This is a genomic window from bacterium, assembly GCA_041648665.1.
Lineage (GTDB): Bacteria > UBA10199 > UBA10199 > 2-02-FULL-44-16 > JAAZCA01 > JAFGMW01.
Genome location: JBAZOP010000007.1, coordinates 1 through 52,942, shown reverse-complemented (window position 1 = coordinate 52,942; position 52,942 = coordinate 1). Strand labels below are relative to the sequence as shown.

Here is a 52,942-nt window from a genome sequence, read left to right as displayed (position 1 = left end):
GTTTGGGCTACCTGGCCACCATTCTGGATTCTGTGCCCCATGCCGCCAACGCTGAGAGGTATTGCGCGATTGTCAAAGACAAGGCGATCCGGCGCCGGCTGATCGCCGTGGCGAATGAGGCCCAGCAGATGGCCTATGACGAATCACAGGCGACGGCTGATGTGATTGCTGAGTCAGCGGCCAGGGTCGAGGGAATCAAGGCGCAGTTCCAGTGGGCGGAGGGTTCGTCCTTCTCGCGGATCGCCGATGCGGTTCAGGCAGAAATGGACGATTTGGAGAAGCGGCAGGTATCCGGTAAGGCAGTCACCGGCCTGGAAACTTCCCTATGCGGCCTTGACCTGATAACAACGGGGATGCACCCCGGCAATTATATCCTGGTGGCGGGCCAGCCAGGAAGGGGAAAGACGGCATTCGTTTTGCAGATGCTTTGCCACCTGGCCTTCCAGCATGATATGCCCGTCGGATTCTTTTCGCTCGAAATGCACCCAGGCGAACTCGCCCAGCGGGTACTCACCCATGTCGCCGGTGTGGACGGCCATGCTCTACGGATCGCCAACCTGAACGAAGAGGACTGGCGGAAGGTGATTCAGGTCGGGGCGCGAGCGAAAGAGGTTCCGCTGTATCTGTCCTGCGGGAACCCCGATATAGATTCACTCTACCGGATGGCGGTCAAGGCGAAGGGGCAATACGGCCTGAAACTGATCGCCGTGGATTATGTGCAGATGCTAGAGGCTCCAGGAACCGATGGCGACACGGCGCGAGTGGCAAGGGCGAGCCGGGTACTCAAGGGCTTGGCAATGGAGATTGGTGTCCCGATGGTAGTCACCAGCCAACTCCACCGGCCCGGCCTGGGTAAGGGAAACTTCCGGCCGGAACTCACCGACCTCAAGAACACCTCGCAGTTGGAGCAGGACGCCGACTGGGTGATCTTCATCTATCACCCCAATTGGGCGGAGAAACGGGAGGACCGGCAAGCGGTTGCCCATGACCAACAGGAGGTTGAGTTTATCCTGGCCAAGCAGCGCAATGGGCCGATTTGCGATTTCCGCTATGGGTGGCGGGCATGGGAACAGAGGTTCGTCGAGGTGGCGCGGGAGGTGACGCCGTGGCAGTAGAGGTTAGGCTGGACATTTGCCCGCCCGGAGTAGACCGCCGCCGGTGGCTACGGGCCCGGAGGAGATTGTTGGAAGCGCAGGCGGAGTTGCTGGGGATGGCGGAAGAGTCACGCGCCGAGGTCGGCGACAAGCGCGAGACCTGCACGGGCATTGAGATTCCGGGCGAGAGCCGGAGGGGGAATGATGGCTGAAAAATCACAACAAGGGAGGCAAGTGAGATGACGAAGAGCGTAGCAGTGGATTCGAGGGCGGTACTTGACTACTGTTTGGAATCGGGGCACACACTTCGGATCACGGCAGACCATTTCGGTATTGCTCTCTCGCAGGTCAAGCGGTGCATCACTGAGGAGGCGAATGGAATGCTGGTCTGCCAGGTCGGATTCCACACCTTCAAGCCGCCCAGTGACAAGCGGGGGCGCTGGACATGGATTTGCCCCGACTGTTTGGCTGAGAAGAGGAAACTTCCTCCGCCGGAGTTGAAGGCCAAGCGCGGGCGGAAGCCGGGCGCGGCCAAGGCTGCGAAGCCGGAGGTGCCGGCGGCGCCACAGGTTCCCGCGACTATGCCCGACCGGCCCAAGCCGAGCGACGATGGCTCGATAGGCGCCATGGAGTTGGTCGTCCGGGCCCTGCAGCCGCTTCAGGTAGAGGCGCGGCGCCGGGTGATGAGCGCGGTGGGGATTCTGCTGGGGGAATGAAAGCCCGTCTCGAATCTTTGCGGATCGTCAACGACGGCGATGACTGCTGGTTTGAGTTCACCTGGTCGGGAGAGGATGGCGCATGGTGGACGGCGCTGGAAGAACTAAAAGCGAAGGTCGAGCCGGCGCGGAGGTCATTCGATCCCGAGACGAAGAGGTGGAGAGTGGGGTACGAGTATCAGTTCCTGCTCTGCGAGGTCTTCCCGAACCTGGAGATGGTGCTGGAAGGGATGAGGTTGCAGCAAACTCTTTTCGACGAGGGAGCGTGAAGCGTGGAGAGTGAAGCGCAGAAGCAAACCAGAGCCATCACCCTGAAAGTTGTCGGGATACCGAAGCCGCAGGGTAGGCCGCGGGCGCGCGCCTTCGGCGGACACGCCCGGGTCTATTCGCCCTCGACCGAATGGGCAACGCTCTGCCGGCACGAGGCCGCGCTGCTGGCGGGGAAGGGAACGGCGGCCATGACCGGCCCTTGCCAATGCACCATGCGATTCTACCTGCCGCGACCAAAGAGCCTGCCCAAGAAAAACCATTGGCCGACGAGCCGGCGCGGAGAGTTGGACAACCTGATCAAAGCAACGCTTGACGCCCTAGTCCCCGCACTTCTGGCGGATGATTCCCTGGTGGTGATGCTCCACTGCACGAAGCAGTTTGCTCTGGGTGATAACCTGCCCGGCTGTGAGATCACACTTGAGGAGGTGGGCGAATGAGCACACTGAGCCAAATCGAAGACCGGATTGATATGGTACAAGCCTTGCGGCACCTTGCGCCGCTAGACCTCATTCTCATTCAGCGATTGGTTGATGGGCATGGAGTGCCCGAGACGGCGCACTTTCTCGGCATGAGCCATCAGGCGTGCTATAAACGGCTGCGACGGATCAGGTCTCAATTGGCAGAGTTGCTCGGTATCATGCCGAGGGAATATCGAAGGAGAACGAGAGTCACATCCGCTGGCGGAGATTGAGGGATTGGAAAAACGAAGGGCGGCCATGGCTCAGATAGGATGGACTCTGACCGACGAGCAGAAGCAGTTGGACCGCTTGCGCCAGAAGTGGCCGCTCTTGCAGTTCAATGTTACCGGAGCGGTTGACTATGCTGGTAACGACTACTGGAGAGTGGGTCCTCGTTACCTTCGCGCCCGGTGGTTTGATCGCACCATTATTGAGGTCCCGATTGCCCATACTCTGCGAGGCGCCATTCGGAAACTGCAATTCCATCTGCAACTTTGGCAGGAGGCGAGTAGACGATGACTTGCGATCAATGCATTTGGTTTCGTCGGCTATGGTGTCAGATCACCGGGAAGATGATTCCACTCGGGACCAGGAAGGCCGACCTCTTGATGCCTAGTTTTTCGGAGTGGGAACACAAGACCTGCGGCGGGGCGGTCGGAAAGATGGTGACCTTCGAGTTTCAGGAGGTGCCCACCCCAACTAATCCGAAGCTCTGCATTCGCAAGTGGGTGCCGGTAGATGGTGACATCGAAGAATCGGCGGTCGGCCTGCGAGTTGTCGGGCATTGGCACGCGAACTATATCTGCACTCGGTGCAAGGGGAAGGTCACCGAGGGCGATTGCCATATCAGATCGACCTGGCCGTTTTGAGAGATTGAGAAAACGAAGGGCGGGATAGATGAGCCAGAAATATGGCGGGCGGAAATGCGGCTCGAAGACTAAGTCAACCGGCAAACCCTGCGCTCATCCTGCCGGCTACATGACGCCGCATCCCGGCTATGGGCGCTGCAAGTTCCACGGGGGATTGAGTGGCAGGCCAGCGGTGAAATCCCTACCGGGCACTTACTCAAAGGTGCTCAGCGAGCAGGAGCGAGACTATTTTGAGCAGTTCCGTGGTTCGCTCAATTTGGGTGATGATCTGGCTCTGCTCCGCGCCAAGTTTTACTCTTGGATCGAGCAACTGACCAAGCAAGCCGGCCTATCGGACGAGCAGTTGGATTTGGCCATCAACTCCGGCGCCAAACTGACGATGATGGCGGAGAAGATTCAGGCGGTGATTCAGAACACCCGATTCACGCTCGGGGCCAGGGAAGAGCATTTATTGAGGGAGGTGATTCGCGTTGCCCAAGAGTTTATTCCCACCGACCGACATCGAGAGTTCGCGGTCGCAATACTCCGACTTGGCGGCTTCCATGTTCCTGCAGCGATTGGCCCAGGGGATGGCGCAGGGAACGGAAGAGAATCTGGCGCCGGAGATCATTGAGGCGCGGACTGACCCCGCCGCCTTCGGTCGCTATGTCTGGGGGCTGGAGGCGGCGCCGCACCACCGCGCTTGGCTGGACGAATTGCAGGCCGGGCCGGATCGCTTACTGATCGTCGCCCCGCCGGGTCACGCAAAGTCAACCTGGATTACGATGATCTGGGCATCATGGCTGATCGGCATCAACCCCGAGATCAACATCATCCTGATCTCGGCGACGGCCGAAATGGCGAATGCTTTCTCGCTGACCATTCGGGAGCAGGTGACGGGGAATCCGAAATATGCCGAGGTCTTCCCCGGTTGTCGCGCCGGCAAGTCGAAATGGGGCGAGACGGCCTGGACGGTCGAGCGGTTCGACATGACCAACAAGGACCCAACCATCGCGGCGGTCGGGGTGGGTGGGCCGATCATCTCGCGGCGCGCCGATCTGATTCTGATTGATGACCCGATCAAATCCTATGATGCGGTGGCCACTCGTTATCAGCGCGACAAGATGTTCTCCTGGTATCAGCGCATCGCCGAGACGCGGCTGAAGCCGTCCGGGAGGGTGGTGCTCGGGATGACGAGGTGGCACCGGGATGACATTGCCCGGCGGCTGATGGATTCGGGGGAATGGGAGAGCCGGAAGTATCCCGCGCTGAACGGAGCGGGTGAACCACTCTGGCCGGAGATGTTTTCGGCGGAGTATCTGGAGGCGGTTCGCCGGCGGGTTGGCTCCCGCACCTTCGCCTGCCACTACATGGGCGATCCGCAGGAAGAGGAGGGCGCGGTGTTCAAGGAAGAGTGGTTCGACACGCGGTTCGTCGAGCACCCGGAACTGGTGACGATTGGGCAGTCGTGGGATACGCCGCTCAAGGGAGTGGAGTCGGGTTCGTGGGCGGTCTGTGTGACGGGCGGGCGAGACAAGCAGAACCGGCTCTATGTCCTCGATGTCTGGCGCGGTCGGCCCGACGCGCCCGGGCTTGCGCGACAGATCGTGAGCATGTATGAGCGGTGGCGGCCCAAGTGGGTGATGCTGGAAGATACGGCCGCCGCCGCGGTCTTGGCGCAACTCGGGTTGCAGACCGAGGCGGGAGAAGTCCTGCCCATCGTCAAGTATCAGCCGACGAAGGATAAGGTCAGCCGGGCGAACGCGGTCTCGCCGTACTGCGAAGGCGGCAATGTCTACCTGCCGGAGAGCGCTTCCTGGCTGGGCGACTTTCTGGACGAGTTGACATCTTTCCCGCATGGGGAGTATGATGACCAGGTAGACAGTTTCACCCAGTGGCTCAACTACATCGCGGGACAAGGGAGGTTGCTGACAGATGCAGAACTGGCGACGCCGAGCATGGGCGGGTTGGGGAAACGCAGCCCGCTGCATGGCCTCCGGCAGGCATGGTGAGAGAGGCGACCATGCGCCAGCCCAGCGACCAGGAGATAGAAAAACTTCTGCATCATCCCTCGATGAGACGATTTGCCTCTTTTCTTTTGGGCACAGGTTATGGTAGAATGACTCTCACCTGGGCGCAGGGCTTGCCCCAGTTGGGTGAAGCGGTGGTGGAGATGGTGCACTTCGGGAAGGGAGAAACCGAACCGCCGCCGAATGGGAAAACGGAATAGGTTGGATTCCCGCGTTCGCGGGAATGACAAGTAAATAGCGCAACGCTGACTCGAAACCCGAGAGGCGCGTTGTCAGTCGCTCTGAACCGCAAAACGGCAGAGCACTGGCGACGCGCTTCTTTCGTTTGGGAGGGGAGGCCGACCGATGGCAGATAAACTATCGCGCGCCGCAGCAGTAACCGAAGTCGGTCGCACTGGATTGACCCGCTGGGGCGGCATCATCTCCGAAGAGTTCATGCTGGAGTTGCGCGGCAGCCAGGGCCGCAAGCGCTACCGCGAAATGTCGGAGAACGACGCAATCATCGGCGGGCTACTGTTCTCCATCGAGCAGATGATCGGCTCGGCGATCTGGTCGGCAACTGGGGCGGAAGGCAGAGACGCCGAGAAGGCGACCGAGTTCCTCGAATCATGCTTGACCGACATGAGCCACACCTGGGGAGAGTTCATCCAGGAAGTCCTGACCGTCTTGGTCTATGGCTGGCAGTGGACGGAGATCGTCTACAAAGTTCGCGGCGGACCGACTGCGAGCGCGCCCGAGCGGAACAGCAAATACGACGACGGTTTGATCGGCTGGCGAAAACTGGCGCCGCGCAAGCAGGACAGCCTCTATCAGTGGAAGTTCGACGACACCGGCGGCCTGCAGGGCATGGAGCAGATGGCGAACGGCAAGACCTACTTCATCCCGATTGACAAATCGCTGCACTTCACGACCAAGCCCGCCCTGGGCAACCCCGAAGGACAAAGCATCCTGCGCAACTGCTATCGGAGTTACTTCTTCAAGAAGCGGATCGAGGAGATCGAGGTCATCGGCGTCGAGCGGGAACTGGCCGGCATTCCGGTCCTGACTGCGCCCGAGGGAGTAGACCTGTTTAGCGAGACCGACCCGAAGATGATTGCGCTCCATGCGTACTGCGAGAAGGTCATCAGCACCATCCGTCAGGACGAGCAGCATGGGGTCCTCCTCTCCCACGGCTGGGACTTCAAGTTGGTTTCCGCCGCCGGCAGCCGGGCGATCAACACCAGCGATGTCATCAACCGCTTCAACCGGGACATTGCCATGCGGGTCCTGGCGCAGTTTCTCCTGCTGGGCTCCGAGGGCAAGGGCTCTTATGCGCTGTCGCTCTCGCATAAAGACCTGTTCACGCTGGCGCTCAAAGGCTGGCTGGAGAAGATCGCCGAGGTGATCAACCGCTATGGCGTAGATCGGCTGTTCCAGATGAACGCTGGGTCATTCAACCTGGAGAAGAATCCGCAGTTGGTGCCGAGCAATATTCGCGAACCCGACCTCTCCGACATTGCCGATCCGCTGGCCAAGGTGACGACCGCCGGCTTGATCGTGCCCGACCAAACACTGGAGGCTTACCTGCGCGAGTTGGGCGGCTTGCCGGAATCGGAGCAGCCGGAGGAGCCGACTGCGACGACCAAGGGCGCGGATGCGGGAGTGGGAGATTTGGAGGAAGAGGTTGACGATCCAATCATCTTCTCAATAACGAAGAGAACTAGAGAGAGCAATGACCAATCAGGCGACTTATGACCAGGAGCCGCAGGCTCCGAAGACGACCGATGCTGAACCGGCGCGCGGCTTTCCCTGGTGCCTGATCGGGAAGACGGTTCGCGTGTACTACTTCACGCCGGACAAGAAACTCACCCTGGCCAGTGGTCGGGCGCAGGCGGTATCCGAAGGCTGGGTCCTGATCGGCAAGAGTTGGATTCGACTTGACTGCCCGGGCGTTGGAGAAATCGCATTGGAGGCTGAGGACGATGCGAAAGAATGATGACCTTGTGCTCGTCGGGCCGACGCCCTATGTCTCCAAGCAGTTCGGCGTCCTGAACCGCAAGCAGCGACGGCGAATGGGAATGCGCGGAATCCCGGCGCAGAAGGTCTGGGACCGGGCGGAGCGGCGAGATCAGGGTCGAGTCGAGAAGATAGACGAGCAGCAGGGAGGCTAACCATGCCCACAGAGTTTCCTAACCACTTCGAGGTAGACGCAGGCGGATACTCCGCCGACGATTTCCAGGACAAATATCGCACCGGAACGCGGTCGGAACTGAAAGGCATCAAGGCGCGGTACAGCCCGCTCAAGACCGGCCAGTGGAAGATTCGCACTTACCTGTTCTCGAAGGACAAGTGGAAGTCGCTGGCTGACTGCCAGGCATGGGTGAAAGACCATCAGGCGAAGAAGGCTGCTGGCCTCGGTCGCATGGGTGGCTCGGCGCTAGGGCCGGGCGGTAAATGCGTTTGTCCGAAGTGCGGCGCGACCATTCCGCACGAGACCGGCGTTGCCTGCTACGAGCAGAAGTGCCCGAAGTGCGGGGAGTTGATGACGCGCGAATCGGCGCCAACGGAAAAATCCGCGTCAGCGACCTACTTGGGCAAACTCGCTGAGAAGGCGAAGCCGTTTGTGCCCGGCTGGTTGTGGGGTCGGTTCCAGCGATCCGCCCGGGGCCATGCCGGCGGTAAGGCATCACCCAAGAGAACGGCCGATTCCACCATCACCGAGAAAGCCGCGCTGTCGGCGTTGACCGATCAGGCCCTCGACGCTCTGACCCGAGACGAGTTGACCGCTCTGCACAGTCGCGCGCACCGGGTCATGGCTGAACTGGAGAAGGGCGAGCCGGGCGTTGGTGATGTTCATGTCCCCGGGCTGACTGCTGAGAAGGTACGGCAGGCGCATGACCAGATCGCGGCACGCATGGGCAAGCGCGGCATGATTCATCTTTCGAAGATGGCGAAGCCCGAAGATGGCAAAGGCGCGGCTGTGGATTGCCGCACTGAGCAGGTAGCAAAGAGCATGGGTGGGCTATCTGCCGAAGAGATAGGAGTCCAGATAACAAACGCGGTGAACCCCAAACCTCTGACCAACGATGTCACTCCTGGCAATAGCCCATTGCGGTACTGGACGCAAGAGGTCTATGACGACCGTGCGATTCTCGGCAGGCCGGGTGGAGAGTATCTGTCCGTTCCCTATACGGTCCAGGGCAGCGCGGGCTATTGGACGGTGACTGTGGGGAAACCCGTCGAAGTCAAGCGCCAGGTGCTCTATCTGCCCGTGACGGCTGCCGATGAGATCACCGTGCCCATCGCCAAGGCGGACGCCGAGAAGCAAATCCTCTATGGCGTGGTGATGGAGCCGGATGTTCCTGACAGTCAGATAGATCCCAAAACCGGCGAAGGCGACACCTGCTCCGCCGAGGAGATCGAAAAAGCGGCGCATGACTTCCTGGTCAACTATCGGCAACTCGGCCTGGAGCATCGAACCCAACTGATGAAAGGGGCGGAGATCGTCGAGTGCTACCTCGCGCCAATGGACATGACCATCGGCACCGAGGCAGTCAAGCAGGGATCATGGATCATGGCGGTGCACGCGGCGAATCCGGCGCTCTGGGAAGATGTCAAGAAGGGCGTCTTCAACGGGTTCTCAATTCAGGGGCGTTCGAGGAAGGTTTGAGCATTGGCCTACGAGACTTATCCGATCATCAAGACCGGCGAACTGGAGATCAATGCGGACTGGCCGGCGGATGTGGTGACCTTCGAGCAGGGAGGGAGCCAACGGAATCTACCCTGGGCCTCGGCGCGGCACCGATTCAAACTGACCTACGGCTACTTGAGCGAGGCGCAGTTCGCGGCATTGCGGGCGTTCTATCTGCAGCACTCCGGGAGGTTCCGGCCATTCTGGTTTCAGGACTATACCGCGCCGAACATCACGGGCCGAACCTTCGACCGGGGGACGGGATACCGGACGCGATACAAGTTGCCGATAGACGGCATGGACTCGGCGACGATCTATGTGGGCGGCGTGGCAACGGCGGCGGTGGTGGACACCGAGACTGGCCAGGTAGATTTTGCGGTCGCGCCGGCGGCGGAAGCGGTTCTTTCCTTCGATGCGGTCAATGCCAGATACCTGGTGAGTTTTGCCAGCGATGTGCCGGAGTTCCAGCGATTCAAGTATCAGGCGTGGGGCCTACAGGTCGAGTTGATTCAGGAGAAGTGGCTGGGCAGCCGAAGCATCGTCGGGGTCTTCCCCTGGCTGCCCACCCCGGAGGAGCCAAACATGCAATGGTTTGCGATTGACATTCCGTACAATCAGGTGACGGTTGTTCCAGCCGGCGCCTGCACCGAATGGCTGGGCATCCTATGGAATTGCGGGGTTGATGTAGCGCTCTTCACCCATCCTGCTCCACGCCCGGACGCGCCTCTATCGTATGTGATGAATGCAAATGGCGCAGAATTGGACCGAATCATAGCGGAGGGGGCCTTTGGCAGTCCGACCGCAGGAAGGGCTGTTCGTGGCCTCTCGCGGTTTCGGGCAATCAAGACCGGCCTCAATGTGCCCATCACATTGGTCGGGTCGTTGCCTGCCACGGTTCCATTTTTCCCTGTGGCACCTGCGTATCTGTTTCGGATCGAAGGCGCCCGATATTCAGTCTTTGGAGTGTGAGGCATGACTGAACTGCGCTTGATCTCAGGAGAGGGAGGTCGGCTGGTCTTCGGCATCTGGTCTTATGAGACCGGGCCGGGCGGCTGCGGGCTCTATGTTGACAAATGGCGGCAGGTCGGGACAGTAACGGTGGCGCTGACTGGCCACATCTCCGAGATAACCGTGGAGAGCGAAAACGAAGCGCAGATGGAAGCGGCCCTTATTCAGTTGGCCAAGGAACTGGAGAAGCGGAGGCTGGCGCAAGAGTAGCGGAGGGAGAGAGAAGGCATGGCCAAACTTGCTGTAGCGATGGTGGTTTTCAACGAGGAGTGCTTTGTCGGGCAGGCGCTCCAAGCCGTCTATCCTTACGCCGACCAGATCAAGATCGTGGAGGGCTGGTGGGAGTATCCGAAGGAAGGGCCGAAGGCGGCGGGTGATGCCCTGCGCCAGGGCTTCTGGCATGATGACTGGCAGCCGCCCCGGCAGCGCGACCGCACAGTCGAAATCCTCGAATCCTTCCCCGACCCCGACCGAAAGATACAACTGGTTCTTGGCCAGGACGGGAGGGCGCAAGTTGACAACCGCAATCTCTCGCTGCCGGATGATGATTTCGAGGGCTGGGTACTGGCGCTGGACGCGGACGAAATCTATACGCCGGAAACGATGGTCAACCTGCGGCACTACATCGAAGACCCGCAAGTTGATTCTTACACTTTCTTGCATTTCGTTTTCTACTACGACTTTTACCGGGGCATGACTGAGCAGCAGCGTCGGCTGTACCGATGGTTTCCGGGAATGCGCCACCAATCGCTGGAGTGCATCAGCGTCTTGCCGGACGGGACGACGCTGGCCGACCGCCCCTGGAGTCGGCTGGGCAATGTCAACGGTGTGACCATGCTGCATTGCGCGCTCATGCCGATGGATCGGCTGAGAAACAAGTTGCGGGTGGCTGGGTGGCAGAACAGCCGCGATTGGTACTACAACATGCTGACCTATGACGGCAGCAACGAGTGGGATGTCTGCCAGCGAAATGCCAGCAAAGGGATGCATCAGTACCGCCCTTCGGTCCGGCTGGAGACATATCAGGGAGACTACCCGGAGATCATCAAGCAGCACCCGTATTTCGGGATTCGGTGGGAATTGGTCGCCGGGCAGCGCGGCAAGCCACTGGCGATAGAGTGCGATGTGGATGGCGCGGTGCATTTGGACCGGCGACCGCCAGCGGACGCACTACAGCCGAATTGGGGGACGAAGCCAGATAACATTCCCCTACCCTCGGCGTCCATTCTCAACATCTACCTGGGCAGTCACCTGACCCTCGACGAAGCAGCCCAAGCCGAAGCAAAACGGCTGCTGGCGCCACAGGGCCAGATCATCGTCAAAGACCCGAGTTATGGCATGGCGACCTATCTGCCCCAGCGGATAGCGGTCAAGGCGCCGACGCGAAAGACGCCGGTCGGTGTGCGCCCCAAATTGACGGCCGGCATGGTCGTGTTCAATGGCGAAGCCTTCCTCCGAGAGACACTGGAATCCGTTTATCCGTTCGTGGACGCCATCAATGTGGTCGAGGGCTGGTGGAACTATCCGCATCACAAGCGGTTTCACGGCGGGGAACAGATGGTGCAGGGGCATTGGACCTTCGATTGGTGCCCCGACCGGCGGCGGGACTCGACCCAGCAAATCCTGCGCGACTTCCCGGACCCCGACCATAAAGTCAATCTCACCCTCGGGCATGATGGCGGCGCGCAGGTTGACCACCGGAATTTGACCTTACCGAAGGACGGTTGGTTCCTGCTGCTGGACGCCGACGAGATTTATGCTCCAGCCTCCATGCAGCGGATGAGGGAACTGATCGAAGACGCTGATTTTGACTTCGCCATCATGCGGCACTTCGTCTTCTACTATGATTTCTGGCGCGGCATGGAGGAGGATTTGTGTCGGCTGTTTCGGATGGAACCGGGCGCGCATTTCGGCGTCCACGACAATATGCTGAACATCCAGCCGCCGGACGGCGAAGCCGACGAGATCACCTACCACAAGGCGCAGAAGCCGTTCGTGGTCCTGGGCAAAGAAGAGGGCGTCGAGATGTTCCACTACGCGCAATGCCCGGCGGATAAGTTACGCCAGAAACTCCGCGCCTTCGGCTGGAAGAATAGCGAATCCTGGTACTACAACATGCTGACTTACACCGGGCAGAATGAGGCCGAGGTCGCGGCGCGCAACGCCAGCGGCTCGATGCACCAATATGACCGGACGCGGCGGCTGGAGCGGTTTGCCGGTGAGCATCCGGCGATCATGCAGAAACATCCGTACCATGCCATCAGGTGGGAAGACCTGGTGGGGAGGTCGGGCAAGCCGCTCTCCATTTCCTGTCCATACCGAGATATGATCAGAATCACCGGCAATCCCGATCTGGATGAACTGCAGCCGGGCTGGGGAACGAACATCGAGAACATTCCGCTACCCAGCCATTCGGTTCCCGCGATCACCATTCCCACGGAACTCTATCGCAGGCATTTGGTGCGGATCGAAGTCGAGCGTTTGCTCAAAACTGATGGAAAGGTGGATCTGGTGTGATGAAGTACGGGCTTTGGAATCCAGCAGTCGTGATGATCACCCGGGGCGGGCAACACTTGGGCATGACGCTCCACAAACTGCGGAAGGACTACCCGGACCTTCCGCTCTTCGTTTGTTCGAATGCGCCGGAACCCCTGCCGCCAGGGATCGCGGAGATGATCACCGATCTCTCGACCTATGAGGGAGAAGTGTGGCTGGCGCGCCAGGCAAATATCGCGGCAGAGCGCGCTCTCCATTCCGGCTGTGACCCCCTGATCTACATGAATGACGACATCGTGGGGGCCAAGGGGTGGCTGGAGGCGCTGCTGGATGGCTTCGAGGCCCATCCTCACTTCGCTATCGTGACGGCGATTCTGTCTCACTGGGCGCTGATGCCGAGTGAGCATCCCATTGTGACGGAGATTTTCCCGGAGGGCTACCTGGAGCGGTTGCAGCAGGCGGACGCCCGGTGGCCGCACATGGAGGTCGAGAAGTGGCCCGATGATATTCTCGATGTCATCTATCAGCCGTGGGGCGGGCTGGACGAGTTCCCCAAGCAGATCAAACTGCTCAAGCCCTGGGAGGGCTTCATCCTCGGCTCCCTGATGGCGATCCGGCGCGAGGCGTTGATCGAGCAGTTCGAGGATTGCAGCCCACTCTTCGATGAGCGATACAAGCCGTTCTACTGCGAGGAGACGGACCTGGTCGCCCAGATGATTGTCAAGGGCATGGAGTTCGCGGTGGTGCCGGGCGCTTTCGGCCACCACTGGGTTGGGCCGAGCATCCATGAATCAATCAAGGACAAACCGGGTTCATGGGAAGAGGGCGCGCTCAAGTCGCGGGAGGCTTTTCACGAGAAGTGGCAAGGGGCGATGTTCAAGAAATGGCATTCAGGGTGGCGATGGTGCAGCGAATGGGACCGGAATGCCTTTGCCCAGATCTTCCCCAACTATTGGATGACCGGCGAAGCGCAGGTGCGACGGCGGGCGGAGAAGAGCAAACTGATGGTCGAGAAATTGCTTCGCCCGGGCGGGAAGTTGCTGGATGCCGGGTGCGGGGGTGGGACCTGGTACAAGTTCCTGACCGAGGCCGGGTTGAATCCCAGCCAATACCTCGGCCTGGACTCCAGCCGTAAGATGCTCTGGTTCGCCCGCGACCACAACCCGACCGGCCGATTCAAGTACGGGTGGCTGCAGGAGCCGGGATTCCCGGAGAACCATTTCGACGCGGCGATGCTGATTGACATCATCCAGCATCCGCCGACAGCGGAAGCCGGCAAGCCGGACGCCTGGCCGGCTATCGCCCATGACTATGCGGTGTCGGTGATCTCCGCCCTGCGTCGAGTGACCAGGGGGCCGATTCTGATTCGCACCTGGGTGGATGGCGAGAGTTCGCAGAACGAGCCGCAGGGCTATTGCACGGAGTTCAACAACATCCGCTGGGCGCGGAAAGATGTCCTGGCGATCATCGCGCAGGCAATCGGGCCGGTCGAAGTCGAGGCTCTGGACGATGGGTTCTTCATCATCCCGCCCAAATAGGAAGACCTGAATGGTTCAACGGTTCAAGGGTTCAAGGGTTCCGTTATTCCAGCCTTGGGGAACGCGGCAGGAAGGCCGGGCGGTGGCGCGCGTTCTGCGGTCGCACTGGTGGGCGATGGGGCCGGAGGTGGCGCGCTTCGAGCGCGAGTTCCTGGAGGCGTTGGCGCCCGACGACGGGTGGCACGCGGTGATGACGAATTCAGGCACAGCGGCCCTACACCTGGCGTTGGTGGTGGCCGGGGTTTGCCCGGGCAGATCGGTCGTCATGCCGTCTTTCAACTTCGTCTCGGCGGCGCATTGCGTCCGGCTGCTAGGGGGCGAAGTCATCTTCTGCGATGTCCGAGATTTCGATCTGAACCTGGACCCGGTGGATGCCGAAGTGCGCGCCCAGCCGAATACCGTTGCCCTGGTCGCTCTACACTACGCCGGCAATGCCTGCGTCTGGACGGAGATCGAGGCGCTGAGGCAGCGGAAGCCGATGGTCATTATCGAAGATGTCGCCCATGCTTGCGGGGCGCGGACGACGGGTTGGCGACCGGCGGGCTTCTGTGGCGATCTGGGCTGCTTCTCGTTTCATGCCGTCAAGCACATCGCTTCGCCCGACGCCGGCATGGTGGTAACGCGGAACCGGAAGTGGGCCGAGGCAATGAGGCGGATGCGATGGCTGGGTATCAGCCGGGACACGGGCGACAAAGAGACTAAGCCCGACTACAGCATTACGGGCGTCGGATTCAAGTACACCCCGAACGACATTGCCGCCGCGATCTGCCGGGTGCAACTCAGAAGATGGCCGAGGGGGGTATGTCGGCGTCGGGCGATTTGTCGTCGGTATGACATCGAACTCTTTGACCTGCCTTGGCTGCAAATCCCGGAGGTGAACTGGTCGCATGGCGCGCCGCTCATTTATTGGATTCGGGTCAAGAATCAGCGAATGCGCGATGCGCTACGGGAACACCTGCGCGAGCGCGGCATAGATTCGGCAGTGCATTTCCGGCCGCTGCATCTGGAGGAATGCTATCGCCGGAGCGCCCTGCGGCTGCCGGTGACCGAGCGCGAATCGAGCAGGTTGCTCTGCCTACCCGTCTATCCTGAAATGTCCAGGAAGACGATTCGGCGGGTGGTGCAAGCAATCCGCGACTTCGGGGAGGGACGCAATGGAGGTAACTAAGCGGGTATTCCTGACAGAATTGAATCAGCCCAGCCTGGAGTTCATGGCCCGTTGGCGCCCAGACCCGGAGGTTGATCGCTGGATGGAGACTCATGTTGAGTCGCTATCGCTCGACCAACAGCAGGCTTGGTGGGAGAAGACGCGGCTCGATCCATGCAAACACTATTATGCTATCTACGAGAGGGGTGCGGATGAGTTCCCCTACCTCTCTGTCGGGAGAATGCTGGGGTGGGCGCAGGTCTTGCTCACTCCGCCGAGCCAGGCCGAGGTAGGCCTGGTGATTGCGGACCCGGACAGCCGAGGCCAGGGCTATGGAACACTCGCCCTCGACGGACTGACCGAAAAGGCAAAAGCGATGCAGGCGACGCGGATCGTCGCCGACATTCTGCCTAGCAACATCGCCTCCATGCGACTGTTCGCCAATGCGGGCTTCCGCCCGAGCGAATACCTGCCCGACCACTGCGAGAGAGGAGCCGTCATCCGGTGGACCCTGGCTATCACCTGAGCCGATTCCCTATCATCGGCGTCAACCTACTCACCTGCAATCTCCGGTCCATGCCGGAGATGAAGCAATGGACGGAGTTCTGCCTGCAGAGTCTCCGCGAGAGTGACCTCCTGGATTTCCCCCACTATATCGTCGTGGTGGACAATGGCAGCGACGACGGAACGGTGGAGTGGCTGCAGGCGCAGGAAGGGCTCTTCGTGCTGCCGCAGGGTAAGAATGTCGGGATCGCCCAGGGGCGAAACATCGGGCACCGGCATCTACTCAGCGGCTTACCCCACCGCCCGGAATACATCGTGGAGATCCACAACGACCATCTGTTCCCGGGCCAATGGCTCAGGCCACTGGTCTGCCTGCTGGAGGAAGACCAGGCAGTCGGGATTGCCTGCTCATCGCTCGTCACCAACAAGGGCTATTTCGGTTCGCCGGTGCTCAGCATCATGCCCAGCATGGGATACCGGAACTGCCGGACGCGAGTCGAGCAGCAGGCCGCGCGGATGCGAGAGCCGGTGGTCAAACCCGGATTGCAGCATCCATGCCTGAAACGGGTTTCGGTCATGGAGCAGGTTGGGCTTTACGACGAGGGGATGGTCGGGAGCAACTGGGAGGATGTCGAGGACTGCTATCGCTGGTATAAGGCCGGACACCAGATCATGGTGCACCGGGGCAGCGTCGTCTATCACTACTACTGCAAGAGCCGCCAGCAGATCGAGGGCGCGGCTTTCGATGACCATTTCTACCGGAACAAGGAACGGTACTATGCGCTGCACCCGGAAGACGCGCATCTGTTTCTGATTCTCTTCAGCCGTTGGTTGGAGCCGAGAGGAGGAGTTTATGACCGAGCAGTCCCGCCCCCGCGTAGTCGTCTTCGCGGCTGACTTCATGGCGCCCTATTGGGCGCCGGAATGGGAGGCGATTCGACTGGCGCCCGATGAGCCCTGGCGCGAAACGCTGGCCTACGCCGCCGGGCAGGGGCCGGTGTTCGCCTATTCGATGAATTGCGCGGACGCCTATGGCGCAGGGATCGAGAGTTTCCAGCGGCAAGCCCTGGTGGAATGCCGGCGGCATGGAATCCCGACCGTTTGGCACACCATCGAAGACCCGAATCATTTCGAGCACTTCCGGGAGCAGGCGCGCGGCTTCGATTTCGTGTTCACCAGCGACCGGGAAATGATTCCGGGCTACCGGCAATTCCTCGGCCACGAGAAGGTTTGGTGGCTGCCGCTGGCCTGCCAGCCCGCGATGCACTACCCGCTGCCGACCGAACCGGACGCGGCCGATTTTGTCCTAATCGCCAATTACTACCCCTATGAGACCCGGGTGGAGGCGGTCTCCAACCTGATCACGCCCATCATCCTGGCCGGTCACTCACTCGCGCTCTTTGCCTATGCCAACCCTGACGGGACCTGCTGCTGGCCGGAACCCTTCTCGGCTCACTGGAAGGGCGCGACCTCCTGCTATGATGTGACCAAGTTCTACCCGAAGGGCAGAATCGCGCTCGGCCTGAACTGCCAGACACACCAGACGACCATGACCTCGATGCGCACCTACGAGGCGCTGGCCTGCGAAAAGCCATTCCTGGCCGCCCATTCAGATGCCTATGAGCCCCTGGGTTTTCGCAATGGAGTGCACTTCCGCTGGACAGGCAGCCGAGAGGAAACGATGGCGCATGTGCGACTGCTGCTGAATGAGCCGGGTGTGGCGGTGGCAATGGCGACTATCGGGGTACTGTTCGTGTGGGAGAACCACACCTATGCCCATCGTCTGCAGCGCATCTTGGCGGCGATGGACGGCAAAGCCAAGCCGGGGGAGTTGACTTGACTCCACTCGAAACCAATCTTTCGACTCTGTGCCGACGATGCAAGGGGAAGTGCTGCCAAGACTTCCCACTGACGGGCGGCACCGCGAGCCCAGGTAGACCGCGGCTCTCAGCGCGGAGATTCCGTGAGTGGCAAGCGGAAGTTCAGGTGGGGAGGCTGAAGAAGGGAGACCGTTGGTGGGTCGTCAAGCACTGCCTCCTGATTCCGCGAGGCAAAGGGAAGCCGCCCGTGTTTAGATGCCGGTTGTACAACCCAAAGCTGGGCCGATGCCGGAACTACACTTTCAGGCCACGATTCTGTCGAAACTATCTCTGCCCCAGGGCAAAAAAGGAAGCGGCATGATCGAGGGCGTGAAGATCAGAGCACTGGTGCGCCATCTGGATGAGCGCGGATACCTGATGGAGATCCTCCGGGACGACGACGAGGAGTTCGTCAAGTTCGGCCAGGTCTACCTGACCACCTGCAACCCTGGCATCGTCAAGGCATGGCATTGCCACGAGAAGCAGACCGACAACCTCTGTCTGGTCAAGGGCGCGGCGAAGGTTGGGCTATGGGATGGTCATAGAAGCCAGACGGTCATTCTGAGTGAACTGGAGCCGAAACTGCTCCAGGTCCCGCCCGGTATCTGGCATGGATTCACCGCTTTGGGCGGCGACCCGTGCTACATCCTCAATATCCCGACCGAGCATTATGAGCGAGAGAACCCAGACGAACTGAGGAAGGACCCCTTTGACCCAGAAATCGAATATCAATGGGAGCCGCAGAGCAGATGAAACTGGAGCCGGTAGCATGAAACTGAACTTGGGTTGTGGGCCCGCGAAAATGCCGGATGCGGTGAATGTGGATGTCTCTCCGAGGTCGGTAGCCGATGTCATCCACGACCTGAACCGCTTCCCCTGGCCGTTCTGCGACGACACCTTCGACGAGATTCACGCTTCGGGCGTGCTGGAGCATCTGGCGTACCTGCCGCCGGTGATGCAGGAAATCTGGCGCATCGCCCGCCCGGGCGCGAAGGTGCATATCTGGGTGCCCTATGCGACGCACACGCCGCACCTGGGCAATCCTTATCACCGGCTGAACTTCACGGAATGGACATTCGATTTCTTCTGCGATCCGGCATTGCGCCAGAGCACGGCGGATGCGATTGCCGCGACATTTCGCAAAGTGTCGGTGAAACTGAGTTGGTGCGGCGACTGGGGATCTCGCCCGGAACACGAGCGGCAGGCGGCGATCTTCCACGAACTCAATGTCATCGAGTCCATGCGGGTCGTCCTGGAGGTAGTCAAGTGAATCGCTATCTCAATTTGGGGTGCGGACGGAAGACAAAGATGGGCGATGCCCACGCTCAGGTCGAAGTGTGGGTGAACGCGGACATCGTCGCTTTGCCCGGCGTCAACTGCGTCATGGACATCAACCAGCCCTGGCCCTGGCCGAATGATTACTTCGATGGCGCTGAGGCGATCCATGTCCTGGAACACGCTTTCGACAAGATGTTCCCGATTCAGGAACTCTGGCGGGTCCTGAAACATGGGGCGGTGGCGATCATCGAAGCGCCGAACTTCCAGAGCAACCCCGATTGCTGGGCGGACCCGACCCACCGCAATGCCTGGCACCCCAACACCATGGCCTTCACCTATCCGAATCATGACTATGCCTACTACAGCAAAGCGCGGTTCATCACCGTGGACTATTTTCACAGCAACCTATACCTGCATTGGGAGTTGGCCGCCTATAAGCGCGATGACCCGGAACTATTGGCGCGCCACCAGGACTGCGCGAACTGGAGGGAGCGGTGGGAGAAGGGCGGCAAGGCATGATAACGGTCGGTGGTCTGATTCGCGGACGGCGAAAGATCACGGAATGCTGGCTCAAGCACTTGGCCGCGCTGGAGGTCTCCGGCCTGGACATCTCCTGGCGGTTCGTCCTCGACAACCCGGAGGGCTGGGAAATGGACCTGGTGGCGAAGCACTTGCCGAATCCGCTCTTTCACTGCGTCAAGGACGACAGCCTTCCTTACCTGCATGGCCACGGCTGCCGCCTAGAGCAGCATACCGCCCGGCTGGCTCGACTGCGGAATCGCCTGGTCACTCTAAGTCAAAGGTTGCCCGGCTGCGAGCCGGCTGATGGTTTGCTCAATGTGGACTCGGACATTATGGTGCCGGCGGGTCTCCTGAAAGGGCTACTGGCTGCCGAGCGGCCCTGGGTCGGCGCGCTGGTTGACAATGCTTCCGCCGGCCTGGCCCAGCAGAAATACTACAATGCGTTCAACATCGCCGAGAAGCCGAGTTGTGAACTGACGGCCATTCGGCGATTCCCACCCGTTCTGTTCGGGATCGGCGAGGCGGATTGTGTGGGCGCGGTGGCTTACTATTCGCGGGAAATCCTGGAGGCGGCAATGTTCGCCGACCATCCACTAGGGGAGGATGTGGGGTTTGGGGTGATGGCGAAGCGGGCGGGATTTCGAGCGGCCTATCTGCCGATCATTTGCGACCACCTGATGGACGAAGAAAAACTGGCCCGGCATCGGGCGAGGTGCCCGCTATGCGGATGACCGATGTCACGCCGCCCGTTCCCCTGCGCGGCGCCGAGGTGACGGCCCCGACCCGCCCAGCCGCCACGCAACCAAAGATGCGGGTGCTGCGTTGCCCCGTCTGCGACCGGGTTCTGTTCAAGTCAGTCGCCGGAGAGGCGACGGTGGAGATGCGGTGCCGCGACTGCAAGACCATCGCCGAGTATTCATTCAATCACGCGGGAGAGATTGCCTACCGGATCATCGAGCGGGGCGCCTTGCCTGAGTGGAAAAAAAATAGCCGGCAGGGTCTTGACAAACCGGCGAGTGGTATGCTATAGGTAGATTGACAGTTGCATAGTGAGCGACGGCCCGAACGGGCCGATGAAGACCGAACGGTCTGGTGTATCGAAAGATACCTGGGCCGTTCTTTTGTTTTCCTGGATTCCCCCGTACGGGGGGAATGACAACTGAATAGCGTACCAATGGCCCGAACGGGCCAGGGAAAGGACCGAACGGTCCAAGCACCATCAGGTGCCTGGGCCGTTTTTTTTGTTGGTCCGGCCCGGGCGGCTAAGGAGGTGAGGCATTTGGCCCAACTCAAAGACCTGCAGGTGCGTCAAGTCCACCTGGTCGGAAGACCAGCCAACAGGAGACGATGGCTCCTAATGAAGTCGGAAAGGGGAGGTGAAAGAGTCATGCCAGATTTCCTCAGTAACGAGGAAGCCGTGCAAGCGTTCGAAGACACGCTGAATCAGGCTGCGGCCAACGAGGACGAACTGCTGGCCGACATCGAGAAGTCGGCGACGATCTCCGACAAGGCGAAGAACGCCGTCCGCGCCTCGCTGCGGATGCTGAGCGCCTACAAGGACGAGATCGGAGAGCAGATTCTGAAGTCGCTGGCGGCTGCAGCCGGGTTCGGTCATGGAGAAGCGGTGACCAAGAGCGCGGAAGACATCGCGGCCGAGATCAAGAAATCGGTTGACGAGGGCGTTGCAGCCCAGGTCGCCGAGATCACCAAGTCCGCGGACGAGAAGGTGGCGGCGGCTGAGGGCAAGGTCGCCGGCCTGGAACACCAGGTCGCCGTCAAAGAGCGGGCCGCAACCATCGCGGCGCAGTTCCCGCACTTGCCGGGCAAGCCGGAAGAGCGGGCGGAGATCATCCTGAAGGCCGAGGCGACCGATCCCAAGGTGGCCGAGGAACTCCAGAAGTCCTGGGAGCGCGAGGAAGCGATGACCAAAGCCGCGACCGGAGAGATCGGCAAGGATAGTGCCGGAGCGAACCCGCCCGGTTCCGTGGTCGAGGATGTGATGGCCCGGGCCAATGCCCTGGTCGAGAAGAGCGAAGGCGGCAAGTTGCCGTTCGATCAGGCTCTCGCCAAGGTCTTCGCCGACGAGCCCGCGCTCTACGACAAGTATCGCGCTGAAAAGATCGGAGGGAGGTAAGAGATGGCCTCTGAGCAACCACTGTTCGAGATCACCTGTATCGCAGGCGCAGACCTGCGCCTGAATCAGTACCACGCGGTGAAACTCAGCGGCAACCACACCGTCGTCCTTTGCGGCGATGGTGAGAAGCCGGTGGGCATCCTGCAGAACAAGCCCAATACGGGCGAATGGGCCAATGTGATGGTGGAGGGCAAGAGCAAGGCGGTGCTGGGCGAGGACCTGCTTGCCGGCGCGTCTTGGGCCTCCGACACCAATGGCCATCTGGTGACGCCCGGCGCGACCGACTGGGTGGGCGGCCAACTGCTGGACGGAGGCGCGCTTTCCGCGACGCCGACGAACGCAGAGTTGGTGACCGTTCTGGTCGGCTGCAACAATCCGTGGCGGGAGGGGAGGTAAGCGATGCCTGGGCAACCCGATGTAAGAGATGTGCATGTTGATCAACTGTGTACGGAGATGGCGCAGAAATTCATCCTGGATGAATCTGCGTTCGTCGCCCCGCAGGTGTTCCCCACGGTCGGCGTCAAGAAACTGTCCGACCGCATCCTGCAGTACCCGCGCGAGGCGTTCTTCCGTGACGACGCGCGTCCCCGGGCGCCTGGTAAGGAGTCTCAGGGCGGTGGCTTCACGGTCAACACTGAGGAGACTTACTCCTGCCGGGAATGGGCCTGGCACATTGACATCCCCGACGAACTCCGCGATAACGCGGATGTGCCGATCAACCTGGACCGCGACGGCACCGAGTTTGTGACTCAGGTGTTGCGCATCCGGCGGGACCTCTGGTGGGCGCAGAACTTCTTCGCCACCGGCCTCTGGACGACCGAATATCTGGGTGTCGCCGGGGCTCCGGCAGCGGGCCAGGTTCGGATCTGGAGCGACTATGTGAACTCGACCCCCATTCAGGACATCGAGGCGGCGAAGATCGCGGTCTGGACGATGACCGGCTTCCAGCCCAATGTCCTGGTGCTGGGCAAGAACGCCTGGCGCTACCTGAAGCATCACCCGACCTTGGTGGCCCGCTACCAGTATGTGCAAGCGGTGCCGGTGCTCACCGAGCCGATGGTGGCCTCGATCTTCGGTCTGGACAAGGTCGTGGTCGGTCGGGCCGTCTACACCAACACCATTGAGCGCGGCGCGCCCGTGGTCTATCAGGGGATTCTCGGCAACCATGCGCTGCTGGCGTATGTGCAGCCGGCGCCGTCCCTGATGAAGCCCTCGGCGGGCTACATCTACAACTATACCGGCGGCAACCGGCAGGGACTGGACATCATCATGGAGCGGTATCGGTCGCCCCTGGATGAGAAGTTCGACCGGCTGGTCGGCAGTTTCTATGCCGACATGAAGTTGCTGGAGGCTGACCTGGGCGCGTTCTTCCGCAATGTCGTGGTGTAAGACGCGCCACCGAAAGGAGTGCGGGGGATCCGGTAGGCTTTCTGGCCGGAGCCTTACCGGGTCCCCCGCAAGCAAAACGGAGGGAGAGGGAGCAAAATGGCCGCAACTAAGATGATCGTCAATATCCCCATGTCCTCGGAGGGTCAACAGCGCATCTCCGGCGAGGTCATTCCCCGGCGCGGCGTCAACCTGCGCGAACTGGCGGCGCAGGGTTATGTCGCCGACCTGGAAGAGGGCCAAGAAATCGCCGTCTGCCCGAAATGCAAGCGCGAGTTCATCTCCGAAGACCATGTCCGGGCGCACACCGCCCGGGAGCATTCAGGCACCAAGCCACCGACGATGCCGGAAGAGCCGGAGCCGGTCGGCGTCGAGCCGCTCGCGGGGCCGGACCATGTTTCGCAGGGCAAGTTTCGGACAGTCGGCGGGAAGCGGGCGGTATCAGCCCCCGCCTAGGAGGCTTCGATGCCAACCTATTCCTATTCGGGCGACCCGTCCCTGAGCGATGTGGATGCGGTCCGGTTCCTGATTGACGACACCGACCCAGCGGATTGGCTGTTCTCTGACGAGGAGATCGGCTATCTGCTGGCGACCTACGGCACCGTCAATCTCGCTGCCGCCGAAGCCCTCTACATCATCATCCGAGCCATCGCCCGGAATCCCAACTTCCGCATTGGCCGCTGGTCGGAAGATCGCTCGACCGGGCTGAAAATCCTCGAAGAGAAGGCGGACAAACTCAAAGCCCAGGGCCAGACGGCGGGCATCTATGCGGGCGGAATCGGGGTGGCTGACAAGCAGGCGAAGGAAGAGGACACCGACCGGGTGCCGCCATCCTTCCGCAAGGGAATGCATGATGACCCGGATACCGTCAATGCCGACATAGTGCATTCGGGCGAAGAGAACTGGGGGACCTGAGATGGCGATCCCGGAGAACTTCGCTAACCGCGAGATCGAGACTATCAGCCGCCTCTACCGCAACTCCGAAGCGCGGCTGATGCGCGTCATTCAATCCGCCACCGCCACCGACTTTCAGCGCGGGCGCAGCTGGATACTCCTCAAGCAGATTCAGACCATCCTCACCGAACTGGAGGCCGGGCACCAACGCTGGGCTGAGCAGAATGTGATCCAGTGGTATCGGCGGGGCATGGCGGAAACGGCCAAAACTCACCGCCAGCCGCTCCCGGCGTTCACGCAGATTCACCGCCAGGCCGTCGAGGCATTGGTGCAGCGTATGGTGGCGACGAGCGCCGAGCGAGTGCAATCGGTCGCGGTCGGAGTGAGCAGCGCGTTTATCGGCGCGCAGCAGCGAGTGGTGCAAGAGCAAGCCCTGGCCGCGCAGATCGCCGAGGGCGTGATCGAAGGGCTGGGGCCGGAGGAATTGTCGAAGCGTATTGTTCAGACACTGCAAGATGGCGCCGTGCGGCGGCTGGGCACCTATGTGGACCCGGTCCTCAAGCAGCAACTTCAACAGACAGCCGAGGGCAAACTGATCCACATCCTCTGCAAAGACGGGAAGACGCGGGCCTACAACCTCAAGGACTATGGCCGAATGGTCGGGATCACCGAGAGCCGATTCGCCGCTTCCGAGGGCGTGATGAAGACGACACTCGAATACGGTGAAGACCTGGTGCAGTGGTCGGTGCATACCGGAGCGTGCGCGATTTGTTTGCCCTTGCAGGGTAAGGTCTTTTCGATCACCGGGCAGAACAAAGACTTCCCCATACTGACGGATGATTCGCGGTGCCCCGCCCATCCCAAATGCCGACATTGCTTGGCGCCCGTCGTCGAGTCGTTCTTGCGCGACCGCGGGCAGTACGACGCCCTGCGCCAGTTCAGTAACGCGCCCGAGGCGCGGGTGAACGACTTCGCGGCCTTCCGGGAGAGAATCCATGCTCGGGCAGCCTAGCATATTGCACCTGCTGAAGGATGCCTGTGAAATCATTCATCCGGCGGCGGTTGACCAATGGGGCGAACCGGCTGGGGCGACTACGACCGAGATAGTTCCCTGCCGCTTCGAGTTCGAGGCCAGGATGGTGCTGGATTCGAGCGGGCAGGAAGTAGTGGCGGCGGGCGAGGCTTTTCTCGACCATGTCGTAACAGTCGAGCCAACAGCCCGAATTAGATACCCCGTCGGCGGGAAGGAATACACCATCCTTAGACGCGAGTTTCACAAGCGGGGCGATCTGCCGACGCACTGGGAGGTCTGGGTGAAGTAAGGCGGGCAATAGGCATTGGGCAATGGGCACTAGATTCCCCCGTACGGGGGAATGACGAGGCGGGAGATGGCGCAGATCAAGTGGGATACGAGTCAATGGCGGAATGGGCTGAAAATCGCCAAAGACAAGATGGCGGCTGCAGGGCTGCAGGCTGTCGGCAAAGCGGGGTTGCAGTTGATGAATGACTGCCTGATGGAGTCACCGACCATCCCGCTCAAGAGCGGACTGCTGAGAAGTTCCGGGTCGGTTTTTGCCCAGCAGAAACGCATTGCCACTTCGCCTCGCGCCGGCGGGGCAGGTGGCAATCCCGCCCAGGATCATGGCGAGGGCCTGGACCCGGAAGGGGTTTTCGTCTCCCGGGTCGGCTGGAATACGGCCTACGCCGCCAAGACCCACGAGAAGCCGATGCAATTTACCGAACCCTCGGCGGGCAACAAGTGGATGGAATCGAAAATGGCGAGTCACGCCCAGGACTATATCAGACTGGCGGCTGAGCATTTCCGCAAAGCGATGGGGCTCTAATGGCTGACCTCTTGCGCGAGATCACGCAGTGGGTAGCGACCGGGACCGGCTGGGGAATCGGGAGCAAACTCTACGGCGGCGCGCTGCCGGCCGAAGAGCCGGACGAAGCGATTGTGATTCTGGAGCGCGGCGGTCCGCCGGACATGTACCACATTGACTACCGGGTGGGGCGGTTCATGTTCCAGGTGTTGGCGCGGGGCAATACCTACTTCACCGCGCGGGATGATTCGCACGCGGTCAAGGCTTGCCTGCACGAGTTGGGCCAGCAGACCATCGGCGAGTGGGAGATCATGAGTTCAGAGGCGGTCTCGGCCCCACAGTTTCTTGGTTTCGACGAGCGGGGCCGCTATGAGTTCAGCACCAATTATGAGGTGCGCGCGCTGAGGTTCCCGTGATGAGGTTTGACTACTCAATGGGTTTGAGCCAGGGAGAACGGGGCTTCTCGTGATAGAGAATCTCTACAGACACAACAATTTCGGGGTAGCGAGGATGGTGAATATAAAAAACCCTGAGAGGAACTACAGTTCCCTGGAAGACGGCGGCTTTATGCTGGATGATCGGAGATATTTTCTCCCACTCCCGCCGCGTTGTAGGATCCCAAACGGGAGTATCCCACCAGGTGAAGGTTCTGACGGCATTGATGGCGGTAGGATCATCGGCAGCCGGCTTGGGCCAAAGAATCCAGCCAGTAATGATGAGCGCAAGGAGGGCGACCACAACCAGGATTCGTTTCATGTGATTTACCTCCATTCCCATTATACCACAAATGGCATGCTGGGGATGCTCGGATGATTCCATCAACCCCGATTCTATCCTACAACTGGGACGACGGCCAGCGAACAGGCTGGCTGGTCGAATCGGAGTTCGTGGGCTGGAACGCCTATCACGGTGTCTATCCGGCCTACCCGCTCGACTGGGATACAGTCGTCGGCGGGGCATTAGGCTCAGCCTATTGCTGGAAATCGCTCCTTGACAATGGAGCCGGGAGTTGGCGCAGGTCGTTTTATGACCCCAACGGCAGCGAAGTCCCGGACGCGCTGAACACTTTCGGAGATTGCCGCTTCTCGTTCTACACCAAAGGCGGCAGCGACCCATGTGTGGCGGAGTTCTTCTTCGGCGCGCAGCAGACCTGGAGCCCGCTTTCACCGGACGGCGCCTATCCCCTGGACTGCTATTTCCTGCAGATGGAGAAGGTGGACGCGGCCCACTGGGACATCACGCTGAAGAAAATGTCCTCCGGGATCGAGATCACCCTGGCTACCATGCTCAATGTCATCGGCGACTGGGGAACGCTTTGGAACCAGGTGCATGTCGAGTTGGCGAACGGCCATATCCGGGTGTACTGGAATCCAAGCGTCGTCGCCGACCCCGGCTTGCAATGCGGTGGGATTGACGATCCGCCGACCGGCGTTCTGCTTTGCGATGTGGCGGATAGCGAATTCGCCAGCGGCATGGTGGGTTTTGGGGCATATGTCACACCTGACGCGCCGGCGTTCAGGTCGGCATCAACATGGGGAGGCGGCCCGACAGACGCACTGCCTATCCCTAAACCATTATTGCCGTCCCCCGTCGTAGAAAACGATTTCATGCTCGCTACCATCGCCACTTTCGGAGCGGGAGCCAGAACCATTACCCCTCCTTCTGGATGGACATTGATTCGGCGCACAACTCAAGCGGATCTCGGTGGTTATGACTTTGATCTGGCGACCTACTGGAAAGTGGCAGGGGATAGCGAGCCCGGCCCCTATACATGGCTGCTTGATTCCGTCGTCTATTGCGTCGGAGCGATTGTGGCCGAATCCGGCTCGGCGTTACTCTCTCCGATAGATAGTGAGGGCGGCGATTCTGGTTATGGCTCTCCGGCTTCGGGCGCTACAGCGCCGTCAATCGTTGTCACGACGGCTAATTCGCTCCTGTTGGCATCGTTTGCGACCCTGGGGGCTGCGTTCACTGGCGCTCCGGCAGGGATGGTTGAGCGGTTCAATGCAGCAGGAGCGGTTCTTCAGATTGAGGGCAGCGATGAGGTCTTCTTAGGGACGGGCGCGACTGGATCACGGACAGCGACTTGGTATGGATACATAGATCAATATTGGTGTGCCCATCTCTGCGCCCTGCGGCCCTACATCCAGGGCCAGCACTACTTCGACCAACTCTCCATCTGGCGGCTCGATGATGACTGGCAACTCTGGGGGAGCATCCAGGGCTACACGAGTTACCGGCTGCTCGATGATCCGCTCCTTCCCTTCGCCCTGGTCTCGGCCCGCAACCTAGCGACGGGAGTGGAATATACGGCGATCAGCAATGGCGCCGCGTTCTATGATGTGAAGTGTCCGGCGGGGTGGTACGAGGTCACCGCGGTGGCCTCTGAATATAGTTTCGGCACCGAGACGGTGCTGGTCATTCCGTGCCACGAGGCTGAACAAGACCTCGAAGGCACCAAAGGAGGAAGGAGAATGTCAGAAGGCTTGGGAGAAATGGGGCCATGCTATGTGTACTACGGCCCGGCGGGAGCGGAACTGGAACTTGGTAAGACGCACGGAGGAGTCAGGTTCTTCGATGTGACGGACTCGAAGGAGATCACCTTCGACCAATTCGGCACGACCGAATGGGATCGGATGATGATCGGGCGGAATGTCCGGGTCGAACTCAACTTGGCGGAACTGAGCCTGGAGAACTGGGATAAGGTGGTGCCGTATACCACGATGACGGGCGCCACGCCGAGCCACCGGAAGTTGGTGGTCTATCCCAGCGTCGGGCAGCCGGGGATGCGCGACCTGGCGCAGCAGTTGATTCTGAAGAAGATGGAGAACGGCGCGCCCTCGACGGACCCGGAGCGGTGGGTGACTTTCCCCAAGGCGTTCCCGGAGACCGATCTGGAGATCGTCTTCGACCCGGATACCCAGCGGACGATGAAGATCATCTTCCGGGTGTTTCCATTCTCCGAGACGGACAGTTATCTCTATATTCTCGGAGACGAGACGGCGACCTAGTGTCTGCTGACAACTGAATATCGAGCGAGGGCCCGAACGGGCCAGAAAGGACCGAACGGTCCAAAGCGTCGCAGGATGCTTGGGCCGTTTTTTGGTTGCTGGGTCCCCGTTTCCACGGGGATGACGCGAAAACGGAGGGAGAGAGATGGCAGAGGAGCGAGTGAAGAAGGCCGATATTGACGAGTTGCTGGAATCCGAGGCCCTGGTGCTGGTGCTGGGCGGGAAGGAATACCGCATCGTGGACTTCCCGCTCGGCATGTGGGCGCGCCTCCGGGAGATGAAGGAAGACGATCCGGCGGCCATTTTGAAGATGGTACTGGGGCCGCTGGGGTTCGCCGATGAGGATTTGGAGCGGTTGGGAGAGAAGGCCGTGCGGGTGGCGACGGAGCAATTGATCGCCCATTTTTTCGCGCCCTCGGCCCTGGAGCAAAACACTCCGGGGATGGAGATGGTGCGGGCGTTTCGGGCGAGCCTGATTGGGCCCGAGCCATCGCCGTCTTCCTCCGCACCTATCCCGGCTACCGGCTCAGCGACCTCCCCGGCATCGGAGTAAGGAAGTTTGAGATCCTGCTCCAGGAGGCGCGGAGGCTGGAGGCGGATGACCGGCTGTGGCAACTCCAGGCGGCGGCTTATCCGTATATGTCGCGGTCGAATCAGGAATCGGTGCGCAGCGACCTGATGGCGGCGACCAAGAAGCCGAAGAGCCGCGAGGAGCGGCAGCAGGCGATTGACCGGACCTGGGATCGGATTCGGGACGCGCGGAAACGGCAGAGGGCGAAAGTGGCGGAGAGAAGTGGGCAATAGGCAATGGGCAATGGGCAACGGGCTGGAGGTAGGCTAGATGGCATTTGATGTCGGGTCGGTAAAGGGGAAAATCGAACTCGACGGGCGACCGGCGGAGCAGGCGCTGCAGAAGGCCGGCCAACAGGCGAAGACCTGGGAGGTGGGGACCGGCCGGATCGCGGCGCAGGCCGGCACCAGTTGGGCGGCTGGCCTTGGGAAGTTTGCGGCCGGATTCGGACTGATCACCGGCGCGGCCATCACCGCCGGCGCGGCGGTCAAAGGCTATGTCGGCGCGGTCAAGATGGGCATCGAGAGCCAGGAGAATATGCGCCGGTCAGCCGCGACTATGGCCGCGACCTTCGTTTCCTTCAACCCAGCCGAGAACTTCGAGAAAGCCTATCAGGCATCGCTGAAACTCATGGCCGCAGTCGAGGCGATGGATGTCAAGTTCACGGGAACCGGCCAGGAGTTGCAGTTGATGCTGCGCTCCTGGGTGACTTACGCCGGCCAGATTGATCTGTCCACCGCCAAGCAACAAGACAACTTCGTCGCCATCGCCGAAGCGATCAAAGCCATCACCGCCGGACAGAACTTCGAGATTCAGCAGTCGCAGGAAATCCGCGCACTGATGGAAGGCCGCTTGGTCGCCGGTTCCCAACTCGCCCGCATCCTCGTCCAGCAAGGCGTCAACCTGAAGGAAGACATTCCGCGCTGGAAACAGCAGGGCGTCCTAATGGAGGAGATTGCCAAGCGGCTGAGCGGATTTGTCGCCTCACAGAAGGTAGTGAGCAATCTCCTGACTACGCAGCGTTCGACCATGAGTACCATCGCCACCCAGATGATGCGCCAAGCCTTTGCCGCCGATCAGGTGAACAGCGCCTATGGCGATATTACCAATCTGGTCAAGGCGATCAATGGGTATCTGCGCGACGAGAACGGATTGACCCGGGAAGCCTTGACGCTCATCAATGGCTTGCAGGCTTCATGGGAGGTGGTAAAGCAAACGGCGGGGCTAGTAGGCAGCCTCTTGGGTGGGATTTTCGGCAACATCAACGACATCAATCGGGCGACATCCAACTGGGCCAATTTCCTCAAATGGGTGGCGAATCTGGTTATCACCATTCGCATCCAATGGGAGCGCGCTAGTCTGGCCATGAGCAAATGGCGGCCTACCGGCCAGCGGGCGGCCACGAATATCTTCGACTGGCGGGGAATACTGGGTGGGATTCCAACGCCAGCCGATCAGCGGGCAATGGAGGCGCAAGAGAAAGCGACGGAGGCTGCCCTACGGACTGAGCAGGCGCGCATTGCGAAGATGGGCGCCACTACCGCATCAGTCCGCGGCGGCGGGGCTTTGGTCCCGACCACGCCCCGGGCCGCCGGGGCGGCTGATGCCGCTGGCGCCCATGGTCGCGCCGCCAAAGCCGCCGATCAACATAGCAAGGCGATGAAGAAGGTGCTCGATGCCTACGATAAGTGGGCTAAAGATACCTTGCCGACAGCGGCCGCACAGATGGCACGACTGCAGTCGCTCTCCGTCCAGTATGCCAAAGACCAGGGCTTGATTGCGGACCTCAAAGAGCGGATGCGCGACCTCAATCGGGAAACGGCGAGCGAAGAGATTCAGGCGCAGGAAGACGCCATCGCGGAAATGATCCGGCAGAATGCCGGGCTGACCGAGGTCGAGGCCAAGACCGCGCAATACTATCAGACCCTTTCCGCCAAGCGGGCGGCGCACCTGATCTCCGAGAAGGACATCAACGACAAAGTCAGGGAGATGGAGAAGAGCGTCGCCGACTACCGCATCGAGTTGACCACGGACTACACCCGGATTCTGACTGAGGTGGCGGCGAAGAATGCAGAACTGATGCTGAATCCGTGGGAGCGCGAGATCGCTGAGGTCCAGAAATGGCAGGCGGAGGAGCAGAAAGCGCTCGACGCGACGGGCAAGGCCGAAAAGAGGTATGCGGATACCAAGGTCGCCATCCAAGAAGCGGCGGACGCCGCTATTGCCGCGATTGACAGAAAGCGCGCAGATGAGTTTCGGCAGATGGCTGAGCAGCAAGTCGAGGATTTCCGCACCTGGCAAGCGGCCGCGACGGAATGGGAGAGACAACAGGCGGCGATGACCGAGGAGGCAACCAAGAAAGCGCAGGCCCTCGGACTGGCGCGCTTTGAATGGGAGAGGACGACGGGCCAGGCCACCATCGCCGATCAGATTGAATATCTCAACCTGATCCCGCAGGGGACGCAGTCGGAAGAAGATCAGTTGGCGATCAAGAGACAGATCGCCGATTTGACGACGCAGCAGATGAGCCAAGAAATCGAAGGGACGAAACAGACTATCAGCGGGTACAAGCAACTCCTGGCCGCCCTCCAGGCCATCCGGCTCGAATACCTGGCGATGGGCGAGACGGCCCTTCCCGCGCTCACGCAGTTGGACACCGAGATCGAGCAGGTGCAGAAGGCGATTGCCGATTCGGCGTTCACCATCGGCAACATTCTCAAAGGGTCGGCGGGCGAATGGGAGCAGTCGTTTCAGCGGTTCTTTGAGGATACGATCAAGGGCGGGGCGAGCCTGCAGGATACCCTGATCGGATTCTTCCAGTCCATCGAGAATGCTTTCATTTCGAGCATCGCCCGCATGGCCGCGCAGCAATTGATGCAATCGGTGCTGGGGTGGTTCGGGGGCGGCGGGGCCGCGGCGGCGGGAGGAGGAGGGGGCGGGGGACTGTGGGCCGGTCTTGCGCCTGGCGAAGCCGGGCCGGTCGTCGGCGCTCAGACTGGCGGAGTCTTTACCCGTCCTTCGCTCGTTGCCCTGGCCGAAGCCTGGCAGCCCGAAGCGGTGATTCCGCTGCAGCATGGGGCGATCCCGGTGGACTTCCGCAGCCCGGGCGGCGGTGGCGGCGCGCCGGCGGCGCCGGAAATCCACATGCACATCAATGCGATTGACCCGGCCTCGGGGGTGAACTTCCTACTCAAGAACCGGGGGGCCATCGGGACCGCGATCCAAGCGTTGGTCCGGGACAATCATCCGATTTCCAGGGCGTGACCATGAGCAACGATCTCTATCCGAGAATGCCGCAGGCTGAGATGGTGCAGGTGGACGGCTACAGCACCGATGTCTGGGAGACGGAACCGGGCTTCAACTGGAAGTATCAGGTTCGGTCATTCCCGGTCCGGGCGTTCAAGTTGAAATACGACCCACTGAATGATACCGAGTTCCAGGCGCTACGCAACTTCTGGTTGCGGCACCGGGGAAACCTGGAGTCGTTTCTGGTTGAGGATTATACTGACCGGACACACACGGGCGTCTTCGCCTATGCGGACGGTGAAGCAACGACCTATTGGCTGCCCTTCGATGTGGCGGCCGCGGTGACGATTTCGGTTGACGGCGTGGTGGATCCGGCCGCAGCCGTGAACCTGACCACCGGACTGGTGACTTTCACGACCGCGCCGCTGATCGGCTCCGAACTTTCCTATGCCGCGACGACGCCCCGGTATCGAGTGCGCTTCGCCGCTTCTGATCTTCCCGCCACCCGGCACAAGTTCATCGCCTGGGGGGCCGAGGTAACGCTAGTTCAGGCCAGGGGAATCTGATGCCAAAAGACGCGACCGCTGCTTTTGAGGCGTTGATGGCCGACCAGGAGCGGAGGGTGATCACCCTCTTCGTCTGGCGGTTTGTCTCGACGATGGTCATTCGCACCACCGACTATGACCAGTCGGTCGAGGTGGATGTGGGTGATGGCGACGGCCTGCAAGACTACATGGTTCTGCCCTGCGAGCGGCAACCCATTGAGGCCCGGGCCGACCTGCAGATCGAGGATACGACCCTGGTGCTGCCCAACGCCGATGTCATCATCGAGGGCGCGACGCCGGAGCCGGGCAACAGCATCGCCATGATGGCCGCCGCCGGCCTCTTCGATGATTGCGAGGTGACGATTTACCTCCATGACCTCGAAGGCGGCAACACGCTGCATCATTCTGATTGGATCGTCCAGGGCGCGATTGACATTGCCCGAACCCATGTCACCATCCACCTGCAGAGCGAGTTGTCGCGGCTGACCATCCTGGAGCCGCGAACAGTCGTCCAGGAGCAATGCAATAACTGCGTCTATGATGCGGCCTGCGGGCTGGACCGGGACGCCTGGACCCAAACCGGCGTAGTGACCGGCGGGACGAAGGCAGTTCTCCAGACAAATCTAACACAGGCCGATGCCTACCACGATCTGGGCGAAATCCAGTTCACAACCGGCGACAACTGGGGAGCGGTGCGCACCGTGATGAAGTATGTCCAGGCCAGTGGCGCCATCACGCTATCGAGTCCGCTGCGGAAGACGCCGGCCGCCGGCGATCAGTTCACCATCGTACCCGGATGCGACCGGACGATTGCTACCTGCCGCGAGAAGTTCTTCAACTTGGGGAGGTTCCGGGGATTCCCCTTCGTCCCGCGACCGGAGACGGTGTTATGAGCGAAGCGGCCGTAGTCGAATTGAATAGGAGCCAGGCAGAGGGTCCAGTCGTCGCCGTGCACCCGGGCAAGCCACTCTCGCTCCCCCGGGATGCCATTCGAGCCGAGGCCCTCTCCTGGCTCCGCACCCCCTATCATCCGGGCGCGGCGGTAAAGGGCGCCGGCGTGGACTGCGCGCGGCTGCTGGTTTCGGTCTTCGAGGCGTGCGGCATCATGGAGAATCCAGAGTTGCCCGAGGTTCCCGCGGACTGGTTTCTCCACACCGGAGAAGAGGTCTTTCTCCAGACATTGCCTCGCTATGCCGAGCCGGTCGAGCCGCCCTACCAGGAAGGCGATATCTTGACCTATCAATTCGGGCGGTGTGTCAGCCATTCAGCGCTCTACATCGGGCGCGGCGAACTCATCCATGTCATCAAGGGCGCGGGCGTCATGGTCGAGCGGGAGAATGCCCCAATACTGGCCAGCCGATTCGCCGGGGCCTGGAGGTTGCGATGTCTGACCTCCTAGCAAGCCTGGGCAGAATCGCGTTGACCATTGGGTTCAGTACCTTTGGCGGCGGGGCTCTAGCACACGCCGCCTGGAGCACAGTCGGCTCGCTACTGGGCGGACTGCTTTTCCCACAAAAGAGCCTGAAGGGCCCGCTGGCCGCCGCCAGCCTGCAGGTGAGCGGCCCGCAGAAAGGCCAGCCGCTCCCCGTGGTCTATGGCCGAACCCGGCTGACTGCGAACCTAATCTGGTACGGTAACTTCACCGCCGGCTCGGAGGATGCCGGCGGAGGGAAGGGCGGCAAGGGCGGTGGCGGGTCGGTTCCCGTCTATTCGGCGGATTGCGCCTTTGCGATTTCTGAGGGCGTGGTGCAAAGCCTGAGAAGGATTTGGCTGGGCGACAGCGAAAAGATGCCGGCGGACATTACTCACACTTTTTATTCCGGCACCGGCGCGCAGACAGTAGATGCCTATCTCGCCGCTGCCCTCGAAACGGACCAGCAGACGGCCTGGCTCGGCCCGGCGCCTCCGGGAGGCACGCCTGCTGGTCCTGCTTTTCCCTACACCGCCTATGTCATCTTCCCGCAGTTGTCGCTGGGCTACGGCTCCAATATGCCCGCGATCTCCTTTGAGGTCGAGCGCTACGACCTTACCGACAACGACCGGCTCGACGCAACCCTGCTCGTGACGCACCCCTACGACGCCGACCATGACATGAACCCGGCGCTTATCATCGCGGACTTTCTCACTCACACGCGGTACGGACTCTCCGTTCTGGCCTCCGATATTGATTGGGCTTCTTTCATTGACGCCGCCAACTTCTGCCATAACAACGGCCTCTACATCAGCCCGATCCTGGCGCAGAATCAGGACGGCCTCCGGCACATCGAGGAATTGCTGACCTACTTCGATGGAATGCTGGTCTATTCGCAGGGGCAACTCCACCTGAAAGTCCGGTCGCAACCGGCGACCACCATCCCGATCACCCCTGACGATTACATGGAGGGCGCCGCCGCGACGCTTTCTCGCCAGGGGATTCGAGACGCCAAGAACACGATCCGCATCGAATGGCAAGACCGGGCGAACGGTTACGGGACGGCCGTCACCGAAGCGAAGGACGGTTGGGTGGTGGGGCGCTCCGGGGCGAATCCTGAGCAAATCAGCCTGCCCGCCTTCAAGACGCGCACGCCGACCGAGCGGATGGCGGGCCGAATGCTCCTCATGGCCAGCACGCCGACCATTGCGATCAAACTAGGATTGGCGCCGCGCGAGTTCCTGATTGAGCCGGGCGATGTCCTGGAAGTCACCGACCCGTCGCTCGATCTCGACCACCAGTATTTCCGTGTGGTTTCGGTCTCTGAAGACAAAGATGGCTCGATGGCGGTGAGCGCAGTCCTCGAATATCCCGAGGGCCTGGAACTCTACGGTTATTCCAGCGAACCGGGGGCCGGAACGGTAGGAACCGCGGATCTCTATGGCGACCCGGGCGATGCTGTAGTTACGGTCGTCGAAACCTGGCAGCATGGATTCTTCGGGCAGGGGAGTTTTGTCGTCCACGCCGGCTCGCACCACCCCTCCTATGCCGGATCTGAAGTCCATGTTTCGGTAGATGGCGGCAATACCTTTGCCTACGCCGGGCGAACCACTACCCGGTCGGCGCAGGGGGCGACCCTGACCCTGCTGCTGGCAGGCGGAGCAGATCTGCAGCCGGCAGCCACCGTGGAGGTGGACATTGGGGCGACAGGCGGCACGCTCGAAAGCACCACCGCCGCCGGACTGACCAACGAGGAGAAGTTGGTCAATATCGAGGACGAGGTCATCGCCTACCAGACGGCGACCCTGATCGCCGCCAATCAATATCGGCTGACCGGATTGTATCGAGGGCGGCAGTCCACGGCCCGCGTAGATCATGGCATCGGCTCCTCATTCTGCTATCTCAATCCCCGGGCCTTGCAGGTGGATTTCCCGGCAACCCTGCAGGGCGAGACAGTCGTCTTCAAGGTCGCCTCAATCAATCACGCCGGGGAGGCGCAAGACCTGGCGGCCGTACCCGTCGTCAACCATCTGGTGGATGCGCTGATCGCCCCGATCATCGGCGACATGACCATTGACGGCAACTTGGCATTGTCGGGAATCCTGGACTTCGGCGGCCCGCAGTTGTATGGACTCGACGCCACCCACCTGGGAATCATCGGTTCACTGACCATTGACGGGGCCGCCATCTGGCTGCGCAACAACGGCTACGCGCAATACTCCATTGACTCGGCGGATGCTGCCGCCGGCACCTATTCGTTCACCTCTTACCGCCGCTATCGCGGCACCATCGCCGCCCCGACCGCCGTCCAGAACGGAGACTGGATTGGTGGTCTAAGGTTTGGCGGATACGATGGTGCCGCGATCCAATTGCGGGGCGGAATCTTCGCTCTTGTGGACGGGGCAGTCGCGGCCGGTGTGGTGCCGACTGCTATCAGCCTGCGGACAGGTACGGCTTCTCTGATCGAGAGATTCCGCATTTCCTCCGCCGGCCTCTTCACTATGGTCGGGCTTCCGGCCTACGCCAATAATGCGGCGGCGGTAGGCGGTGGTTTGACAGTAGGCCAACTATACCGGACGGGCGGCGATCCCGATATAGTATGTGTGGTTCACTAACACAGAGGGGGAGATTGGTAATGGCTGAGATGGTGCAGTACATGAAGGAGGGCGCGGCAGGGATTGTCGCCCTGGTGATTGTCCTGTTTCTGCGTCCAATCGTGATAGCCTTTATCCAGGAGTTGTCTGACTCGCGGAAGGAACGGGAGACGATGCGGGTGGAGTTCAACGGCCTGCTGACCAATCACCTCACACATAATACTGAGGTGCTGGTGCAAGTATGCTCCAGCCTCAACGAACTCTGCAAGTGGGTACGGAGCGGTCTCACTGGCCCTACGGGTGCGACGGGCGCGACGGGTGCGACGGGCGAGAAGGGCGAGAAGGGGGATTGATAGAATGAAGATCGCCATTGACCCCGGACACGGCATGAGCAATCGAAAGCCCGGCGTCTATGACCCGGGCGCAGTCAGTGCGGGACAGGATGAGGCGACTATCGCCCTCCAGTACGCCCTTACCCTCAAATACACACTTGTCTTCGGAAACGCGGGTATGCCCTGCTTCCTGACGCGCAGCAATCACGACGATCCGGCGCCGGTCGGGACCCGCGCTCAGCGGGCAGAGGAGGCCGGGTGCAATCGCTTCATTTCCCTGCACCTGAACTCGTCCGTGAAAGTGGCCTCCGGGATCGAGGTCCTCTGGCGCGCGGCGAAGGACAAACCACTCGCCCTCGCCTTACTGAAAGCCCTGGTGCGCGTCACTGGTTTCCGCAGCCGTGGTATCAAGCAGCGCACAGACCTCGCCGTGCTGAGGTTCGCGCCCGGGCCGGCCGTCCTGATCGAACTTGGTTTCATCAACAACCCGCAGGAGCGCGCCTGGCTGCTCCAGCGCGACAACCGGATTGCGGTCTGTCAGGCAATCGTCGAGGCAATCAGGGCATGACCCAAATCATCTGCGGCGATTGCCTGACAGTCCTGCCCACCCTGCCGGAGAACTCGGTGGACTTGGTAGTCACCTCTCCGCCATACAACTGCCGCAAGCAATACGGGCAGGATGATGACCAAAAGCCCTGGCCGGAATACTATCGCTGGATAGGCTTGGTGCTGGATGAACTCTATCGTGTCCTGCTTCCGGGCGGTGTTCTCGCGCTGAATGTGCCTGGCGTGGTAAGGTGGCAAGCGGAACACAGATACGCTGATACCTGGAGTGACTTTGACCCCGGATATAAGACCCACCGGAACGGCGAGAAAGTTGTGGGCAAGGGCAGGATTGAACCGATTGGGTTTATCCTGTTTGAGATGATGCGACAGCGAGACAGCCATATCAGGGAACCGATTATTTGGGTGAAGGGAAGTAACGGGAACGCGATCTGTTCTCAATACCGCATGGGTTGCGACAGCGATCCGTACATGCGCCCAGCCCACGAGTTTATACTACTCGGCTCGAAAGGCCAATGGTATCACCGAGGCGGAACTGGGCGGCGTGGAGACATAGCCCTACCATTTCCAGATGATACCAAAGATGTGTGGTTTGCTTCGCCCGAGTCGTCACGGCTCCATCCCGCCGTCTTTCCCGTCGAGATTCCGAGGCGACTTATCCGCCTCTTCACACACGCCGAAGATTCTGTGGTGCTAGACCCGTTTATGGGTAGTGGCACTACCGGACTGGCCTGCCAGGAACTAGGCCGGGACTTCATCGGGATTGAGCAGGATGAAGGATACTGCGAGATTGCACGGCGGAGGATTGCCCACGCGGAGAATATCCTGCGACCAGAACCGCAGGGAAAGCAGTTGACTATAAGCATCTCACCATAGCCGAAAGGAGAAACCAATGTTCAATCTCACCGAACTCGGCACCATCGCAGGCGTCGCCGGATTCCTGAAACTCGTGGCCATCCCGGCGGCGAAGACTATCTGGCCCGGAATGCAAGGGCGGGCGACCGTGCTGTTCGCCTACAGCGCGGGCGTCGTTGCCGCCGTGGCGGCTTCGGCTGCGGCAGGCAAGACCTCAGCGGGTGAACTCGGCGCGGCTGCCCTGACCGGAATCGCCGGCGCGGCCTCGGCCATCGGCGCGAACGCGGCGGTCAATGCGGTGCGCAGGCCGGAGAAGGTCTGAGAGGCAAACCAGGGGTCGGTAGTCATTCTGGCTTCTGTCTCCTGGCTTCTGTCTTCTGAATAACACGCCCTGGCCTGGGTATGGCTGGCGCGGTCTCTCCCTAACCGGAGGGGCCGCGTCTTTTCTGGTTTATGGCCCAGAAAAAACCCACATTTACCCCACAATAAAACCAGATTCGCCTGCGCTCCTGTGTTAGTTGGCGGCGGAGGGGGAGGGTTCCGTGATGAACTACCTCGCAGGGGAGGCGTCCTCGGGCAGGTCGGAGCGGTCCCGCAGGATGATGTCTAGCCCGCCATCTTGCCTGGGCGTTACCGAGACAAAGACCTCAGATAACCGCCGCCGACGCTCGACTACCGGGGTTTCGGCTGAACGCAGTTTCCGTATGGTCTCCCGGAGATACCGCTTGCTGGGCGGCTTGGGCGCCGGGACAGGCGCGCTCAATGCCTGCTCGGTCTCCTCGATTCTCCCCACCAGCAACCTCTTCCTGTCCCGGAAGGTCGCCAAGTCAAACTGCCCGGCCAGGTAAGCATCCTCCAGCCGGGTCATGGTCTCCCGAAGCCCCCGCAGTTCGTCCCGCAGATCCTCGAGCCGCTCGGCGCTCCGCTGAGCCGGCGCGACGGCCACGAGTTCGAGGTTGCCCGCGGCCTCGGCCAGCGCCTCAATCACGGCCGCCTCGACCTTCGGGGCCGGCAGGCTGAATGACGGGTGCGTCAGACGCGCCCGCGAGCAGCGATAGTATCGGCTTCCGCCTGTACCGCCGCCTGAACCCCACATATTCTCGCCACAGACCGGGCATTTGAGCAGGCCGGTCAGCAGGTATGGGCTGGCCGGGTGCATGGTGCGGGCCCGGCGGTCGAGAATCGCCTGAATCCGCCGCCAGCGTTCCCGCTCGATGATCGGCAACCACTCCTCAGTTTCGACCAACGCCTTCTCCCATTCGCGCCGGTGATGGTCTATCCGCTTACCGCCCACGGCTACCCGGTGGCTTTTCGGCTCAGACGCGATCAAGGCGGCATAGGTCGGGTTCCGCAAGGTCCGCATGACCCGGACGGTATTCGTCCAGGCGGACCCCCACTTGCCCAAATAGCCTCGCTCATTCATCCGCCGCGCGATGGTGACGGTGCCGAACCCCTGCTCGGCCAGCCGGTAGATCGCCCGGACGACCCTGGCCTCCTGCGGCTCGATAACCAGAGATTTGAGTGTCGGGTATCGGGCGTCGCAGGCTTTCCAGTGATAGCCCAGGGGCGCGGACCCGCAATGGCGCCCTTGCTTGCGCCGCTGACTCAGGCCCTTCTTAGCCTCGTGGGATAGGTTGAGCGAGTAGTACGCGGCCATCGCGTCCATGATGCGCTCGGTCAGGAAGCCGGCCGGTGAGTCGTCGGTCGGCTCGGCAATGGAAACCAGGCGCACACCGTCGCGTTTCAGCGCGGCGCGGAAGACGGCCTGGTGTTCACTGTCCCGGCTGAACCTGTCAAACTTGTGGACCAGGATGGCGGCTACGGCAGCCTCGGCCCGGGCGGCGGAGATCGCGGCCTGGAAGCCCGGGCGGTCAGATCGGAGGCCGGATACCCCTTCATCGGCGAACTCGGCGACGATGGTGTACCCCAGCCCGGGCGCGGCTTTCTGGACGGCATCGCGCTGGGCGGGAATAGAATACTCGGATTGCCCTTCCTCGGAGTAGCGGTAGTAGGCGATGGCCGCTAGGGGAGTCCCGGGCTTGGGGGTGGTCATGGGCGCAGGAACCATCCTTTGCGGAAGATCGCCCAGCAGAGAACAAGCGCCCAGATCGCGGCGACGACGCCCATGACATTGTCGTAGGTGAGGATGTCCATCATGGCGTTCCGGGGCTATTGAGGTAGGCCGTGGTCACTTCGGTGGCTCGCTGCCGGATTCTTTAGCGAGCGGCACCAGGACCATGATGTCCTGACCGACTAGGGGCCTAATGCCGACCATGACGCTAGTCGCCCCAGCAGGAATGACAGGGGTTTCTCCGTAGGATAGGGGAAATGAGCAATCCAAATGGATATTGTACCAATTTCTGATCGAGGTAGAGCCAACGCCAACATCGGGAGTCACGGTTCGGGCTGGCAGTTTTGTCTCTCCAGATAGGAGATATACGGTGACTCCGCGAGTCCAGTGCTGGAGGTTGGTCGTATTCTCTTCGGTGATGTAAACGAGGACCGAGAGTCCGTTGCGCTTCTTCGCCGCAGCAATAAGGCTGGCAATCTTGGCTTCATCATACCTTAGCCCCTTGGCATCCAGATACCCCATAGTCCAACCGGTAAATCGGTCGGTCATGACGGTTATCATGGTTATCTCGGCAGACCCCAATTTGGGACCCTTGGCCCGACATGCGAGTCCCTGCATGAATGCAATAGTATCTACGCCCCTCTTCTGCATCTCCGCGCCCCAGCGATACGAGGTGATTATTTCCTCTTCCGACAGGCGGAGATCTGGGTGGAGTTCGGCTGGGCACCCAACGGCGCCGGAGAAAAACGCCAGCCACGCCCATAATACGACGAGACAGCATGCTTTCCTAACTGGTAGTGGCATTGCCTGTTTCCCTCCTCTGCCTCCAAATTCTCTCAGGGTTTCCCCTTCGCCTTCTTGATCCGCTGGACACGCAAATCTCCTCTATCCTGGTCGTCGCGGAAACGGGATGATCACCGACTCATTCCTCAGTGCTCGTCCCGGGTGCCGACCCTTTCGCCGACACCCGGCGTGGAGCGCTGATCTGACCTCGCGGGAGGCCCTTTGTTTTCTTGAGGCGATAGAACCTGAGAATGTCCTGGATGTCCTCCAGGCTAAGGTCCCGGTCAGCCCTAAGCCGATATTCGAGTTCTCGCTCGGCCTCGGTTGGCGATTGGTAGGGCGCGGTGGCCTCCCTGACGCCCCGAGCGGCAGGCGATGGGGCGGCTGGTTCCCCGGACATTTCGCGGGCGCGGGCCTCCAGTTCATCGAGGGTAAGCCCCAAGGCGGCAGCGATCCGTTTGATTGTGTCGTGGCGGCCACCGGCTTGGCCGGTTTCTATCCTCGAAAGCGTGGCCTTGGTAAGGCCCGCGCGGGTTCCGATTTCCTCCTGCGTCCTGCCCTGCGACTCCCGGATGGCCCGGATGGTGGCCCCCAAGATCTTTTCGCTTGTGCTCATAGGCCCATTATACCAGGGCTTTTCGGCCACCGGCAACTAATTGGAAAAAAATTGTCCAAAGGGGGTTTACAAATCGTTACTTATGTGGTATAGTAGTTTCGGAGGCGCAACAGATGCGGGCAGCACAGGCAAAGATCACCGTGAGAACTGACCGGCTGGCAGAGGCGATTGCCTCACGGAATTGGACTCACACCAGGGCCTCCCGCGTCCTTGATATATCGCGCACCTATCTACACATGATCATGTCCGGGGAAAGGGTTCCCGGCCCTCAGGTACGCGAGCGAATCCAGGCGGTCTTCCAGTTATCCTTCGACGGGATTTTTTATTTGCTTCCCCAGTCACGATGTCGAAACAGGGGGCAGAGGGTGTCACGAAAAAGGAACTCCCTAAGTCGTAAGCGTCCCCAGCAGCAAAACTCACTCGACGGAACGAGGATATAGGCATGGCTGATTTACGATCCAGAACGGAGCGGCAGCGCCGAGGCTTGAAGAGTCGGATCGAGCGGACTCTGGATCGAAAGGTCCGGGGGTCAGTCCGCGAGTTGGTTATCAACCGATTCCAGAAGGGCGAAACGATTGATGCGATCAGGATAGATTTACTGATAAGACACAAAACGGCACCCTCGAATGGGACGATTCACAACTGGGTCCGGGAAGCCATAGCGAAGGCGAAGGCGGAGGAAGAGGCTAAGGCGCAAGCCGAGACCCAGGAGGCGGCGGCATGAATCAACTGCCGGCAATGGGCATTGGGCAATAGGCAATAGGCAATAGAGAGGAGCGGAGAGATGGCAAAGCAGAGCGAGAAGGCGAGCGAGAAAGAGCAGAAGGCGTTACCCAAATGGACTCCGGCGGCAGAGATGACCGACCTGCAACTCATCAACGAGGCGATAGATCACCTGCGGGGGCGCGTGCATGAAAATAACAACGCCCTCACGATCCTTCGCCTGCTCAAGGTGCGACGGGAAGTAGCCCGGCTTTAGGCAATCCGGGTCTTGGGCTCGCCCGTATGGAAGTCAGGCACGGCGTCAAAGATGATCTGATAGCAGGCGGCGACCAATTGGGCGCGTTCCAAGACCATCTCTCGCGTATACGGTTCGTTTTGCACAGGCAGATTGGCCTTCTCTAGGGCGGTGACGGTGAGATGAAAAGCGACCTCAGACTTGTTCATGGTGATTCTCTCCCCCTTCGTTTGGGTGTGCCAATGCCCTCTTCGGCGAGGGGGGAGAGAAATCCTGCCCACACCAGGAGAGGGCTTGGGCCTGCGCCAAAATGAGAATATCGTTCACAATACATTTCAGAGCAAAACCAGGGTGTGTAGCGGGGTGATGAGGATGGCCGAGGAAGCCAAAAAGAGGACACTGAGCAAGGAGCACCTGGATGCTCTCGCGCGGGGGCGGGCGGCTAAGGCGGGACAGCCCCACCAAAGGGCGGTGCGCCCCACCCGGGCAATCGTCCGCGCCAAGTGCATTGATTGCCTGGGCGGCTACTCCTACGATTGCAAAAGCCCCGACTGCCCTCTTTTCAGCGTTCACCCCTTCCGTGGGCGGTCTATCCCGGAAACCTACCGGGATTTGTTCGACTTCGACGGCTGCCAGGACCCCGACGCCATCACCGCCGCTCGTCAGCGAGCAAAGGAGGCATGGGAGGGGACTTGCCAGCCGGGAGAGACTTTCCTGGCGTGGATGGAGCGGACGAAGAAACGACCGCAAGAGTTCTTTGAGACCAAAGCGGGCGCGGCAAGCAGCGCCCCTACGGAGGCCTCGGCATGAAGACTGCCACCGTCCGTTTCTTCTCCGAATCCGGCCGGGAACTGACCCGGCGCCAAGTGCAGGCGAACTTGGCGGCGTGGGGGCGGGAAGTGCTGGCGGAGGAGGCGCGGAGGGCGGAGGAAGAGCGGGAGAGCGTGGGGCGCGACAGTGTGGAGCGAGAGATAGAACCTCCCCGGTCCCCCATAGGGACGGTGACAGATTCAGGGGACCAGGGCTCGCTAGTCGGGGCCGGGGAGGGGATTGATGCGAGAGGCGAGGGGAGGTGAGGGAGTATGGCAGCGTTCTTCGGGCGAGTGAGACCGCCCAGCGTCAAGACGGACAAAGACGGTTTCGCCGTGGTGGCCGTCATCGTGTTGGAGTCGGAGGGCGGCAATCCACATGAGCTGTTCGAGCAGGTGCGGGGCATGGTGGGAAAGCGAGTTAGGGTCGGAATCACCTACGAGCAGACGGACATGAGCGCAAAGATAGACCAGGTGACGGGGGAACTACTGAACGACGGAACAGAGAAAGCAGAAGGGCCGGAAGAGCCAGAAGAGCCACATGAAGCCTGAAGCGCCGGGCGGGAACCCAGCGCTCCAGTGAAACGGAAAGATGCTGACAGGGAGATTCTACCACGCAAGCGACTTCCCTGTCAAGACGGGAGAAGCGATGAACTACCTGAGACCATCACCGGGAGACCCACACGCAGACGCGGCGGCGAATCCGCCAGAGTACACCTACGGATGCGACTACTGCCAGCGTGATCTCACCGAAGACGAGGCGGTCTTGCATGAAGTTCCCATGTGCAACCGCTGCGCTGAGGAGCCGGACGAATGCGACATCTGCGGTGAGCGATACCCGCGCCAGATGCTAATTCTGCTCAGCGGCTACTTCGACGAGCAGAACCGGAAGTGGCTCTGCGCCAGTTGCGACGAGAAGGCCCGGGCGACAGCCAAGCCGGTCTGCCTGAGCATGACCCGCAAGCCTTTGCCGGCGGCGGAGCCGGAAGACACTGACCCCGATTCTGTGATGGAAGCCCAGTACCGCCGGAAGTTGCACCGCCCGGCGTACCGATAAGAGGAGGCAGCGGCATGACAACACCAAACGAGAATGCCGTCCTGGTAGGCGGCTTCTGGGTAGACCCGGATACCGGCGAGGTTCTGGGTTGCGCGGAGATCAAGCAGGAGTTCGCTGTCCGGGACCGCGGTTCCGCCGAGTGGGCGCTGGAGAAGATGCAAAACCTCGAAGCCGACCTGCTGGCCCTGGAGGCCCGCGAGAAGGCAATCCGCGAAGCGATTGATTCTCAGCGCAAGGATCTTGCGCGGCGGCGGGAATGGCTCGGCCTGCGATTCGACGCCGAACTGGAAGCGTTCGCCCGCGAGACCCTGGCAATGGGGAAGTCGCGGACGCTGAAACTCGATCATGGGCGGCTATCCCTGCGCACCGTGCCGGAGCGGGTGGCCTTGCGTGAAGGCCGGGAGAAGGAAGCGATTGACTGGGCAAGGTCGGCTTGCCCGGAGGCAGTGAAGACGACGGAGAGGCTACTGGCCTCAATCGCCATCGAGAAAGTGGAGGCCTTGCCCGACGATCTGTTTGAGCGGGTTCCTGAACACGACACCTTCCGGGTTGACACCGGAATCAAGGCGGAGCCGAAGGCATGACGAGGGCGGCGCGAAGCGCGGAGGTAGTCTTCCCGCGACGATACCAGGAGAACCGCAGGACGAAGGCCATGCGCCTGCGGGCCTCCGATCCGGGCGTACTGATTCATGCCCCGGCAGAGTTCAAGGCTTCGGTCTTCGGCGATCACGGCGTCCATACGGTCGAGCGGAAGGCAGGTCACTGGCATTGCGACTGTCAAGCGCATGGTTACGGGATTGAGTGCTCGCACATTCTAGCGGTGCGGGCGCTGGTGACGACAAATGAGGGGGAGGGAGAGAGAAATGGCACTCTACAAGAGTGAAAAGATCGAAGCGCTGGCGGCGGCACTGGTCGCCGCACAGTCGGAGTTGAAAGCAATTCACAAGGACAAGACAGCGAACATCCAAACGAAGACTGGCGGCCAGTACGCCTACTCCTATGCCGACCTGGCAACGGTGATTGAGGTCTGTCGGCCCGTCCTGGCAAAGCACAAGTTAGCCGTAACGCAGGTTCTCGGCAATCTGATCGGAGCGGAGGGCGGATCGGTGGGAATCGCCGTCCAGACGCTACTCGTCCACGAGTCGGGAGAGTACATCAGCAGCGACTATGGATTGACCTGCGCGATGGACGATCCAAAAAGCGCGGGAAGCGTCATCACTTACCTGCGGCGATACGGTTATCAGGCCCTCGTGGGGATTGCCAGCGAAGAGGACGACGATGGCGCGGCGGGGAGCCGTGCGGCCCCGAAGGTCAACCGCGAGACCGGGGAGGTTGAGAATCCGTCGCCGGAAGTTGCCGCCTCAATGCAAAAGTGCCCCGACTGCGGCGCGGCGACAGTTCGCAAAGAATCTCAATCGGCGGAGAATGCTGGCCGTCCTTACTACCGCTGCTCGACCGCTAAGTGGGATCGGCAGACCAAGAAGTGGTCTGGCTGCCAGTTCTTTGCTTGGGAGGATGAGGCCCTGGGGAAACAGGCGGCAGAGGCGAACCCTGAGCCAGTCCTGGACACTACCTGGGGTGAAATCCTGGTACGGTGCGCCGCGCTGGGAAAGAAACTGATAGACGGCTGGCGGAAAGACCATACCGAAACCGAGGCCCAAGAACTCCTGATCGTCTGGAAGCCCGAATGGGAATCCCTATCGAAGGAGCAGCGGAACGAGGCGCGCCATTCGGTGATGCCACAACTGGAAGAGATGGGGCTGGTCTAATGACTGAGCGCGCGCTGTTCCACAACTGCATTTGTTGCCGGACTATGCGGGAGGCCTTCCGGGGAGCAATCTTCGGCAAGCAGAAGCCGACGCGGGAATGCCCGATCAATGGCAATGGGCAGCGACTCTCCCCAGGCCGGGTGCGCAAGGAAATGCCGGACGGTTGGGAATGCACGGAGAGGGAGGCGATCAAATGAGCCAACTCGCCTTTGCGAAGAATTGCCGGAGGTGTGGGTGGAGGCAGGGAACGCTACCGATTAGCGATCACCAACTCTTGCGTGACGCATTCGCCAAGCGGCCTTGCCCGGAGGAAAACGGGCACCAGGTCACACCCCTGGAGGTCAGACAGACCAAGCCGCCGGGGTGGGTGTGTGAGAAGCGAGAATCCGCCTCCGCCGATCCAGCCTTCGTAGCCGATGCTACTTCGGCGGAGCAGGCGGCTACGGCGGACAAGGGCGTGGAGCGTGAAGCGTGATTGACGAAGCCACCCGAGATCAGGTTGACCGAATCCTGAGCCGGCACATCGGCGGGAAGAACGCGATCACGACCCGGCAGATCGCAAGTCTGGTCTTTGATCGGGCCAACCATGCAACCTGCTTCGCCGTCTTCGAGTCGGTGGACAGCCTGATCAAAGACCTGCACCGGCCGTACTGCTCGGGGTCGCAGGGCTACTTCCGGGCGGCGACGGCTGAGGAGTTGGGCCAGTATCACGAAGCATTGCGCGAGCGATTCAAGGAGTTGTGGCGCCGGATGCGGGCCGTCCGCCAAGTGTACCGGGAAGTCCTGGCCGATGAACAGAAGCAGGCCGATTTGCCGCTGGAGCCGGAACCTGTCTTCGACGAGCAGCACCAGGGCGTGCTGGTGGAGGTGTGAGGATGACCCCAGGACAGAAGATTGAGAGACTAAATCAGATTAGGTCGGTGGGTTCGGCGGGATTGCACGCCGACATCTACTGCCACGGGACTGACTGGTACTGCGATATGGTGCTGGTCGGTTCGTCAGAAAAGCATGAAGCGCCACAGACCCGCGAGGATTGCGAGAAAAAGGGATGGTCGCAACTGCTCCGCTTGGCGCGGGCAATCGTCGCCATTGAGTTGGCTCCGGGCAAGGGTTGCTGTGAGAAGGAGTAGCCAACATCCAGAACTGGCGAAGGGGGATTGGGCAATGGGCAATGGACAGATGATGACCAGACACACCACCTACAATGAGATTTGCTGCTTGATTTGCTGCCTGTTAGTCGGGGCGCTGATGTTCCTGGGCGCCCGGATGATACCGGACCGGCCTGAGCCCGCGGATGGCCGGCAGGTCGCCGTCACCCTCCATCAGGGCGATACCTGGTGGGAGGCCATGCGCGACCTCGGCTGGGAGGGGAATGGTCAAGAATACCTGCGGGCGGTAAAGGACAAAAACAGATTCACCCGCCTAACCGGCAATCGTCCGGCCCGGGCGATCATGTGGGACTTTCGTAAAACGGAGGTGGCGGAGCGATGATACCTAAGCGTGACTGGTGGGGAGAGTTCCTGCGGGCCTGCTTCTGGTGGCTCTGCTGGATGCCGGAGGATAGGTGATGACGACTAGACTTCCCCTGGCCCTACTGCTGGGGGTGATGATTGGCATTGGCAAGCAAGTCCGAGGAGAACCGGGCTGTGTTGCGCGACGCGCTCTCTGGCGATGGTCGGTTCCGGTGCAGACGGTCGCCCTTGCTTGCCTGATAGTTGGCCTGCCCTGCTTGAAAGTCGCCCCCGTGGCGTCGCCCAGCAATGGGCTTAGGGCAAGGGTGGGCCAGGAAAGCCGTGGAGGGGCCGGGATAGTTGGGTCGCGACTAGTACGTGGCAACGATTCCCGGCCCCAAAGCGGCCAGATGAAAGGAGGAGGGGGTGAAACTCAATCTCTGGCGAGTGGGACTAGCGCTCAGTGTAATGTCGCTGATAGCCGTAGAGGTAGGGTTAGCACTCCACGCCCCTACCCCCTTGGTAGTCTGCGGTTACGCCTCGTTGTTCGCGGGCATGATAACTGCTTTCGCGGGCAGCGTCTTGTCAAATTGACCGCCATCTGTCCCCAAAGCGGACAGATGAAGGGAGGGGGAAATGGACGACTGGAAAGGCGAACTCCTGTTCTACGGATTCGTACTGCTACTGAGCGCGATGCTGTTGTACTTCTCCGGGTCAAAGTGACCGCCTTCTGTCCCTGCCCTCGCTGTTGTGGCCGCTACTCCCGGCCCTGGCGCAACCTGCCTTCTCGTGGGATCGCCACGAGACTGTACCGACCGGGGACACGGCTAGTCCTGACCTGGCCGGACGGTTCGCGGTCAAGCCATGTGGTGATAAGCCACGGGCCGAATCACCTGGACATGGCAATGCCGAGGATGGCGGGGGAGAGAGGATTCGGTAAGGCCCATGAGCGGGCAAGGCGGTTTGGCAGTAAGCGGGTAAAGGTGGAGGTGAAATGACTGACAGGATCATCCGAGTGTTTCCGCGCCGGACAAAGGCGACACCGATAGACGCAATGGCCTTTGTGGGCGATCCGCCTCTCTTCCGACCGGAGGCGGACAAGGTGATGGTATCCTGCACCTTCACTTGGGATAAGCCGGAGGCTGAGAGATTAGCGCGGGAGTGGGGAGCCTACTACCCGACAGAGATTGGTGGCCCGGCCTACAATGATCCCGGCGGCGAGTTCACTCCTGGCCTGTTCCTCAAACCGGGATATGTCATCACCAGTCGCGGCTGCCCCAATGCCTGTGGATTCTGCTTCGTGCCGAAGCGAGAGGGGAAACTACGCGAGTTGCCAATCACCGAGGGGTTCGATGTGCTAGACAATAACCTGCTGGCGTGTTCAGACCGACACATGGAGGCGGTGTTCGCAATGCTGGGGCAGCAGAAGCATCGGGCAAGGTTCAGCGGTGGGTTAGAAGCGGCGCGAGTTACGCCGAAGGTTGTTTCTCTACTCCAATCGGTGAAGGTAGAGAATCTGTGGCTGGCATTTGACCGGGTAGGGGCGCAGAACGCAGTCGAAACAGCGGTCGGCCATCTGCGGCGAGCGGGACTGACCCGCCAACAGATTTCCTGCTATGTCCTAGTGGGCTATCAGGATGACACGATGGAAAGGGCAGAGAGGCGGCTTCGTTGGGTGTTTGAAATTGGGGCTATGCCCTTCTCTATGCTATTCCGAGCAGATGGTATGCCCGAACCGTCAAAGAAGTGGCGACAGTTTCACCGCTTATGGTGTAGGCCGCCGGCGATCAAGGCGATGTGCAAGGGGGAGACGGGATGAGAATATACATCATTTGTCCGGTTAGAAAGGCGAACGCGGAAGACATAGTTGAGCAGAAACGAGTTGTGGGTCGGTTGAGGGTTGATGGCCATGCGGTGTATTGGCCACCCGAAGATGCACCCCAAGAAGACCCAACAGGATTAGCGATTGTAGAGTCGGAGTGCGAGGCGATACGCGATGCGGATATAGTGTGCGTCCTTCAGTGGAGAGAAACGCAGGGGCAGGTTTTCGACCTGGGTATGGCAGTTGCGCTCGGTAAGCCGATATTGGTAGTAAAGCCGCCCGAAACAACGGAGCATAAGTCGTACGCCAATGTCCTGCTGCTTCTAGTTGCCCGCTCGCGGGCGCAGGGGAAACTGGAACTGGCAGGAGTGTAGCACCGGAGGGCGTTGTCCTTCGGCAGTAGGAGGGTAGGGGTGGAGGTGAAATGACTAAACGCACGGGAGGGGTGTGGCCATACAACGAACATAACGAAGACGCCATGCCGGGCGACATCATGGTTGACCTCAATGGGGCTGTCTGGAAACTCGATCATAGTCGGGGCTGGGGAAAACGGATGCTCGGAGAATTGACACCAACGCAAATCAAGCGACCGGGGAAGCGCGGCAAGATCATCGAGGGGCAGTTGGTATGGGTTGACGGGGAGATAGGGCCAGTCGAGCCTGGGTCAGACCTATACCCATTTCCGAAGCCCACCACCAGCCGCAAGCCTGCGGGGTGAGGAGAGGAGGAGGGAGATGACGATTGAGGAAGAGTTGGAGGCAGCCGAGGAGCGTATTGCCAAGTTGACAGAGGAACTGATGGAGAAGGTCGCCACCATCGAGACTCTGGAGTTGAAGATTGACGACCTAAAAGACATCTTTAGCGACATCGAAACAACTGCTAGGGATGCGAGGAATCGCAAATGAACGCTGAGGAGATAGCAAGGCAGTTGCAGGATGGGTGTGACCGGCTGCTCCGAATCCTCAACCGGGTGGCCGAGGTGTTGGCAGAGATACGGCCGCTGCGCTGTGGTGAGATAACATTCGGGGCGGGGGAGGAGGTGGCTCATGGAGGCTAAGGAACTGGTCGCTGATATCCTGTCCTGCAAGCAGGCGTATGACTTGGGGATCACCAGGGGGATGAAGACGTATTTCGTCTATGGCACATATGCGGATATGGGCGCACTTTATCGCGCCGAACAACTGATGGATGATACCATTGAGGGGGAAGACTTTTTTCCCGCCCCGACAACCGATGAGTGGTTGGGGATATTGCCGGTGACGATAGAGGAGAAGGGGCGACTATACTGGCTGCTCGCGGTTAGGGACATGGCTCAATATCAGCGGTACAATGATAGGTTCGATGTGTTGAAAGGTATGTCTAGTATATCTACCGTCCAGTCTCTCTGCGACCTAGCCATCTGGCTGGCCGAGAATGGGATATGGAAGCCGGAGGAGGTGAAGTGATGATGGGTGAATTGATAAGAGCCGCAACGGTTGTATTGACCGCGCTAGTGGTCGGTTTCATAGTGGGCACTACCCTTGACCTATTTCACTACCGGAGAATCATCGCTAGGCAGCGCCGCCTCCTCGCTGAGTATCAAAGGGAGTTATGGTCTGGCGGTATCACTTGTCCCGAATGCGGGGGTGAACCCTGGGCAGATGATGGAGAATGTTGCTTCGTTTGCGAGGGGTCTGCCTCGTGTCCCTTCATACCTAGAGTCCAGAGAGATTGCGAAGCAGCCGGAGGAGGAGAAGGGATGAGGCGGTCGGTGAGAGTTCAAACTCCATATCAGGGCGAAGTTTATGCCCACCGCGACAAGAACAGTACTCGGCACATTTATATGGAAGTCTGCGACCGGCCGGGACATGGCAAAAGTGTATTCGTTACATTACGCCAGGCCCGCCGTTTCGCCAAAGCGATCCTGGAGATGGTGGGGGAAGAGGAGGGGAAGGGATGAATCAAGAGCCGACAGAGTGCATCTGGATGCAGGATAAAGCCTGGCTTCCGCCTATCTGGGTATCACTATGCGGAAGAAGGATGGGGATTGAGACTTGGGTCGTAAGGGATTTCCGTTTCTGTCCTTACTGCGCCAAGCCCCTCAAAATGGAGGGGGAGGAGGCAAAGCCATGACCCAGCAGATTCAGTGGCCACCCTGTCCGCTGGCAGGAGGCCCTAATCGTTACGCGGTCATCACAGACGACAGGGGGCGGGAAATTGTTACGCGGTCATGTCGCCTACCGGGTGCTGGCGAGAAGTTTGTCGAGCATTGCCAAGCCTGCCCTGCGCCGGAACTGGTATCCGTCGCCGAACTGCTGGACATTAGGGATTATCCCACCGCCAGATCCGCCCTTGCCAAGATCGCCGCGATGGAGGAGGGGCCATGAACACCCAACTACTTGTCCCTTGTCGTGAGACCTGCGGCGAGTTACTGGCCCACGGCTTGACAGTGGACAAGGGGACCGGCGAGCCGATTTCCCCTGTCATAGATACCTACTTCGTTTGGTTGTGGGTTGAGACCGACTGGGATACCAAGGATGCTGGCGCTTGGATTGTGGTCCCTCGGCATCATCCGATGCACCATAGCATCCCCGCCCCGACCTTCGCGGAGATATGGGGTCGCATCAAGCAGGCACTCGTGGACCGAAAGGAAGAATTCGTCCTGCGGCTGGATTCGTCCGATGACGGGCCTAACGAGTTGTACGCTGCTCTCCTCGGCGATGACTCCACCACCGCCAGGGGAGGATGAGGATATTGCACACAGTGAAGACCATAACCTGGCCGAAGCCGCCGCCCAACTGTGGCTGTGGCTTCGCAAGGAGG

73 protein-coding genes (1 of these 73 cut by a window edge) are annotated in these 52,942 nt (G+C 60.7%); 68 read left to right on the top strand and 5 right to left on the bottom strand.

Features of this window, described 5'->3' with window-relative positions:
- From WC683_04745 to WC683_04575, 35 genes are all read left to right on the top strand, one after another.
- Positions 1-1,115 carry the 3' portion of a replicative DNA helicase gene (locus tag WC683_04745; protein ID MFA4971898.1) on the top strand. The gene continues 256 nt to the left of window position 1, outside the view, so only the last 1,115 of its 1,371 coding nucleotides appear in the window; its start codon lies off the left edge, out of view; its stop codon occupies positions 1,113-1,115.
- Positions 1,106-1,306 carry a hypothetical protein gene (locus WC683_04740; protein ID MFA4971897.1) on the top strand — a complete coding sequence of 67 codons (201 nt, stop codon included), beginning with the start codon at positions 1,106-1,108 and terminating at the stop codon, positions 1,304-1,306. Before WC683_04745 ends, WC683_04740 begins: the two co-directional genes overlap by 10 nt.
- 27 nt (positions 1,307-1,333) lie before the next feature.
- Complete coding sequence (locus WC683_04735) at positions 1,334-1,810, top strand: hypothetical protein (GenBank protein ID MFA4971896.1); 477 nt, start codon at positions 1,334-1,336, stop codon at positions 1,808-1,810.
- On the top strand, positions 1,807-2,079 hold the full coding sequence (locus WC683_04730) for a hypothetical protein (protein MFA4971895.1): 273 nt from the start codon (positions 1,807-1,809) through the stop codon (positions 2,077-2,079). Before WC683_04735 ends, WC683_04730 begins: the two co-directional genes overlap by 4 nt.
- Positions 2,080-2,082: 3 nt before the next feature.
- Positions 2,083-2,517: a RusA family crossover junction endodeoxyribonuclease gene (locus WC683_04725; protein ID MFA4971894.1), complete on the top strand. Its 435-nt coding sequence runs from the start codon at positions 2,083-2,085 to the stop codon at positions 2,515-2,517.
- The gene (locus tag WC683_04720; protein ID MFA4971893.1) at positions 2,514-2,771 is read left to right on the top strand and encodes a hypothetical protein; all 258 of its coding nucleotides are present in this window, start codon (positions 2,514-2,516) and stop codon (positions 2,769-2,771) included. The genes WC683_04725 and WC683_04720 overlap by 4 nt, the downstream gene beginning before the upstream one ends.
- Before the next feature lie 339 nt (positions 2,772-3,110).
- Positions 3,111-3,407 (top strand): hypothetical protein, encoded by a 297-nt coding sequence (locus WC683_04715; protein ID MFA4971892.1) that lies wholly within the window; start codon positions 3,111-3,113, stop codon positions 3,405-3,407.
- Between the two features lie 28 nt (positions 3,408-3,435).
- Positions 3,436-4,020 (top strand): hypothetical protein, encoded by a 585-nt coding sequence (locus WC683_04710; protein MFA4971891.1) that lies wholly within the window; start codon positions 3,436-3,438, stop codon positions 4,018-4,020.
- Complete coding sequence (gene terL / locus WC683_04705) at positions 3,950-5,398, top strand: phage terminase large subunit (protein ID MFA4971890.1); 1,449 nt, start codon at positions 3,950-3,952, stop codon at positions 5,396-5,398. Before WC683_04710 ends, terL begins: the two co-directional genes overlap by 71 nt.
- Before the next feature lie 363 nt (positions 5,399-5,761).
- The gene (locus WC683_04700) at positions 5,762-7,150 is read left to right on the top strand and encodes a hypothetical protein (protein ID MFA4971889.1); all 1,389 of its coding nucleotides are present in this window, start codon (positions 5,762-5,764) and stop codon (positions 7,148-7,150) included.
- Entirely contained in the window at positions 7,128-7,391 is a 264-nt protein-coding gene (locus WC683_04695) for a hypothetical protein (GenBank protein MFA4971888.1), read from the top strand. Before WC683_04700 ends, WC683_04695 begins: the two co-directional genes overlap by 23 nt.
- Positions 7,378-7,566 (top strand): hypothetical protein, encoded by a 189-nt coding sequence (locus tag WC683_04690; GenBank protein ID MFA4971887.1) that lies wholly within the window; start codon positions 7,378-7,380, stop codon positions 7,564-7,566. Before WC683_04695 ends, WC683_04690 begins: the two co-directional genes overlap by 14 nt.
- Before the next feature lie 2 nt (positions 7,567-7,568).
- On the top strand, positions 7,569-9,065 hold the full coding sequence (locus tag WC683_04685) for an XkdF-like putative serine protease domain-containing protein (GenBank protein MFA4971886.1): 1,497 nt from the start codon (positions 7,569-7,571) through the stop codon (positions 9,063-9,065).
- 3 nt (positions 9,066-9,068) lie between these two features.
- Positions 9,069-10,055 (top strand): DUF2460 domain-containing protein, encoded by a 987-nt coding sequence (locus WC683_04680; GenBank protein ID MFA4971885.1) that lies wholly within the window; start codon positions 9,069-9,071, stop codon positions 10,053-10,055.
- Between the two features lie 3 nt (positions 10,056-10,058).
- Positions 10,059-10,304 carry a hypothetical protein gene (locus tag WC683_04675; protein MFA4971884.1) on the top strand — a complete coding sequence of 82 codons (246 nt, stop codon included), beginning with the start codon at positions 10,059-10,061 and terminating at the stop codon, positions 10,302-10,304.
- A gap of 18 nt (positions 10,305-10,322) precedes the next feature.
- A complete protein-coding gene (locus tag WC683_04670) occupies positions 10,323-12,611 on the top strand; it encodes a hypothetical protein (GenBank protein MFA4971883.1) in 2,289 nt (762 codons plus the stop codon).
- Positions 12,611-14,128, top strand: a complete 1,518-nt coding sequence (locus tag WC683_04665; protein ID MFA4971882.1) for a methyltransferase domain-containing protein — start codon at positions 12,611-12,613, stop codon at positions 14,126-14,128. The genes WC683_04670 and WC683_04665 overlap by 1 nt, the downstream gene beginning before the upstream one ends.
- 10 nt (positions 14,129-14,138) lie before the next feature.
- Positions 14,139-15,296: a DegT/DnrJ/EryC1/StrS family aminotransferase gene (locus WC683_04660; GenBank protein MFA4971881.1), complete on the top strand. Its 1,158-nt coding sequence runs from the start codon at positions 14,139-14,141 to the stop codon at positions 15,294-15,296.
- Positions 15,283-15,801, top strand: coding sequence for a GNAT family N-acetyltransferase (locus WC683_04655; protein ID MFA4971880.1), 519 nt, complete (start codon positions 15,283-15,285; stop codon positions 15,799-15,801). Before WC683_04660 ends, WC683_04655 begins: the two co-directional genes overlap by 14 nt.
- Positions 15,780-16,676 carry a glycosyltransferase gene (locus tag WC683_04650; GenBank protein ID MFA4971879.1) on the top strand — a complete coding sequence of 299 codons (897 nt, stop codon included), beginning with the start codon at positions 15,780-15,782 and terminating at the stop codon, positions 16,674-16,676. Before WC683_04655 ends, WC683_04650 begins: the two co-directional genes overlap by 22 nt.
- Complete coding sequence (locus WC683_04645) at positions 16,633-17,619, top strand: glycosyltransferase (GenBank protein ID MFA4971878.1); 987 nt, start codon at positions 16,633-16,635, stop codon at positions 17,617-17,619. Before WC683_04650 ends, WC683_04645 begins: the two co-directional genes overlap by 44 nt.
- Positions 17,620-17,884: 265 nt before the next feature.
- Complete coding sequence (locus WC683_04640) at positions 17,885-18,391, top strand: WxcM-like domain-containing protein (GenBank protein ID MFA4971877.1); 507 nt, start codon at positions 17,885-17,887, stop codon at positions 18,389-18,391.
- 16 nt (positions 18,392-18,407) lie between these two features.
- Positions 18,408-18,908: a methyltransferase domain-containing protein gene (locus tag WC683_04635; GenBank protein ID MFA4971876.1), complete on the top strand. Its 501-nt coding sequence runs from the start codon at positions 18,408-18,410 to the stop codon at positions 18,906-18,908.
- Positions 18,909-18,946: 38 nt separating this feature from the next.
- Complete coding sequence (locus WC683_04630) at positions 18,947-19,435, top strand: hypothetical protein (protein ID MFA4971875.1); 489 nt, start codon at positions 18,947-18,949, stop codon at positions 19,433-19,435.
- Positions 19,432-20,169: a hypothetical protein gene (locus WC683_04625; protein MFA4971874.1), complete on the top strand. Its 738-nt coding sequence runs from the start codon at positions 19,432-19,434 to the stop codon at positions 20,167-20,169. The genes WC683_04630 and WC683_04625 overlap by 4 nt, the downstream gene beginning before the upstream one ends.
- The gene (locus WC683_04620; protein ID MFA4971873.1) at positions 20,160-20,468 is read left to right on the top strand and encodes a hypothetical protein; all 309 of its coding nucleotides are present in this window, start codon (positions 20,160-20,162) and stop codon (positions 20,466-20,468) included. The genes WC683_04625 and WC683_04620 overlap by 10 nt, the downstream gene beginning before the upstream one ends.
- Before the next feature lie 357 nt (positions 20,469-20,825).
- Complete coding sequence (locus WC683_04615) at positions 20,826-21,572, top strand: hypothetical protein (protein ID MFA4971872.1); 747 nt, start codon at positions 20,826-20,828, stop codon at positions 21,570-21,572.
- A 3-nt stretch (positions 21,573-21,575) separates the two neighbouring features.
- Positions 21,576-21,968: a hypothetical protein gene (locus WC683_04610; protein ID MFA4971871.1), complete on the top strand. Its 393-nt coding sequence runs from the start codon at positions 21,576-21,578 to the stop codon at positions 21,966-21,968.
- A gap of 57 nt (positions 21,969-22,025) precedes the next feature.
- A complete protein-coding gene (locus WC683_04605; protein ID MFA4971870.1) occupies positions 22,026-22,961 on the top strand; it encodes a hypothetical protein in 936 nt (311 codons plus the stop codon).
- A 96-nt stretch (positions 22,962-23,057) separates the two neighbouring features.
- Positions 23,058-23,414, top strand: a complete 357-nt coding sequence (locus tag WC683_04600) for a hypothetical protein (GenBank protein ID MFA4971869.1) — start codon at positions 23,058-23,060, stop codon at positions 23,412-23,414.
- Between the two features lie 9 nt (positions 23,415-23,423).
- Positions 23,424-23,873 (top strand): hypothetical protein, encoded by a 450-nt coding sequence (locus tag WC683_04595; GenBank protein MFA4971868.1) that lies wholly within the window; start codon positions 23,424-23,426, stop codon positions 23,871-23,873.
- A gap of 1 nt (position 23,874) precedes the next feature.
- Positions 23,875-24,864 (top strand): phage minor capsid protein, encoded by a 990-nt coding sequence (locus tag WC683_04590; GenBank protein ID MFA4971867.1) that lies wholly within the window; start codon positions 23,875-23,877, stop codon positions 24,862-24,864.
- Entirely contained in the window at positions 24,848-25,174 is a 327-nt protein-coding gene (locus WC683_04585; GenBank protein MFA4971866.1) for a hypothetical protein, read from the top strand. The genes WC683_04590 and WC683_04585 overlap by 17 nt, the downstream gene beginning before the upstream one ends.
- Positions 25,175-25,240: 66 nt before the next feature.
- Positions 25,241-25,696, top strand: a complete 456-nt coding sequence (locus WC683_04580; protein MFA4971865.1) for a hypothetical protein — start codon at positions 25,241-25,243, stop codon at positions 25,694-25,696.
- Positions 25,696-26,091, top strand: coding sequence for a minor capsid protein (locus WC683_04575; protein MFA4971864.1), 396 nt, complete (start codon positions 25,696-25,698; stop codon positions 26,089-26,091). The genes WC683_04580 and WC683_04575 overlap by 1 nt, the downstream gene beginning before the upstream one ends.
- Positions 26,092-26,101: 10 nt before the next feature.
- On the opposite strand, the gene WC683_04570 is transcribed toward WC683_04575, so the two are convergent.
- Positions 26,102-26,431 (bottom strand): hypothetical protein, encoded by a 330-nt coding sequence (locus WC683_04570; protein MFA4971863.1) that lies wholly within the window; start codon positions 26,429-26,431, stop codon positions 26,102-26,104.
- Positions 26,432-26,484: 53 nt separating this feature from the next.
- Between WC683_04570 and WC683_04565 the strand changes: the two genes are divergently transcribed.
- The 12 genes from WC683_04565 (at position 26,485) to WC683_04510 (ending at position 39,126) form a co-directional block, all read left to right on the top strand.
- On the top strand, positions 26,485-28,686 hold the full coding sequence (locus WC683_04565) for a hypothetical protein (protein MFA4971862.1): 2,202 nt from the start codon (positions 26,485-26,487) through the stop codon (positions 28,684-28,686).
- A 145-nt stretch (positions 28,687-28,831) separates the two neighbouring features.
- Positions 28,832-29,239 (top strand): hypothetical protein, encoded by a 408-nt coding sequence (locus WC683_04560; protein MFA4971861.1) that lies wholly within the window; start codon positions 28,832-28,834, stop codon positions 29,237-29,239.
- A gap of 86 nt (positions 29,240-29,325) precedes the next feature.
- Entirely contained in the window at positions 29,326-29,490 is a 165-nt protein-coding gene (locus WC683_04555; GenBank protein ID MFA4971860.1) for a hypothetical protein, read from the top strand.
- A gap of 37 nt (positions 29,491-29,527) precedes the next feature.
- Positions 29,528-32,521 (top strand): hypothetical protein, encoded by a 2,994-nt coding sequence (locus WC683_04550; GenBank protein ID MFA4971859.1) that lies wholly within the window; start codon positions 29,528-29,530, stop codon positions 32,519-32,521.
- Positions 32,522-32,523: 2 nt separating this feature from the next.
- Positions 32,524-33,069 carry a DUF2460 domain-containing protein gene (locus WC683_04545; protein MFA4971858.1) on the top strand — a complete coding sequence of 182 codons (546 nt, stop codon included), beginning with the start codon at positions 32,524-32,526 and terminating at the stop codon, positions 33,067-33,069.
- Positions 33,069-33,941 carry a DUF2163 domain-containing protein gene (locus tag WC683_04540; GenBank protein ID MFA4971857.1) on the top strand — a complete coding sequence of 291 codons (873 nt, stop codon included), beginning with the start codon at positions 33,069-33,071 and terminating at the stop codon, positions 33,939-33,941. The genes WC683_04545 and WC683_04540 overlap by 1 nt, the downstream gene beginning before the upstream one ends.
- On the top strand, positions 33,938-34,447 hold the full coding sequence (locus WC683_04535; protein ID MFA4971856.1) for an NlpC/P60 family protein: 510 nt from the start codon (positions 33,938-33,940) through the stop codon (positions 34,445-34,447). Before WC683_04540 ends, WC683_04535 begins: the two co-directional genes overlap by 4 nt.
- Complete coding sequence (locus tag WC683_04530; protein MFA4971855.1) at positions 34,432-37,074, top strand: phage tail protein; 2,643 nt, start codon at positions 34,432-34,434, stop codon at positions 37,072-37,074. The genes WC683_04535 and WC683_04530 overlap by 16 nt, the downstream gene beginning before the upstream one ends.
- Positions 37,075-37,094: 20 nt before the next feature.
- The gene (locus tag WC683_04525; GenBank protein ID MFA4971854.1) at positions 37,095-37,406 is read left to right on the top strand and encodes a hypothetical protein; all 312 of its coding nucleotides are present in this window, start codon (positions 37,095-37,097) and stop codon (positions 37,404-37,406) included.
- 4 nt (positions 37,407-37,410) lie between these two features.
- On the top strand, positions 37,411-37,953 hold the full coding sequence (locus WC683_04520) for an N-acetylmuramoyl-L-alanine amidase (GenBank protein ID MFA4971853.1): 543 nt from the start codon (positions 37,411-37,413) through the stop codon (positions 37,951-37,953).
- Between the two features lie 56 nt (positions 37,954-38,009).
- The gene (locus WC683_04515) at positions 38,010-38,825 is read left to right on the top strand and encodes a site-specific DNA-methyltransferase (GenBank protein ID MFA4971852.1); all 816 of its coding nucleotides are present in this window, start codon (positions 38,010-38,012) and stop codon (positions 38,823-38,825) included.
- A 16-nt stretch (positions 38,826-38,841) separates the two neighbouring features.
- Complete coding sequence (locus WC683_04510; protein ID MFA4971851.1) at positions 38,842-39,126, top strand: hypothetical protein; 285 nt, start codon at positions 38,842-38,844, stop codon at positions 39,124-39,126.
- A 228-nt stretch (positions 39,127-39,354) separates the two neighbouring features.
- Here the strand turns inward: WC683_04510 and WC683_04505 are convergent, their stop codons facing one another.
- The 3 genes from WC683_04505 to WC683_04495 form a co-directional block, all read right to left on the bottom strand.
- Positions 39,355-40,857, bottom strand: a complete 1,503-nt coding sequence (locus tag WC683_04505; protein ID MFA4971850.1) for a recombinase family protein — start codon at positions 40,855-40,857, stop codon at positions 39,355-39,357.
- Positions 40,858-40,992: 135 nt separating this feature from the next.
- Positions 40,993-41,679 carry a hypothetical protein gene (locus WC683_04500; protein MFA4971849.1) on the bottom strand — a complete coding sequence of 229 codons (687 nt, stop codon included), beginning with the start codon at positions 41,677-41,679 and terminating at the stop codon, positions 40,993-40,995.
- A gap of 118 nt (positions 41,680-41,797) precedes the next feature.
- Positions 41,798-42,274, bottom strand: coding sequence for a helix-turn-helix transcriptional regulator (locus WC683_04495; GenBank protein MFA4971848.1), 477 nt, complete (start codon positions 42,272-42,274; stop codon positions 41,798-41,800).
- 442 nt (positions 42,275-42,716) lie between these two features.
- Between WC683_04495 and WC683_04490 the strand changes: the two genes are divergently transcribed.
- Both WC683_04490 and WC683_04485 read left to right on the top strand, forming a co-directional pair.
- Positions 42,717-42,998, top strand: coding sequence for a hypothetical protein (locus WC683_04490; protein ID MFA4971847.1), 282 nt, complete (start codon positions 42,717-42,719; stop codon positions 42,996-42,998).
- A 60-nt stretch (positions 42,999-43,058) separates the two neighbouring features.
- Complete coding sequence (locus WC683_04485) at positions 43,059-43,253, top strand: hypothetical protein (protein ID MFA4971846.1); 195 nt, start codon at positions 43,059-43,061, stop codon at positions 43,251-43,253.
- On the opposite strand, the gene WC683_04480 is transcribed toward WC683_04485, so the two are convergent.
- The gene (locus WC683_04480; GenBank protein ID MFA4971845.1) at positions 43,250-43,441 is read right to left on the bottom strand and encodes a hypothetical protein; all 192 of its coding nucleotides are present in this window, start codon (positions 43,439-43,441) and stop codon (positions 43,250-43,252) included. The genes WC683_04485 and WC683_04480 overlap by 4 nt on opposite strands.
- A gap of 163 nt (positions 43,442-43,604) precedes the next feature.
- Between WC683_04480 and WC683_04475 the strand changes: the two genes are divergently transcribed.
- The 19 genes from WC683_04475 to WC683_04385 all read left to right on the top strand — a co-directional run bounded on the left by WC683_04475 (position 43,605) and on the right by WC683_04385 (position 52,868).
- Entirely contained in the window at positions 43,605-44,042 is a 438-nt protein-coding gene (locus tag WC683_04475; GenBank protein ID MFA4971844.1) for a hypothetical protein, read from the top strand.
- Positions 44,039-44,308 (top strand): hypothetical protein, encoded by a 270-nt coding sequence (locus WC683_04470; protein ID MFA4971843.1) that lies wholly within the window; start codon positions 44,039-44,041, stop codon positions 44,306-44,308. The genes WC683_04475 and WC683_04470 overlap by 4 nt, the downstream gene beginning before the upstream one ends.
- A gap of 6 nt (positions 44,309-44,314) precedes the next feature.
- A complete protein-coding gene (locus tag WC683_04465) occupies positions 44,315-44,593 on the top strand; it encodes a hypothetical protein (GenBank protein ID MFA4971842.1) in 279 nt (92 codons plus the stop codon).
- A gap of 97 nt (positions 44,594-44,690) precedes the next feature.
- The gene (locus WC683_04460; protein MFA4971841.1) at positions 44,691-45,098 is read left to right on the top strand and encodes a hypothetical protein; all 408 of its coding nucleotides are present in this window, start codon (positions 44,691-44,693) and stop codon (positions 45,096-45,098) included.
- A gap of 14 nt (positions 45,099-45,112) precedes the next feature.
- Entirely contained in the window at positions 45,113-45,682 is a 570-nt protein-coding gene (locus WC683_04455) for a host-nuclease inhibitor Gam family protein (GenBank protein MFA4971840.1), read from the top strand.
- The gene (locus tag WC683_04450; protein ID MFA4971839.1) at positions 45,679-45,981 is read left to right on the top strand and encodes a hypothetical protein; all 303 of its coding nucleotides are present in this window, start codon (positions 45,679-45,681) and stop codon (positions 45,979-45,981) included. Before WC683_04455 ends, WC683_04450 begins: the two co-directional genes overlap by 4 nt.
- Positions 45,962-46,867: an ERF family protein gene (locus WC683_04445; GenBank protein ID MFA4971838.1), complete on the top strand. Its 906-nt coding sequence runs from the start codon at positions 45,962-45,964 to the stop codon at positions 46,865-46,867. Before WC683_04450 ends, WC683_04445 begins: the two co-directional genes overlap by 20 nt.
- 193 nt (positions 46,868-47,060) lie before the next feature.
- Complete coding sequence (locus WC683_04440) at positions 47,061-47,342, top strand: hypothetical protein (GenBank protein MFA4971837.1); 282 nt, start codon at positions 47,061-47,063, stop codon at positions 47,340-47,342.
- Positions 47,339-47,740, top strand: coding sequence for a hypothetical protein (locus tag WC683_04435; protein MFA4971836.1), 402 nt, complete (start codon positions 47,339-47,341; stop codon positions 47,738-47,740). The genes WC683_04440 and WC683_04435 overlap by 4 nt, the downstream gene beginning before the upstream one ends.
- A 2-nt stretch (positions 47,741-47,742) precedes the next feature.
- Positions 47,743-47,997: a hypothetical protein gene (locus WC683_04430; protein ID MFA4971835.1), complete on the top strand. Its 255-nt coding sequence runs from the start codon at positions 47,743-47,745 to the stop codon at positions 47,995-47,997.
- A gap of 34 nt (positions 47,998-48,031) precedes the next feature.
- Positions 48,032-48,358: a hypothetical protein gene (locus tag WC683_04425; protein ID MFA4971834.1), complete on the top strand. Its 327-nt coding sequence runs from the start codon at positions 48,032-48,034 to the stop codon at positions 48,356-48,358.
- A gap of 954 nt (positions 48,359-49,312) precedes the next feature.
- Positions 49,313-50,137 (top strand): hypothetical protein, encoded by an 825-nt coding sequence (locus WC683_04420; protein ID MFA4971833.1) that lies wholly within the window; start codon positions 49,313-49,315, stop codon positions 50,135-50,137.
- Positions 50,134-50,514 carry a nucleoside 2-deoxyribosyltransferase gene (locus WC683_04415; GenBank protein ID MFA4971832.1) on the top strand — a complete coding sequence of 127 codons (381 nt, stop codon included), beginning with the start codon at positions 50,134-50,136 and terminating at the stop codon, positions 50,512-50,514. The genes WC683_04420 and WC683_04415 overlap by 4 nt, the downstream gene beginning before the upstream one ends.
- Positions 50,515-50,564: 50 nt before the next feature.
- The gene (locus WC683_04410; GenBank protein MFA4971831.1) at positions 50,565-50,858 is read left to right on the top strand and encodes a hypothetical protein; all 294 of its coding nucleotides are present in this window, start codon (positions 50,565-50,567) and stop codon (positions 50,856-50,858) included.
- Between the two features lie 16 nt (positions 50,859-50,874).
- Complete coding sequence (locus WC683_04405; protein MFA4971830.1) at positions 50,875-51,045, top strand: hypothetical protein; 171 nt, start codon at positions 50,875-50,877, stop codon at positions 51,043-51,045.
- A complete protein-coding gene (locus tag WC683_04400; GenBank protein ID MFA4971829.1) occupies positions 51,042-51,197 on the top strand; it encodes a hypothetical protein in 156 nt (51 codons plus the stop codon). The genes WC683_04405 and WC683_04400 overlap by 4 nt, the downstream gene beginning before the upstream one ends.
- Entirely contained in the window at positions 51,187-51,585 is a 399-nt protein-coding gene (locus WC683_04395) for a hypothetical protein (GenBank protein ID MFA4971828.1), read from the top strand. Before WC683_04400 ends, WC683_04395 begins: the two co-directional genes overlap by 11 nt.
- 663 nt (positions 51,586-52,248) lie before the next feature.
- Complete coding sequence (locus WC683_04390; GenBank protein MFA4971827.1) at positions 52,249-52,506, top strand: hypothetical protein; 258 nt, start codon at positions 52,249-52,251, stop codon at positions 52,504-52,506.
- Entirely contained in the window at positions 52,503-52,868 is a 366-nt protein-coding gene (locus tag WC683_04385; protein MFA4971826.1) for a hypothetical protein, read from the top strand. The genes WC683_04390 and WC683_04385 overlap by 4 nt, the downstream gene beginning before the upstream one ends.
- Positions 52,869-52,942 lie beyond the last annotated feature (74 nt).

What these genes read in the sequence shown, in the direction of transcription:
- WC683_04735 (MFA4971896.1), top strand. Translation starts at nt 1,334, where the DNA reads ATGACGAAGAGCGTAGCAGTGGATTCGAGGGCGGTACTTGACTACTGT.
- WC683_04730 (MFA4971895.1), top strand. Translation starts at nt 1,807, where the DNA reads ATGAAAGCCCGTCTCGAATCTTTGCGGATCGTCAACGACGGCGATGAC.
- WC683_04720 (MFA4971893.1), top strand. Translation starts at nt 2,514, where the DNA reads ATGAGCACACTGAGCCAAATCGAAGACCGGATTGATATGGTACAAGCC.
- WC683_04715 (MFA4971892.1), top strand. Translation starts at nt 3,111, where the DNA reads ATGATTCCACTCGGGACCAGGAAGGCCGACCTCTTGATGCCTAGTTTT.
- WC683_04710 (MFA4971891.1), top strand. Translation starts at nt 3,436, where the DNA reads ATGAGCCAGAAATATGGCGGGCGGAAATGCGGCTCGAAGACTAAGTCA.
- terL (MFA4971890.1), top strand. Translation starts at nt 3,950, where the DNA reads ATGTTCCTGCAGCGATTGGCCCAGGGGATGGCGCAGGGAACGGAAGAG.
- WC683_04700 (MFA4971889.1), top strand. Translation starts at nt 5,762, where the DNA reads ATGGCAGATAAACTATCGCGCGCCGCAGCAGTAACCGAAGTCGGTCGC.
- WC683_04695 (MFA4971888.1), top strand. Translation starts at nt 7,128, where the DNA reads ATGACCAATCAGGCGACTTATGACCAGGAGCCGCAGGCTCCGAAGACG.
- WC683_04690 (MFA4971887.1), top strand. Translation starts at nt 7,378, where the DNA reads ATGCGAAAGAATGATGACCTTGTGCTCGTCGGGCCGACGCCCTATGTC.
- WC683_04685 (MFA4971886.1), top strand. Translation starts at nt 7,569, where the DNA reads ATGCCCACAGAGTTTCCTAACCACTTCGAGGTAGACGCAGGCGGATAC.
- WC683_04675 (MFA4971884.1), top strand. Translation starts at nt 10,059, where the DNA reads ATGACTGAACTGCGCTTGATCTCAGGAGAGGGAGGTCGGCTGGTCTTC.
- WC683_04670 (MFA4971883.1), top strand. Translation starts at nt 10,323, where the DNA reads ATGGCCAAACTTGCTGTAGCGATGGTGGTTTTCAACGAGGAGTGCTTT.
- WC683_04665 (MFA4971882.1), top strand. Translation starts at nt 12,611, where the DNA reads ATGAAGTACGGGCTTTGGAATCCAGCAGTCGTGATGATCACCCGGGGC.
- WC683_04660 (MFA4971881.1), top strand. Translation starts at nt 14,139, where the DNA reads ATGGTTCAACGGTTCAAGGGTTCAAGGGTTCCGTTATTCCAGCCTTGG.
- WC683_04655 (MFA4971880.1), top strand. Translation starts at nt 15,283, where the DNA reads ATGGAGGTAACTAAGCGGGTATTCCTGACAGAATTGAATCAGCCCAGC.
- WC683_04645 (MFA4971878.1), top strand. Translation starts at nt 16,633, where the DNA reads ATGACCGAGCAGTCCCGCCCCCGCGTAGTCGTCTTCGCGGCTGACTTC.
- WC683_04640 (MFA4971877.1), top strand. Translation starts at nt 17,885, where the DNA reads ATGCCGGAACTACACTTTCAGGCCACGATTCTGTCGAAACTATCTCTG.
- WC683_04635 (MFA4971876.1), top strand. Translation starts at nt 18,408, where the DNA reads ATGAAACTGAACTTGGGTTGTGGGCCCGCGAAAATGCCGGATGCGGTG.
- WC683_04630 (MFA4971875.1), top strand. Translation starts at nt 18,947, where the DNA reads ATGGGCGATGCCCACGCTCAGGTCGAAGTGTGGGTGAACGCGGACATC.
- WC683_04625 (MFA4971874.1), top strand. Translation starts at nt 19,432, where the DNA reads ATGATAACGGTCGGTGGTCTGATTCGCGGACGGCGAAAGATCACGGAA.
- WC683_04620 (MFA4971873.1), top strand. Translation starts at nt 20,160, where the DNA reads ATGCGGATGACCGATGTCACGCCGCCCGTTCCCCTGCGCGGCGCCGAG.
- WC683_04615 (MFA4971872.1), top strand. Translation starts at nt 20,826, where the DNA reads ATGCCAGATTTCCTCAGTAACGAGGAAGCCGTGCAAGCGTTCGAAGAC.
- WC683_04610 (MFA4971871.1), top strand. Translation starts at nt 21,576, where the DNA reads ATGGCCTCTGAGCAACCACTGTTCGAGATCACCTGTATCGCAGGCGCA.
- WC683_04605 (MFA4971870.1), top strand. Translation starts at nt 22,026, where the DNA reads ATGGCGCAGAAATTCATCCTGGATGAATCTGCGTTCGTCGCCCCGCAG.
- WC683_04600 (MFA4971869.1), top strand. Translation starts at nt 23,058, where the DNA reads ATGGCCGCAACTAAGATGATCGTCAATATCCCCATGTCCTCGGAGGGT.
- WC683_04595 (MFA4971868.1), top strand. Translation starts at nt 23,424, where the DNA reads ATGCCAACCTATTCCTATTCGGGCGACCCGTCCCTGAGCGATGTGGAT.
- WC683_04590 (MFA4971867.1), top strand. Translation starts at nt 23,875, where the DNA reads ATGGCGATCCCGGAGAACTTCGCTAACCGCGAGATCGAGACTATCAGC.
- WC683_04585 (MFA4971866.1), top strand. Translation starts at nt 24,848, where the DNA reads ATGCTCGGGCAGCCTAGCATATTGCACCTGCTGAAGGATGCCTGTGAA.
- WC683_04580 (MFA4971865.1), top strand. Translation starts at nt 25,241, where the DNA reads ATGGCGCAGATCAAGTGGGATACGAGTCAATGGCGGAATGGGCTGAAA.
- WC683_04575 (MFA4971864.1), top strand. Translation starts at nt 25,696, where the DNA reads ATGGCTGACCTCTTGCGCGAGATCACGCAGTGGGTAGCGACCGGGACC.
- WC683_04570 (MFA4971863.1), bottom strand. Translation starts at nt 26,431, where the DNA reads ATGAAACGAATCCTGGTTGTGGTCGCCCTCCTTGCGCTCATCATTACT.
- WC683_04565 (MFA4971862.1), top strand. Translation starts at nt 26,485, where the DNA reads ATGATTCCATCAACCCCGATTCTATCCTACAACTGGGACGACGGCCAG.
- WC683_04560 (MFA4971861.1), top strand. Translation starts at nt 28,832, where the DNA reads ATGGCAGAGGAGCGAGTGAAGAAGGCCGATATTGACGAGTTGCTGGAA.
- WC683_04555 (MFA4971860.1), top strand. Translation starts at nt 29,326, where the DNA reads ATGTCGCGGTCGAATCAGGAATCGGTGCGCAGCGACCTGATGGCGGCG.
- WC683_04550 (MFA4971859.1), top strand. Translation starts at nt 29,528, where the DNA reads ATGGCATTTGATGTCGGGTCGGTAAAGGGGAAAATCGAACTCGACGGG.
- WC683_04545 (MFA4971858.1), top strand. Translation starts at nt 32,524, where the DNA reads ATGAGCAACGATCTCTATCCGAGAATGCCGCAGGCTGAGATGGTGCAG.
- WC683_04540 (MFA4971857.1), top strand. Translation starts at nt 33,069, where the DNA reads ATGCCAAAAGACGCGACCGCTGCTTTTGAGGCGTTGATGGCCGACCAG.
- WC683_04535 (MFA4971856.1), top strand. Translation starts at nt 33,938, where the DNA reads ATGAGCGAAGCGGCCGTAGTCGAATTGAATAGGAGCCAGGCAGAGGGT.
- WC683_04530 (MFA4971855.1), top strand. Translation starts at nt 34,432, where the DNA reads ATGTCTGACCTCCTAGCAAGCCTGGGCAGAATCGCGTTGACCATTGGG.
- WC683_04525 (MFA4971854.1), top strand. Translation starts at nt 37,095, where the DNA reads ATGGCTGAGATGGTGCAGTACATGAAGGAGGGCGCGGCAGGGATTGTC.
- WC683_04520 (MFA4971853.1), top strand. Translation starts at nt 37,411, where the DNA reads ATGAAGATCGCCATTGACCCCGGACACGGCATGAGCAATCGAAAGCCC.
- WC683_04510 (MFA4971851.1), top strand. Translation starts at nt 38,842, where the DNA reads ATGTTCAATCTCACCGAACTCGGCACCATCGCAGGCGTCGCCGGATTC.
- WC683_04505 (MFA4971850.1), bottom strand. Translation starts at nt 40,857, where the DNA reads ATGACCACCCCCAAGCCCGGGACTCCCCTAGCGGCCATCGCCTACTAC.
- WC683_04500 (MFA4971849.1), bottom strand. Translation starts at nt 41,679, where the DNA reads ATGCCACTACCAGTTAGGAAAGCATGCTGTCTCGTCGTATTATGGGCG.
- WC683_04495 (MFA4971848.1), bottom strand. Translation starts at nt 42,274, where the DNA reads ATGAGCACAAGCGAAAAGATCTTGGGGGCCACCATCCGGGCCATCCGG.
- WC683_04490 (MFA4971847.1), top strand. Translation starts at nt 42,717, where the DNA reads ATGGCTGATTTACGATCCAGAACGGAGCGGCAGCGCCGAGGCTTGAAG.
- WC683_04485 (MFA4971846.1), top strand. Translation starts at nt 43,059, where the DNA reads ATGGCAAAGCAGAGCGAGAAGGCGAGCGAGAAAGAGCAGAAGGCGTTA.
- WC683_04480 (MFA4971845.1), bottom strand. Translation starts at nt 43,441, where the DNA reads ATGAACAAGTCTGAGGTCGCTTTTCATCTCACCGTCACCGCCCTAGAG.
- WC683_04475 (MFA4971844.1), top strand. Translation starts at nt 43,605, where the DNA reads ATGGCCGAGGAAGCCAAAAAGAGGACACTGAGCAAGGAGCACCTGGAT.
- WC683_04470 (MFA4971843.1), top strand. Translation starts at nt 44,039, where the DNA reads ATGAAGACTGCCACCGTCCGTTTCTTCTCCGAATCCGGCCGGGAACTG.
- WC683_04465 (MFA4971842.1), top strand. Translation starts at nt 44,315, where the DNA reads ATGGCAGCGTTCTTCGGGCGAGTGAGACCGCCCAGCGTCAAGACGGAC.
- WC683_04460 (MFA4971841.1), top strand. Translation starts at nt 44,691, where the DNA reads ATGAACTACCTGAGACCATCACCGGGAGACCCACACGCAGACGCGGCG.
- WC683_04455 (MFA4971840.1), top strand. Translation starts at nt 45,113, where the DNA reads ATGACAACACCAAACGAGAATGCCGTCCTGGTAGGCGGCTTCTGGGTA.
- WC683_04450 (MFA4971839.1), top strand. Translation starts at nt 45,679, where the DNA reads ATGACGAGGGCGGCGCGAAGCGCGGAGGTAGTCTTCCCGCGACGATAC.
- WC683_04445 (MFA4971838.1), top strand. Translation starts at nt 45,962, where the DNA reads ATGGCACTCTACAAGAGTGAAAAGATCGAAGCGCTGGCGGCGGCACTG.
- WC683_04440 (MFA4971837.1), top strand. Translation starts at nt 47,061, where the DNA reads ATGAGCCAACTCGCCTTTGCGAAGAATTGCCGGAGGTGTGGGTGGAGG.
- WC683_04430 (MFA4971835.1), top strand. Translation starts at nt 47,743, where the DNA reads ATGACCCCAGGACAGAAGATTGAGAGACTAAATCAGATTAGGTCGGTG.
- WC683_04425 (MFA4971834.1), top strand. Translation starts at nt 48,032, where the DNA reads ATGGGCAATGGACAGATGATGACCAGACACACCACCTACAATGAGATT.
- WC683_04420 (MFA4971833.1), top strand. Translation starts at nt 49,313, where the DNA reads ATGACTGACAGGATCATCCGAGTGTTTCCGCGCCGGACAAAGGCGACA.
- WC683_04415 (MFA4971832.1), top strand. Translation starts at nt 50,134, where the DNA reads ATGAGAATATACATCATTTGTCCGGTTAGAAAGGCGAACGCGGAAGAC.
- WC683_04410 (MFA4971831.1), top strand. Translation starts at nt 50,565, where the DNA reads ATGACTAAACGCACGGGAGGGGTGTGGCCATACAACGAACATAACGAA.
- WC683_04405 (MFA4971830.1), top strand. Translation starts at nt 50,875, where the DNA reads ATGACGATTGAGGAAGAGTTGGAGGCAGCCGAGGAGCGTATTGCCAAG.
- WC683_04400 (MFA4971829.1), top strand. Translation starts at nt 51,042, where the DNA reads ATGAACGCTGAGGAGATAGCAAGGCAGTTGCAGGATGGGTGTGACCGG.
- WC683_04395 (MFA4971828.1), top strand. Translation starts at nt 51,187, where the DNA reads ATGGAGGCTAAGGAACTGGTCGCTGATATCCTGTCCTGCAAGCAGGCG.
- WC683_04390 (MFA4971827.1), top strand. Translation starts at nt 52,249, where the DNA reads ATGACCCAGCAGATTCAGTGGCCACCCTGTCCGCTGGCAGGAGGCCCT.
- WC683_04385 (MFA4971826.1), top strand. Translation starts at nt 52,503, where the DNA reads ATGAACACCCAACTACTTGTCCCTTGTCGTGAGACCTGCGGCGAGTTA.